The 57,060-nt window shown below is 71.9% G+C and carries 52 protein-coding genes, 1 tRNA gene, 1 pseudogene and 1 riboswitch (1 of these 55 only partly in view); of the genes and pseudogenes, 27 read left to right on the top strand and 27 right to left on the bottom strand.

Features of this window, described 5'->3' with window-relative positions; translation table 11 throughout:
• On the bottom strand, window positions 1–483 hold the start of the coding sequence (locus DEI91_RS11045; RefSeq protein WP_111052350.1) for a MalY/PatB family protein. The gene continues 687 nt to the left of window position 1, outside the view; the window shows 483 of its 1,170 coding nt (coding positions 1–483); its start codon is at window positions 481–483; its stop codon lies beyond the left edge, outside the window.
• 146 nt (window positions 484–629) lie between these two features.
• Here DEI91_RS11045 and DEI91_RS11040 point away from each other — a divergent pair, with 146 nt between their 5' ends.
• Together DEI91_RS11040 and DEI91_RS16460 are read left to right on the top strand one after the other, a co-directional pair.
• Window positions 630–3,101: a GH92 family glycosyl hydrolase gene (locus DEI91_RS11040; protein WP_258374395.1), complete on the top strand. Its 2,472-nt coding sequence runs from the start codon at window positions 630–632 to the stop codon at window positions 3,099–3,101.
• Window positions 3,102–3,226: 125 nt separating this feature from the next.
• A complete protein-coding gene (locus DEI91_RS16460) occupies window positions 3,227–4,096 on the top strand; it encodes a DUF3761 domain-containing protein (protein ID WP_220038079.1) in 870 nt (289 codons plus the stop codon).
• A gap of 18 nt (window positions 4,097–4,114) precedes the next feature.
• Here the strand turns inward: DEI91_RS16460 and DEI91_RS11030 are convergent, their stop codons facing one another.
• Window positions 4,115–5,089 carry a hypothetical protein gene (locus DEI91_RS11030; protein WP_111052348.1) on the bottom strand — a complete coding sequence of 325 codons (975 nt, stop codon included), beginning with the start codon at window positions 5,087–5,089 and terminating at the stop codon, window positions 4,115–4,117.
• 23 nt (window positions 5,090–5,112) lie between these two features.
• Between DEI91_RS11030 and DEI91_RS16715 the strand changes: the two genes are divergently transcribed.
• Window positions 5,113–5,535, top strand: a complete 423-nt coding sequence (locus DEI91_RS16715) for a hypothetical protein (protein ID WP_258374394.1) — start codon at window positions 5,113–5,115, stop codon at window positions 5,533–5,535.
• On the opposite strand, the pseudogene DEI91_RS16710 reads toward DEI91_RS16715, so the two are convergent.
• From DEI91_RS16710 to clpS, 6 genes and pseudogenes are all read right to left on the bottom strand, one after another.
• A pseudogene (locus DEI91_RS16710) lies at window positions 5,478–5,819 on the bottom strand (redoxin domain-containing protein); the annotation flags it as partial. The gene DEI91_RS16715 and the pseudogene DEI91_RS16710 overlap by 58 nt on opposite strands.
• Window positions 5,820–5,942: 123 nt before the next feature.
• Complete coding sequence (nagA, locus tag DEI91_RS11020; protein ID WP_111052347.1) at window positions 5,943–7,103, bottom strand: N-acetylglucosamine-6-phosphate deacetylase; 1,161 nt, start codon at window positions 7,101–7,103, stop codon at window positions 5,943–5,945.
• Complete coding sequence (locus DEI91_RS11015; protein ID WP_111052346.1) at window positions 7,100–7,507, bottom strand: YrdB family protein; 408 nt, start codon at window positions 7,505–7,507, stop codon at window positions 7,100–7,102. Before DEI91_RS11015 ends, nagA begins: the two co-directional genes overlap by 4 nt.
• 8 nt (window positions 7,508–7,515) lie before the next feature.
• Window positions 7,516–8,385: a formyltetrahydrofolate deformylase gene (gene purU, locus DEI91_RS11010; RefSeq protein ID WP_111052345.1), complete on the bottom strand. Its 870-nt coding sequence runs from the start codon at window positions 8,383–8,385 to the stop codon at window positions 7,516–7,518.
• An 83-nt stretch (window positions 8,386–8,468) separates the two neighbouring features.
• Window positions 8,469–8,945, bottom strand: a complete 477-nt coding sequence (locus DEI91_RS11005) for a DUF2017 domain-containing protein (protein WP_111052344.1) — start codon at window positions 8,943–8,945, stop codon at window positions 8,469–8,471.
• Window positions 8,942–9,229 carry an ATP-dependent Clp protease adapter ClpS gene (clpS, locus tag DEI91_RS11000; RefSeq protein ID WP_111052343.1) on the bottom strand — a complete coding sequence of 96 codons (288 nt, stop codon included), beginning with the start codon at window positions 9,227–9,229 and terminating at the stop codon, window positions 8,942–8,944. Before clpS ends, DEI91_RS11005 begins: the two co-directional genes overlap by 4 nt.
• Window positions 9,230–9,266: 37 nt before the next feature.
• Window positions 9,267–9,352, top strand: a riboswitch (ZMP/ZTP riboswitch).
• 50 nt (window positions 9,353–9,402) lie between these two features.
• On the opposite strand from clpS, the gene glyA reads away from it, so the two are divergent.
• Both glyA and DEI91_RS10990 read left to right on the top strand, forming a co-directional pair.
• Window positions 9,403–10,710, top strand: a complete 1,308-nt coding sequence (glyA, locus tag DEI91_RS10995; RefSeq protein ID WP_309148054.1) for a serine hydroxymethyltransferase — start codon at window positions 9,403–9,405, stop codon at window positions 10,708–10,710.
• A complete protein-coding gene (locus tag DEI91_RS10990; protein WP_258374393.1) occupies window positions 10,707–11,639 on the top strand; it encodes a tetrahydrofolate dehydrogenase/cyclohydrolase catalytic domain-containing protein in 933 nt (310 codons plus the stop codon). Before glyA ends, DEI91_RS10990 begins: the two co-directional genes overlap by 4 nt.
• Window positions 11,640–11,876: 237 nt before the next feature.
• Here the strand turns inward: DEI91_RS10990 and galK are convergent, their stop codons facing one another.
• Both galK and galT read right to left on the bottom strand, forming a co-directional pair.
• Window positions 11,877–13,013: a galactokinase gene (galK, locus tag DEI91_RS10985; RefSeq protein WP_111052342.1), complete on the bottom strand. Its 1,137-nt coding sequence runs from the start codon at window positions 13,011–13,013 to the stop codon at window positions 11,877–11,879.
• The gene (gene galT / locus DEI91_RS10980) at window positions 13,010–14,107 is read right to left on the bottom strand and encodes a galactose-1-phosphate uridylyltransferase (protein WP_111052341.1); all 1,098 of its coding nucleotides are present in this window, start codon (window positions 14,105–14,107) and stop codon (window positions 13,010–13,012) included. Before galT ends, galK begins: the two co-directional genes overlap by 4 nt.
• 63 nt (window positions 14,108–14,170) lie before the next feature.
• Between galT and DEI91_RS10975 the strand changes: the two genes are divergently transcribed.
• Both DEI91_RS10975 and DEI91_RS10970 read left to right on the top strand, forming a co-directional pair.
• Complete coding sequence (locus tag DEI91_RS10975; protein ID WP_111052340.1) at window positions 14,171–15,016, top strand: DeoR/GlpR family DNA-binding transcription regulator; 846 nt, start codon at window positions 14,171–14,173, stop codon at window positions 15,014–15,016.
• Window positions 15,013–15,948: an aldose 1-epimerase family protein gene (locus DEI91_RS10970; RefSeq protein ID WP_111052339.1), complete on the top strand. Its 936-nt coding sequence runs from the start codon at window positions 15,013–15,015 to the stop codon at window positions 15,946–15,948. The genes DEI91_RS10975 and DEI91_RS10970 overlap by 4 nt, the downstream gene beginning before the upstream one ends.
• A 79-nt stretch (window positions 15,949–16,027) precedes the next feature.
• Here the strand turns inward: DEI91_RS10970 and DEI91_RS10965 are convergent, their stop codons facing one another.
• The 4 genes from DEI91_RS10965 to DEI91_RS10950 all read right to left on the bottom strand — a co-directional run bounded on the left by DEI91_RS10965 (window position 16,028) and on the right by DEI91_RS10950 (window position 18,278).
• Window positions 16,028–16,348 carry a hypothetical protein gene (locus DEI91_RS10965; RefSeq protein WP_111052338.1) on the bottom strand — a complete coding sequence of 107 codons (321 nt, stop codon included), beginning with the start codon at window positions 16,346–16,348 and terminating at the stop codon, window positions 16,028–16,030.
• A 160-nt stretch (window positions 16,349–16,508) separates the two neighbouring features.
• Window positions 16,509–17,147: a TetR/AcrR family transcriptional regulator gene (locus tag DEI91_RS10960; RefSeq protein ID WP_146244279.1), complete on the bottom strand. Its 639-nt coding sequence runs from the start codon at window positions 17,145–17,147 to the stop codon at window positions 16,509–16,511.
• Window positions 17,148–17,325: 178 nt separating this feature from the next.
• The gene (locus DEI91_RS10955) at window positions 17,326–18,048 is read right to left on the bottom strand and encodes an SGNH/GDSL hydrolase family protein (RefSeq protein WP_111052336.1); all 723 of its coding nucleotides are present in this window, start codon (window positions 18,046–18,048) and stop codon (window positions 17,326–17,328) included.
• 157 nt (window positions 18,049–18,205) lie between these two features.
• Window positions 18,206–18,278: transfer RNA gene (locus DEI91_RS10950), tRNA-Lys, on the bottom strand.
• 44 nt (window positions 18,279–18,322) lie between these two features.
• On the opposite strand from DEI91_RS10950, the gene DEI91_RS10945 reads away from it, so the two are divergent.
• The 3 genes from DEI91_RS10945 to DEI91_RS10935 all read left to right on the top strand — a co-directional run bounded on the left by DEI91_RS10945 (window position 18,323) and on the right by DEI91_RS10935 (window position 21,199).
• On the top strand, window positions 18,323–18,952 hold the full coding sequence (locus DEI91_RS10945; protein WP_111052335.1) for a DNA-directed RNA polymerase subunit beta: 630 nt from the start codon (window positions 18,323–18,325) through the stop codon (window positions 18,950–18,952).
• 793 nt (window positions 18,953–19,745) lie between these two features.
• Window positions 19,746–20,345 (top strand): ECF RNA polymerase sigma factor SigK, encoded by a 600-nt coding sequence (gene sigK, locus DEI91_RS10940; RefSeq protein WP_111052334.1) that lies wholly within the window; start codon window positions 19,746–19,748, stop codon window positions 20,343–20,345.
• Entirely contained in the window at window positions 20,342–21,199 is an 858-nt protein-coding gene (locus DEI91_RS10935; protein WP_111052333.1) for an anti-sigma factor domain-containing protein, read from the top strand. The genes sigK and DEI91_RS10935 overlap by 4 nt, the downstream gene beginning before the upstream one ends.
• A 514-nt stretch (window positions 21,200–21,713) precedes the next feature.
• Here DEI91_RS10935 and pstB read toward each other — a convergent pair.
• From pstB to DEI91_RS10905, 6 genes are all read right to left on the bottom strand, one after another.
• Window positions 21,714–22,493, bottom strand: coding sequence for a phosphate ABC transporter ATP-binding protein PstB (gene pstB, locus DEI91_RS10930; RefSeq protein WP_111052332.1), 780 nt, complete (start codon window positions 22,491–22,493; stop codon window positions 21,714–21,716).
• Window positions 22,494–22,560: 67 nt separating this feature from the next.
• Window positions 22,561–23,640 (bottom strand): phosphate ABC transporter permease PstA, encoded by a 1,080-nt coding sequence (gene pstA / locus DEI91_RS10925; RefSeq protein ID WP_111052331.1) that lies wholly within the window; start codon window positions 23,638–23,640, stop codon window positions 22,561–22,563.
• Between the two features lie 20 nt (window positions 23,641–23,660).
• Complete coding sequence (pstC, locus tag DEI91_RS10920) at window positions 23,661–24,611, bottom strand: phosphate ABC transporter permease subunit PstC (protein ID WP_110824137.1); 951 nt, start codon at window positions 24,609–24,611, stop codon at window positions 23,661–23,663.
• Window positions 24,612–24,770: 159 nt separating this feature from the next.
• On the bottom strand, window positions 24,771–25,886 hold the full coding sequence (locus tag DEI91_RS10915) for a phosphate ABC transporter substrate-binding protein PstS (protein WP_111052330.1): 1,116 nt from the start codon (window positions 25,884–25,886) through the stop codon (window positions 24,771–24,773).
• Window positions 25,887–26,358: 472 nt separating this feature from the next.
• Window positions 26,359–27,291, bottom strand: a complete 933-nt coding sequence (locus DEI91_RS10910; RefSeq protein ID WP_111052329.1) for an NUDIX domain-containing protein — start codon at window positions 27,289–27,291, stop codon at window positions 26,359–26,361.
• An 11-nt stretch (window positions 27,292–27,302) separates the two neighbouring features.
• The gene (locus DEI91_RS10905; protein WP_110891090.1) at window positions 27,303–29,468 is read right to left on the bottom strand and encodes an RNA degradosome polyphosphate kinase; all 2,166 of its coding nucleotides are present in this window, start codon (window positions 29,466–29,468) and stop codon (window positions 27,303–27,305) included.
• 609 nt (window positions 29,469–30,077) lie between these two features.
• On the opposite strand from DEI91_RS10905, the gene DEI91_RS10890 reads away from it, so the two are divergent.
• From DEI91_RS10890 to DEI91_RS10860, 7 genes are all read left to right on the top strand, one after another.
• A complete protein-coding gene (locus DEI91_RS10890; protein ID WP_146244278.1) occupies window positions 30,078–30,380 on the top strand; it encodes a hypothetical protein in 303 nt (100 codons plus the stop codon).
• Between the two features lie 108 nt (window positions 30,381–30,488).
• Window positions 30,489–30,734 carry a hypothetical protein gene (locus DEI91_RS10885; RefSeq protein ID WP_146244277.1) on the top strand — a complete coding sequence of 82 codons (246 nt, stop codon included), beginning with the start codon at window positions 30,489–30,491 and terminating at the stop codon, window positions 30,732–30,734.
• A 50-nt stretch (window positions 30,735–30,784) separates the two neighbouring features.
• A complete protein-coding gene (locus DEI91_RS10880; RefSeq protein ID WP_111052325.1) occupies window positions 30,785–31,096 on the top strand; it encodes a hypothetical protein in 312 nt (103 codons plus the stop codon).
• Window positions 31,097–31,242: 146 nt separating this feature from the next.
• Window positions 31,243–31,653, top strand: a complete 411-nt coding sequence (locus tag DEI91_RS10875; protein WP_181439575.1) for a hypothetical protein — start codon at window positions 31,243–31,245, stop codon at window positions 31,651–31,653.
• A gap of 260 nt (window positions 31,654–31,913) precedes the next feature.
• Entirely contained in the window at window positions 31,914–34,589 is a 2,676-nt protein-coding gene (locus tag DEI91_RS10870) for a hypothetical protein (protein WP_146244276.1), read from the top strand.
• Window positions 34,586–35,932, top strand: a complete 1,347-nt coding sequence (locus tag DEI91_RS10865) for an ABC transporter substrate-binding protein (RefSeq protein WP_111052322.1) — start codon at window positions 34,586–34,588, stop codon at window positions 35,930–35,932. The genes DEI91_RS10870 and DEI91_RS10865 overlap by 4 nt, the downstream gene beginning before the upstream one ends.
• Before the next feature lie 114 nt (window positions 35,933–36,046).
• Complete coding sequence (locus DEI91_RS10860; protein ID WP_111052321.1) at window positions 36,047–40,342, top strand: FtsK/SpoIIIE domain-containing protein; 4,296 nt, start codon at window positions 36,047–36,049, stop codon at window positions 40,340–40,342.
• 204 nt (window positions 40,343–40,546) lie between these two features.
• Here DEI91_RS10860 and DEI91_RS10855 read toward each other — a convergent pair whose 3' ends face one another.
• Genes DEI91_RS10855 through DEI91_RS10845 form a run of 3 tightly spaced genes read right to left on the bottom strand, consistent with a single transcriptional unit; the run spans window position 40,547 to window position 44,219 of the window.
• A complete protein-coding gene (locus DEI91_RS10855; protein WP_111052320.1) occupies window positions 40,547–42,667 on the bottom strand; it encodes a serine/threonine-protein kinase in 2,121 nt (706 codons plus the stop codon).
• 47 nt (window positions 42,668–42,714) lie between these two features.
• Window positions 42,715–43,539 carry a mycothiol synthase gene (mshD, locus tag DEI91_RS10850; RefSeq protein WP_111052319.1) on the bottom strand — a complete coding sequence of 275 codons (825 nt, stop codon included), beginning with the start codon at window positions 43,537–43,539 and terminating at the stop codon, window positions 42,715–42,717.
• Window positions 43,539–44,219, bottom strand: coding sequence for a response regulator transcription factor (locus tag DEI91_RS10845; protein ID WP_110824120.1), 681 nt, complete (start codon window positions 44,217–44,219; stop codon window positions 43,539–43,541). The genes mshD and DEI91_RS10845 overlap by 1 nt, the downstream gene beginning before the upstream one ends.
• 99 nt (window positions 44,220–44,318) lie before the next feature.
• Between DEI91_RS10845 and DEI91_RS10840 the strand changes: the two genes are divergently transcribed.
• From DEI91_RS10840 to DEI91_RS10830, 3 genes are all read left to right on the top strand, one after another.
• Complete coding sequence (locus tag DEI91_RS10840) at window positions 44,319–44,624, top strand: hypothetical protein (protein WP_111052318.1); 306 nt, start codon at window positions 44,319–44,321, stop codon at window positions 44,622–44,624.
• 153 nt (window positions 44,625–44,777) lie between these two features.
• Window positions 44,778–45,380, top strand: a complete 603-nt coding sequence (locus DEI91_RS10835) for an FABP family protein (RefSeq protein ID WP_111052317.1) — start codon at window positions 44,778–44,780, stop codon at window positions 45,378–45,380.
• A complete protein-coding gene (locus tag DEI91_RS10830; protein WP_111052316.1) occupies window positions 45,380–46,456 on the top strand; it encodes a folate-binding protein YgfZ in 1,077 nt (358 codons plus the stop codon). Before DEI91_RS10835 ends, DEI91_RS10830 begins: the two co-directional genes overlap by 1 nt.
• Window positions 46,457–46,660: 204 nt before the next feature.
• On the opposite strand, the gene DEI91_RS10825 is transcribed toward DEI91_RS10830, so the two are convergent.
• Window positions 46,661–47,449, bottom strand: a complete 789-nt coding sequence (locus DEI91_RS10825; RefSeq protein ID WP_111052315.1) for a class I SAM-dependent methyltransferase — start codon at window positions 47,447–47,449, stop codon at window positions 46,661–46,663.
• A gap of 44 nt (window positions 47,450–47,493) precedes the next feature.
• On the opposite strand from DEI91_RS10825, the gene DEI91_RS10820 reads away from it, so the two are divergent.
• Window positions 47,494–48,240, top strand: a complete 747-nt coding sequence (locus tag DEI91_RS10820) for a phosphoglyceromutase (RefSeq protein WP_111052314.1) — start codon at window positions 47,494–47,496, stop codon at window positions 48,238–48,240.
• 356 nt (window positions 48,241–48,596) lie between these two features.
• On the opposite strand, the gene DEI91_RS10815 is transcribed toward DEI91_RS10820, so the two are convergent.
• The gene (locus tag DEI91_RS10815) at window positions 48,597–49,139 is read right to left on the bottom strand and encodes an ATP-binding protein (RefSeq protein ID WP_111052313.1); all 543 of its coding nucleotides are present in this window, start codon (window positions 49,137–49,139) and stop codon (window positions 48,597–48,599) included.
• 130 nt (window positions 49,140–49,269) lie between these two features.
• On the bottom strand, window positions 49,270–49,941 hold the full coding sequence (gene phoU, locus DEI91_RS10810) for a phosphate signaling complex protein PhoU (protein WP_111052312.1): 672 nt from the start codon (window positions 49,939–49,941) through the stop codon (window positions 49,270–49,272).
• A 145-nt stretch (window positions 49,942–50,086) separates the two neighbouring features.
• Between phoU and DEI91_RS10805 the strand changes: the two genes are divergently transcribed.
• Both DEI91_RS10805 and DEI91_RS10800 read left to right on the top strand, forming a co-directional pair.
• Entirely contained in the window at window positions 50,087–51,253 is a 1,167-nt protein-coding gene (locus DEI91_RS10805; protein WP_111052311.1) for a cell wall metabolism sensor histidine kinase WalK, read from the top strand.
• On the top strand, window positions 51,250–51,930 hold the full coding sequence (locus DEI91_RS10800) for a response regulator transcription factor (RefSeq protein ID WP_111052310.1): 681 nt from the start codon (window positions 51,250–51,252) through the stop codon (window positions 51,928–51,930). Before DEI91_RS10805 ends, DEI91_RS10800 begins: the two co-directional genes overlap by 4 nt.
• Before the next feature lie 134 nt (window positions 51,931–52,064).
• Here the strand turns inward: DEI91_RS10800 and DEI91_RS10795 are convergent, their stop codons facing one another.
• Window positions 52,065–52,652 carry a hypothetical protein gene (locus DEI91_RS10795; protein ID WP_111052309.1) on the bottom strand — a complete coding sequence of 196 codons (588 nt, stop codon included), beginning with the start codon at window positions 52,650–52,652 and terminating at the stop codon, window positions 52,065–52,067.
• Window positions 52,653–52,839: 187 nt separating this feature from the next.
• Here DEI91_RS10795 and DEI91_RS10790 point away from each other — a divergent pair, with 187 nt between their 5' ends.
• The 4 genes from DEI91_RS10790 to rlmB form a co-directional block, all read left to right on the top strand.
• Window positions 52,840–53,322 (top strand): CarD family transcriptional regulator, encoded by a 483-nt coding sequence (locus tag DEI91_RS10790; RefSeq protein WP_017888066.1) that lies wholly within the window; start codon window positions 52,840–52,842, stop codon window positions 53,320–53,322.
• Window positions 53,323–53,329: 7 nt separating this feature from the next.
• Window positions 53,330–54,556, top strand: coding sequence for a 2-C-methyl-D-erythritol 4-phosphate cytidylyltransferase (gene ispD / locus DEI91_RS10785; RefSeq protein ID WP_181439574.1), 1,227 nt, complete (start codon window positions 53,330–53,332; stop codon window positions 54,554–54,556).
• A gap of 61 nt (window positions 54,557–54,617) precedes the next feature.
• Window positions 54,618–56,027: a cysteine--tRNA ligase gene (gene cysS, locus DEI91_RS10780; RefSeq protein WP_111052308.1), complete on the top strand. Its 1,410-nt coding sequence runs from the start codon at window positions 54,618–54,620 to the stop codon at window positions 56,025–56,027.
• Window positions 56,028–56,055: 28 nt separating this feature from the next.
• A partial coding sequence (gene rlmB / locus DEI91_RS10775; protein WP_111052307.1) for a 23S rRNA (guanosine(2251)-2'-O)-methyltransferase RlmB occupies window positions 56,056–57,060 on the top strand: 1,005 nt, incomplete at its 3' end.

Genomic DNA, 57,060 nt, shown 5'->3' with positions numbered 1-57,060 from the left:
GGCCTGCCGCACGCCGTCCAGGTCCATCCGCCAACCGGCCGTCGTGTCGAAGGGGTCGGCCGGGCCCTCGGGGGCGAGGAGCGGTACCTCGGTGACGGACCCGCCGGCCTCGCTGACGTACTCCCAGAACGGCGCGTACACCGGCGGCATGATCACGACCTGGTCCCCGGGCTCGATCACCCGGCGGAGGACCTCGACCGCGGCGACCGAGACGTCCGTGGTGGTGCGGACGAGGTCGGGGTCCACCGCCCAGTCCCACCGGTCGGCGGCGAACGTCGCGAAGGCCTCGGGCAGGACCCGGTGGTGCCCGACGTACCCGGTGTCGCCGTCGGTGACCGCTCGGACCAGGGCATCCCGCACGGGTTCGGCGAGGGCACAGTCCATCTCGGCGACGAACATCGGCAGCACCTCGGGCCCGAACGCGGTGTACTTCTCGCTCGTGCGGGTCCGGCGGGCATCGAACACGGAGACCATGACGCTCATGTCGTCATCCTCGCAGCACGCCGGTCCGGCGACCAGGGCGACCGGCCCCGAGCGTGGACGTCTCGAGACGGCCTCGGCATGAACAACCGCCGACCGCCCGGTGACATCGGAGGCGTCCCCCGTCCGAGGGGGCTAGCGTCGCAGACGTGACTCGTTCTCGCGTGCACCGTCGCCCGCTCCTCCGTCCGGTCCCGCTCGCCGCGGTGGCCACGATCGCCGCGCTCCTCGGCACCGGGGTGGTGGTCGCGCCGGCCGCGGCCGCCCCGGGGACCGCAGCGTCCGGGGCGGGGGCCAGCGCGGCCTCCCGTCCCGTCACCGACCCGGCCGGGTCGGTCGACCCGTTCATCGGGACCAGCCACGACGGCAACACCTGGCCCGGCGCCACCGCACCGTTCGGCATGATGCAGTGGAGCCCGACCGGCACGAAGGGCGACCAGACCTCCACCCCGGTCGCGAACGGCTACTCGTACGACGTCAACCGGCTGCGCGGGTTCAGCCTCACGCACCTGAACGGTGCCGGCTGTGCTCCGGGTGCTGCCGGTGACGTGCCGATCATGCCGGTGACGACGCCCGTCACGACCTCGCCCTCCGCGGACACGACCGACACCGTCTACGCAGCGGGCTACTCGCATGACCAGGAGCACGCCAGCCCCGGCCGCTACGGCGTCACGCTCGACAACGGCGTCCGCACCGACCTCGCCGTCACCACCCGCGCCGGCGTCGGCGAGTTCGCCTTCCCGGCCGGCACGGACGCGAACCTGCTCTTCCGCACCTCGAACTCGATCAACGGCAGCGAGGCCGCCGACACCCGTGTCGACGCCCGCACCCGCACGGTCAGCGGCAGCGTCCTGACCGGCGGCTTCTGCAGCCGCCGCGCGAACGGCGGCGGCGCGACGAACCCCGACCGCCGCAGCTACTACCGCCTGTTCTTCACGGCCACCTTCGACAAGCCGTTCACGAGCACCGGCACCTGGAAGGACGGTGCCGTCCAGCCGGGAGGCACGCGCGCCTCCGGTGGGGAGGGGTACCTCACCGGCGCCGACCGAGCCGGACGCGGCTCCGGCGCGTGGGTCGGGTTCGACGCGCGTCGCGGTGCCACCGTGCACGCGAAGATCGGCATCTCGTACGTCAGCGCCGCCGGCGCCGTCGCGAACCGCGACGCCGAGGTGCGGAAGCACGCCACCGTCGCCAGCGTGGCGGCCGACACCCGCGCCTCCTGGAACCGCGAGCTCTCGCGCATCCGGGTCGGTGGCGGCACCGCGGACCGCACCACGCAGCTGTACACCGCCGTGTACCACGCGCTCATGCAGCCGAACACGCTGAACGACCGTGACGGCCGGTACCTCGGTCCCGACATGCGGGTGCACCGCATGGACCGCGGGCACGGCGCCGTCTACGGCACGTACTCCGGATGGGACCAGTACCGGGCGCAGATCCAGCTGCTCGCGCTGCTGCGGCCGGACGTCGCCGGGGACATGGCGCAGTCGATGCTGCGGTTCGCCGAGCAGAACGGCGGCGTGTGGGACCGGTGGCTGCACCTCGGCGCACCGACCCACGTGATGACCGGCGACCCCTCGGCCGCTACCCTCGCCACCTGGTACGCCATGGGCGTCCGGAACTTCGACGTGCGGGCCGCGTACGCCTCGCTCCGCAAGCAGGCGACCGTCGAGAACGCCGACGCCGAGAGCGACATCGGCTGCCCGGGGCAGTGCCTGGCGCAGCGGCCCGCGCTCGACGAGTACCTGCAGCGGCACTACGCCGCGAACGACGACTGCTCGTGCTGGGGCGGCGCGGCCGAGACGCTCGAGGACTCGATCTCCGACAGCGCCCTCGGGTACTGGGCGTCGTCGCTCGGGCTGCGCTCCGACGCCCGGATGTTCGCCGCCCGGGGCGAGTACTGGGAGAACACGTTCAACGCGGCCGTCGGGTACCAGGCCGCACGCCAGGCCGACGGGTCGTGGACGCCGGGGTGGTCGCCGTCCACCGGCACCGGCTTCGCGCAGGGGACGAGTGCCCAGTACACGTGGCTCGTACCGCAGGACGTCAGCGGGCTGTCCTCGGCGCTCGGCGGTGACGAGCAGGCGGTCGCCCGGCTCGACGCGTTCTTCCACGACGCCGCGGGCAACTGGGCCGTGACCGGCGGCGACGCGACGCGGTTCGACCCGACGAACGAGCCCGACATTCACACGCCGTGGATGTACAACGCGCTCGGCCAGCCGTGGAAGACGCAGGAGACCGTGCGCCGGGTCGTCGACGACGCCTACCGCACCGGACCGAGCGGACTGCCGGGCAACGACGACCTCGGCACGATGAGCGCCTGGTACGTCTTCGCCTCGATCGGTCTGTTCCCGCAGACGCCCGGCCGAGCCGAGATGCTCGTCGGCAGCCCGACGTTCAGCACGGTCGACATCCGGCGGTCGAGCGGGGAGCGGATCGTGATCCGGTCCTCGGGCACGGACCAGTACGTACAGGGTGCGCGGCTCGACGGGAAGACCCTCACGAAGTCGTGGGTGCCGGCCTCGTTCGTCAACCGGGGCGGCACGCTGTCGCTCCGCGTGGGTGACACCGCCGACACGACGTGGGCGACCGCTGAGCGCGACCGGCCGCGCGACCGGTGAGGCTGCCTCAATGGCACGAGTGGTAACCCAGCGGTTGCGCAGATCCTGATTCCCCCCGAAGTGGGGCTCAGGAGCTCGTCTGCGTAGCCCCCATACTTGCGCAGTTCTCATCTTCGAGGAGTGCCATGAGCAACCGTTCCACCCGAGGGCCGCAATCGCAATCGACGCGACGGCGGAGCGTCCCGGTGTCGACGTGGATCGGTGGCGCCAGTACTCTCCTCCTGGCGCTGCTCGGTCTCGCCTCGGGTGGCGTCTGGTCGATGCTGATGATGGTCGCGCTCATCATCCTCATCACCGCGGTCTACGGGGCCCTCTTCCGCCGGACCACCTGGCTCCGACTGCCGCGGAAGCGTTCGGCGGGGGCACTCGGCGTCGGCGTCGCCTTCGTCGTCCTGATCGGGTCGACGTCGGCGTTCGGCGCGACGCACCCAACCCCACCAACGCCGGCGCAACCGACCGCGGCAGTGACAGCGGCTCCCACGCATACCCGCCCCGTCGCTACGCCGACCCAGACGACCACACCCAAGCCGACGCCGACCCGGACCGCGAAGCCGGTCGTCACCACGAAGCGAGTCACCGAAACGGCAGCGGTTCCGTTCAGCACGACCACCGTCGAGAGCGCAACCGCAGCGAAGGGCACGTCCTCGGTCACGACCGCCGGTGTCGATGGCATCGAGACGAAGACGTTCACCGTCACGTACACCGACGGTGTCGAGACCGGTCGGACCCTCACCAGCACGGTCATCACGACGCCGCCGATCGCGCAGGTGACCACAGTCGGGACGTACGTCGCTCCGCCGGCGCCGGCACCTCCGATGGCGGCCTGCACCAATGGCAGCTACGTCAACAGCGCGGGAGAGTCCGTGTGTCGACCGGAGGTCTCGACCAGTGCACCGAGCGGGGCGACCGCGCATTGCGTCGACGGGACGTACAGCTTCAGCCAGTCGCGCCGCGGGACCTGTTCCTCGCACGGAGGCGTCGCGAGCTGGTTGTGACGCTTACTGGCCGCCCGTTCAGCGTTCGGGCATGCCGCTCGCACCGGGCGGCGTGACCCAGACGAGCGAGGACACCACCCGCCGACCCAGCGACCGCGCGTTGGCCAGCGACGCGCGGTTGCCGGGGTGGATGTGGCCCCAGAGGACGTCGGTCGGGCCGGCGGGGAGCGCACGGGCCAGGTGCTGGCCGGTCGCCGTCCCGAGGCCCTGCCCGCGGTGGCCGGCGTCGAGCACGATCTCCTGCACGCTGAACCCGGCCAGCCCGTAGGCGTCGTCCCGCTCCGCTGCGACCACCCCGGCCACCGTGCCAGCCACGACGACCTCGAACAGGAGGCCCTGCTCGTCCGCCTCCGTGAGGGACTCCGCGTCGGACGGTGTCGCCCAGTCGGCGGAGCGCGGCTGGTCGGCGATGCGCTCCCGGTAGATCGAGGCCACCACTCCGGCGGCGTCCTCGGCGCTCGTGCTGACCAGCGTCACGTCCTCGTACCGACGGGTCGGTGGCTGCGCGGTGACCTCGTGGACCCCGCCGGCGACGACCAGCAGATCTGGCCGCAGGGCGGCGCCGCGCGGGGTGACCGCAGAGGCACCGTGCGCCGAGACGTCACCCGGCAGGTGTACTCGGAGGCACCGGGGCGCGAACAGGGCGTAGTGGTCCAGGAGGACGGCGAGGTCGTCGATGCCCGCCGCATCCGGGGTCGCCGTCGTCGCGATGACGTCGACGAAGGGCTTCTCGACGTCCCGCCCGCGGAACCGGATGCCGGTGACGGCCCACCCACCGCCCGGCAGCTCGATCCACCGGTTGGCCCAGGCGAGCGGATCCTCGACGGGCAGCCCGACGGCGTCCCGCACCATCGCGCCCCATGCGGCGTCGCCGACGAGGTCGAGGCTCGGGCCGACCCACCCAGCGAGCGCGTCCCGCCAGGTCGGGTCCCGGTCCTTCGTGGTGTCGGGCGTCCAGATGCCGAGGGCGTCCACGACGTCGGAGTGGTCCATGGCTGCACTCTACGATCGGCCCGATGACCGAGCGCCCGATGCCGGGCGGGCCGCTACCCGGCGAGCCGCTACCCGGCGACGCGGGGGACGGCTTCGACGATCGTCGCCACCTCGGTGCGCGTCGTGTAGTCGACGTGCACGTCGGCGAACCGGATGACCCGGTCGCGGTCGACCACGAACACCGACGGGAACGGGATCTGCGCCGTGTGGTCGGCGTTGCTGTCGGCGACGTCGAAGCCGAGCTGCGTGTGGGCCTCCCGTGCGGGCCCGTCCGGTTCCGTGACGATGCCCAGCTGGGCGGCCAGGGCGTTCGCCGGGTCGGACAGGGGGGGAAGGCCAGCTCGCCGTTCGCGATCGCCTGCTCGGAGCCCTCGGGCGTCTGCGGCGAGATCGCGACGAGCCGGACCCCGCGCGCGGTGAGTTCCGGCAGCAGGTCCTGCTGGTAGGTGCGGAGCGTCAGGTTGCAGTACGGGCACCAGGCGCCGCGGTAGAACACCACGACGGCGGGCGTGCCGTCGATCTCGGCGGCCAGTGACGTGTCGGCCCCGGCCGCCGTCAGCAGCGCCGCGTCGGGGACGGTGCCGCCCACGCCGGCGACAGCGCTCGGCACGCCCGCTGCGCGGAGGTCGGCCTGCTCCCGGTCGAAGACCGCGCTCAACTCGGGACCGATCTGGGCCGTGAAGCCCGCGTTGAACGTGTCGACCTGCTCGGCGATGGTCTGCGCGGACATCGGGGCTCCTCGGGGTCGCGGCGACGGGTCCGCCGGTGCAGGGAGCCTATGCAGCAGGGCCAGGGCCGGTCCCGACGCTCGTCACGGAGCGTCACAGACCGCCGCCGACGGGACGGGGACCCGTCAGCGCAGCTCGCGCCCGCCGCCCCACACCCGCTGCACCTCGATCGCCGGCGACATCGCGACGAGGTCCGCCGCGTAGCCCGGAGCGAGGCGACCGAGCCGGTCCCCGAGCCCGAGCGCCGCCGCCGGGATGCTCGTGAGCGCCGTCACGGCCTCGGGCAGCGTCCGCCCGGCGAGGGTCACGGCGTTCCGGAGTGCCACGTCCTGCGTCAGGGTCGACCCCGCGATGGTCTCCGTCCCGGCGACGCGCGCGACCCCGTCCGTCACGGTGACGTCGAGGGACCCGAGGCGGTAGTCACCGTCAGCCGCTCCCGCCGCACCCATCGCGTCGGTGATCAGCGCGACCCGACCCGGGGCGGCGCGGAACAGCGTCTCGGCGACGAGGGGGTGCACGTGGACCGCGTCCAGGATCAGCTCGAGCGTGACCCGGTCGTCCGACACCGCCGCCCCGATCGGCCCCGGCGCACGGTGGTGCAGCCCGGGCATCGCGTTGAAGGCGTGCGTCAGGACGGTCGCCCCGGCGTCGAACGCGGCACGCGCCTGGTCGACGGTCGCCACGGTGTGCCCGACCGCCACCGTGACGCCGGCGGCGACGAAGCGGCGGACGGCGTCGATCGCTCCCGGCAGCTCGGGTGCGATGGTGACCTGCCGGAGGACACCCGCACCGGCTTCGAGCAGGGTGTCGACGTCCGCCGGGGTCGGCGTGAGGAGGTGGTCCTCGTTGTGGGCGCCCTTGTTGCGCGGGGAGAGGAACGGCCCTTCCAGGTGGACGCCGAGCACGAGCGGGTCCGTCGCCATGACGGCCCGCACCTGCGCCAGCGAGGCGACGAGCGCGGGGACGGGGTTCGCGACGAGCGACAGGACGGACCGGGTGGTGCCGTGCGCGCGGTGCACCGCCAGGGCCCGGGCGAACGACGCGTCCTCGTACGCCTCGGTCCCGCCGCCGTGGCCGTGCAGGTCGACTAAGCCCGGCGTCAGGACCGCGTCCCCGAGGTCGACCACCTCGTCCGCCGCTGGTGCGGCTCCGGACCCGACCTGGAGGACCGTGTCACCTCCCACGAGCACCCACCCGTCGTCGACGGACCCGGCCACGTCGACCAGGCGGTCGGCGCGCACCAGGGTGGTCCGCGCCTCCCGGCCCTGGAAGCCCGTGCCGGTCATACGGTCTCCCGCCGGAACGCGACCACGCCGCTGACCGCCGCCACCACGACGAACACCAGCCCGACCACGGGGTGGCCGAGCGAGATCCACGTCGCGCCGGCGGCGACGACCAGGGCGGTCTCGACGACGGTCTTGCCGACCACGTCGGTCTCGATGGGGGAGCGCGGTGACCGGAAGAGGTACCAGACGACGGCAGCGAACAGCGGGGCGCCGACGATGAAGAACACCGCCGGGAACGGGTACGGCCAGGACAGGTAGCCCCAGTACGCCAGGGACAGCAGACCGAACGCGCACACCAGGACGCGGACGACCGTCCAGGCGTCGACGGGACGACGCGGAGCGGGGGTCGACGCCGGAGCGAGGTCGTCGCCGGGATCGACCGGGCTGCGGGGAGCGTCACGCATCGGCGGACCTACTTGAAGATGATCGTGCGGGCACCGTCGAGGAGCACGCGGTCCTCGGCGATCCAGCGGACGGCCTGGGTCAGGGTGCGGGACTCCTCGTCCTGCCCGATGGACACGAGCTCGGCGGGCTCCTTGGTGTGGTCGACCCGCACGACGTTCTGCTCGATGATCGGGCCCTCGTCGAGGTCGCTCGTGACGAAGTGGGCCGTCGCGCCGATGAGCTTCACCCCGCGGGCGTGCGCCTGCCGGTACGGGTTCGCGCCCTTGAAGCCGGGCAGGAACGAGTGGTGGATGTTCACCGCACGGCCGGCGAGGGCCGCACACAGCTCGGGGGAGAGGATCTGCATGTACCGGGCGAGGACGACGAGTTCGATGTCGTGCTCCTCGACCGCCTCGAGGACCCGGCGCTCCATCGCGGCCTTCGACCCGGCGTCGGTGACGGGCCGGTGTTCGAACGGCACCGAGTAGAACGACGCCAACTCGGCGAGATCGGTGTGGTTCGACAGCACGAGCGGCACGTCGATCGGCAGCTGCCCGCCGCGCTGCCGGTACAGCAGGTCGTTGAGACAGTGTCCGGCCTTCGACACCAGGACGAGCGTGCGCATCGGCCGGCCGACGACGTCGAGCTGGACGCGCATGCGGTACCGCTCGACGACGGGGGCCAGGGCCTCCTGGAACGTCTGGCGGTCCACCGGTGCCATCACCTGCAGGCGCATGAAGAAGGTGTCCGTGTCGGCGCTGGAGAACTGCTGGGACTCGGTGATGTTCCCCTCGGCCGCGACGACCGCTCCGGAGACGGCGTGTACGATGCCGGGCTGGTCGTCGCAGACCAGCGTCAGGGTCCAGTGCGTGGGGGTCTCGGGCGTCGGGGTCGTCACCGGATCAGGGTACCGGGGGCGTGTGCGCGTCCGCGCGACCGGACGGGAGGCACGTGGCGGCGGAGCCCCGTGCCTCCCGTCCGTCAGCGGGACGAGATCGTGACGACCAGGTGCTCCTGCACGTACCCGAGCCAGTCGTAGACGTCCCGCAGGCCGATGCTGCCGTCGTCCCCGTCGAGGCCGTTGTCGGCGGTGTCCCGGTCCACGATGCCCAGGCGGTCCGCGATGGTGAGCCGCAGGTCGGTGAGGGACCGGAGCCAGGCCTGCTCGTCGGCGCGGGTGAGCGCTCCGTCCCGCGTGCCCGTCAACCATTCGTGCACGACGGTCGCGTTCGCGGACTTGGCGGTGCGCAGGTCGTCCTGCGTGTACCGGCGGAACTCGGCGCTGGCCTCGTCGTCCCCCGGGTAGGCGTCCGGGAACATCCGCGTCGCCACCGGGTCCGTCGTCAGGTCGTGGTCGAGGACCTGGCGCAACTGCTCCACGAGGGACGTCAACACGGCGCGCTCGCCGGCGGCGAGACCGAGGTGCACCCCGTCGGCTCGACGGACGAAGGGGATCACGCGGCGGGAGCCCGGTCGACGGTCGCCTGCAGGCCGTACCCGTGCATGGCCTCCACGTGGCGCTCCATCTCCTCGCGGTGCCCGGTCGCGACGACCGCCCGACCGTCCGAGTCGACCTGGTGCATGAGGCGCTCGGCCTTCGCCCGCGGGAACCCGAAGTACGACTCGAAGACGTAGGTGACGTACGACATCAGGTTCACCGGGTCGTCCCACACCACCGTGGTCCACGGGACGTCGGCCCGCACCGAGGTGCGCTCGTCGACGTCCGGACTCAGCATGGTCATGGGACAAGGGTGACACGAACCTGCGGCCTCGGTACGATCGAACGGTCGCGACTGGCGTTGGATGGGTCACCATCGGGGAGCGACACCTGACACGGAGCGCAGCCGTACGCCTGGGCAGCGCCCACCCGTCCACCTCGTCGCGTCCGCGCGGCGATCAGACAACGAGGAGTCCCGTGTCCATCACCGATCTGCCCGCTGCGTCCACGCAGTCCGCGAGTTCCACGCCGTCCAGCTTCAACGCCTCCCTCGCCGAGGTCGACCCCGAGATCGCCGCGGTCCTGCAGAACGAGCTCGGTCGCCAGCGCGACACCCTCGAGATGATCGCGTCCGAGAACTTCGTCCCGCGCGCCGTCCTCGAGTCGCAGGGCTCCGTCCTGACGAACAAGTACGCCGAGGGCTACCCCGGCAAGCGCTACTACGGCGGCTGCGAGTTCGTCGACGTCGCCGAGCAGCTCGCCATCGACCGCGCGAAGGCCCTCTTCGGTGCCGCGTACGCGAACGTCCAGCCGCACTCCGGCGCCAGCGCGAACGCCGCGGTCCTGCACGCCATCGCCTCCGCCGGGGACACGATCCTCGGCCTCGAGCTCGCCCACGGCGGTCACCTGACCCACGGCATGAAGCTCAACTTCTCCGGCCGCATCTACAACGCGGTGTCCTACGGCGTCGACCCGGAGACGTTCGAGGTCGACTACGACGACATCCGCGCGAAGGCGATCGAGCACCAGCCGAAGGTCCTCATCGCCGGCTGGTCGGCGTACCCGCGTCAGCTCGACTTCGCGAAGTTCCGCGAGATCGCGGACGAGGTCGGCGCGACGCTCTGGGTGGACATGGCGCACTTCGCCGGTCTCGTCGCCGCGGGCCTGCACCCGTCGCCGCTGCCGCACGCCCACGTCGTGTCGTCGACGGTGCACAAGACGCTCGCCGGCCCCCGCTCGGGCATCATCCTGTCCAACGAGGAGTCGCTCTTCAAGAAGCTGAACTCCGCGGTGTTCCCGGGCCAGCAGGGCGGTCCGCTCATGCACGTGATCGCCGCCAAGGCCACCGCGTTCCTGCTCGCCGCGACGCCGGAGTTCAAGGACCGCCAGGAGCGCACGCTCCGCGGCGCGAAGGCACTCGCTGAGCGTCTGACACAGGACGACGCCAAGGCCGCGGGCATCGACGTCCTCACCGGTGGCACCGACGTGCACCTGGTGCTCGTCGACCTGCGCGAGTCCGAGGTGGACGGCAAGCAGGCCGAGGACCTGCTGCACGAGGTCGGCATCACCGTGAACCGCAACTCGGTGCCGTTCGACCCGCGCCCGCCGATGGTCACCTCGGGTGTCCGCATCGGCACCTCGGCGCTCGCGACCCGTGGCTTCGGCGACGCCGAGTTCACCGAGGTGGCCGACATCATCGCGCTGACCCTCATGCCGGAGCCGGACATCGAGGCGCTCTCGGCCCGGGTCAAGGCCCTGACCGACGCGTTCCCGCTCTACGCGTGAGCGCCGCCGTGGCCGACCTGCCGCGAGCGCTCTGGGCGGGGGAGGGCAGTGCCGTCCGCATCGACGGCACCGCCCTCGCCGCCCGCACGCTCGACGACCTGAAGGTCCGCATCGACCGGCTGCACGACCACGGCTTCCGGCCCGGTCTCGGCACGATCATGGTCGGCCAGAACCCGGGCTCCGTGTCGTACGTCGCCGGCAAGCACAAGGACTCGGCGCAGATCGGGCTCGACTCGGTCCGCATCGACCTGCCGGAGACGGCCAGTGCAGCGGACATCCGCGGGGCCATCCTGCAGATGAACGACGACCCCCGGGTCACCGCGTTCATCGTGCAGCTCCCGCTGCCGCAGGGCATCGACCCGATCCCGATGCTCGAGCTGATGAACCCGGCGAAGGACGCCGACGGCCTGCACCCGACGAACCTCGGTGAGCTCGTGCTCGCCGTCCCCGGTGGTGCCGGTACGATCGACGCCCCGCTGCCGTGCACCCCGCGGGGGATCGTCGCGATGCTCGAGGCGTACGGCGTCCCGATCCGGGGCAAGCACGTCACGATCATCGGCCAGGGCCTGACGGTCGGTCGTCCGCTCGGCCTGCTGCTGACCCGGCTCGAGGCAACCGCGACGCTGACGCACTCCCTCACCGAGGACGTCGCTGCCGAGTGCCGTCGTGCCGACATCATCGTCGCCGCGGCCGGGGTGGCCGGGCTCGTGCAGCCGGACTGGGTCAAGCCCGGTGCGGCCGTCATCGACGTGGGCATCAGCCGGATCGTCGACGAGTCGACCGGCAAGGCGAAGCTCCGCGGCGATGTCGATCCCGCGGTGGCGTCGGTCGCCGGCTTCCTGTCGCCGACGCCGGGCGGCGTCGGCCCGATGACCCGCGCGATGCTCATGAAGAACGTCGTCGAGGCCGCCGAGCGCCACCTGAAGTAGGCCGGCCGGCCGGCCGCCGGCCGGCGGCGGCCGCCGGCCGCTGGCCGGCGGCGGCCGCCGGCCGCTGGCCGGCACCCGGCGCAGACCGGCACCGCACAACAGAAACCGGCTCGCACCACGGGAGTCCGTGGCGCGAGCCGGTTTCCGTTGTGCGGGTCCAGCCGGCACCGCGCCGCTGCGCGGGTCCAGCCGGCACCGCGCCGCGTTGCGCGGGTCCGGCCGGCACCGCGCCGCGCGTCAGTCGCGCCGTGCGCCCTGCGCCGCGTGGACGGTGAAGACCGTCGGCTCGCGGTACCCGGCCGACGCGAAGGCGGACGTGACGGCATCCGTGATGGTGCCACGGGCCTCCCGGTCGACGAGCGCGATCGCCGCACCGCCGAAGCCGCCACCGGTCATGCGGGCACCGACGGCTCCGTGCGCCATCGCGGTCTCGACCGCCAGGTCGAGCTCCGGCACCGAGATCTCGAAGTCGTCACGCATGGACGCGTGCGAGGCGACGAGCAGCTCGCCGATCGCGCGCGGACCCTGCTCGCGGAGCGTGCGGACGGTGTCGAGGACGCGCTGGTCCTCGGTGACGATGTGGCGGACGCGGCGGAAGGTCTCGTCGTCGAGCAGCTCCTGCGCGCGCGGCAGGTCCTCGACCGCAACGTCGCGCAGGGCCGGGACACCGAGCACCTGCGCGCCCTTCTCGCACGAGTCCCGACGGGCCTTGTAGCCGCCGGTGGCGTGAGCGTGCTCGACGCGGGTGTCGATGACGAGGACCTCGAGGCCGTTCGCCTCGAGCGCCAGGTCCACCACCGCGGTGTCGAGCGTGCGGCAGTCGAGGAACACGACGGCGTCCTGCTCGCCGAGGAGCGACGCGGACTGGTCCATGATGCCGGTCGGTGCGCCGACGGCGTGGTTCTCGGAGTACTGGCCCACGCGGGCCAGGGTCTTGCGGTCGAGGCCGAGCTCCCACAGGTCGTTGAACGCGAGGGCCACGCCGCACTCGATCGCCGCACTCGACGACAGACCCGCACCGACCGGCACGTCGGAGTCGATGAAGACGTCGAACCCGGTCCGACTGTCGAGCGAGGCGTCGGCCTGCTCCCGGAGCGCCCAGGCGATGCCGAAGACATACGCCGACCAACCGTCCATCCGGGACGGATCGAGGTCGTCGAGCGAGAGCTCGTGCACCGCACCGGGCTCGAACGCCGAGGCGACCCGGATCAGACGGTCGTCCCGCTGCCCGATCGAGGCCACCGTGCGCCGGTCGATCGCGAAGGGCAGGACGTACCCGTCGTTGTAGTCGGTGTGCTCACCGATCAGGTTCACGCGGCCCGGGGCGGAGTACCGCACCGCTGGCTCGTACCCGAACACCTGCTGGAACGTCATGCGCGTTCGATCCCTCCTCGGATGAACTCGGCCGCCTTCTCGGGCACCAGGTCCCCGATCCAGGCGCCCATGGCGGCTTCGCTGCCTGCCAGGAACTTCAACTTGTCCGCCGCCCGACGCGGCGAGGTGATCTGCAGCATGAGGCGCACGGTGTCCCGGGCGATGTGCACCGGGGCCTGGTGCCACGCGGCGATGTACGGCGTCGGGTCCCCGTAGAGCGCGTCGAGGCCCCGGGTGAGTCGCAGGTGCATGTGCGCGAGTTCGTCCTTCTCGGGCTCGGTGAGCCCGGCGAAGTCCGGCACGTGGCGGTGCGGGAGCATGTGGATCTCGATCGGCCAGCGCGCGGCGAACGGCACGAAGGCGGTGAAGTGCTCACCAGCGAGGACGACCCGTTCCGACCCGCGCTCGTTCGCCAGGTGCTGCTCGAACAGGTCCGGTCCGAACCGCTCGATCGACGCCAGCAGTCGCTGGGTGCGGGGGGTGACGTACGGGTACGCGTAGATCTGCCCGTGCGGGTGGTGCAGCGTGACGCCGATCGCCTCGCCGCGGTTCTCGAACGGGAACACCTGGTGGATGCCGGGCATCGCGGAGAGCGCGGCGGTGCGGTCCGCCCAGGCCTCGACGACCGTACGGGCCCGGGACTCGGAGATGGACGCGAAGGAACCGCTCGTCTCGGGGGAGAAGCACACGACCTCGCAGCGGCCGACGCTCCGGAGCTCCCGGTTCAGCCCCACCTCGGACAGGGAATCGAGCGATGACGGGGCGTCGTCCGCCTCGAGCACCGGCCCGAACGACGGGGAGCGGTTCTCGAACACGGCGACGTCGTAGCGGCTCGGGATCTCCGACGGGTTCGCGGCGGTCTGCGGCGCGAGCGGGTCCTGGTCGGCCGGGGGCAGGAACACCCGGTTCTGGCGACTCGCGGCGATGGACACCCACTCGCCGGTCAGCACGTCCTGCCGCATCCGCGCGGTCTCCGGCCGGGGATCGAGGACCCGCTCGTCGATGCTCCGCTCGGCGGGGAGCGTCGAGTCGGCATCGTCGAAGTAGAAGAGGTCGCGGCCGTCCGCGAGCGTCGTCGCACGTTTCGTGATCACGACCTCACTGTACTCCGGCTCGAAGGCTTGCGAAAGCAAGTGGAAGCAGACGAAACTCGTCCCGTGACGACTGACGAGCCTCCCGTCCTGCCGGCGCTGCTGCGCCAGGACCGCATCGTCGCGATCCTCGACGGCGCCCGCGGCATGGTCCGGACCGCCGACCTGGCCGCGGCCGTCGGGACCAGTGAGGTGACGGTCCGACAGGACCTCGCCGCCCTCGACCGGGAGGCCCGGATCCGCCGGGTGCACGGCGGTGCCGTCCGCCTCGGAGCCGGCTCACGCGAGCGTCCGCTCGAGGTCACGGCCGTCGAGAACAGCACCGCGAAGGCCGCGATCGGACGTGCCGCGGCGGACCTCGTGCGGTCGGGGCAGTGCATCGTCCTCGACGTCGGGACGACCCCGGCGGCCGTCGCCGAGGCGCTCGTCGCACGCGAGGACCTCGTCGACCTGACCGTCGTGACGAACTCGCTCACCACCGCCCTCGCGCTCGAACGGGCGGTGCCGCGCTTCACCGTCGTCGTCACCGGTGGCACGCTCCGGCCGTTGCAGCACTCGCTCGTCGCGCCCTTCAACGCCACCGTGCTGCCGATGCTGTCCGCCGACCTGGTGTTCCTCGGCGGCACCGGGCTGGACGTCGAGCACGGGTTGACGAACGTGAACCTGCCCGAGACCGAGGCGAAGCGGGTCCTCGCCGCCGCGGGCAGGCGTACCGTCGTGGTCGCGGACGGGTCGAAGTTCGGCCGGGCCGACATCGGCGTGGTGAGCACGCTGGAGGACGTCGACGTCGTCGTCACCGCGGGCGCCAGTGCGGACGCGGTCGACCCGATCCGGGCGGCCGGCGTCCACGTGGTGGTCGCGGACGGACCAGCGGGGACGACCCGCACAGCGGAGAGGAAGCAGCACCCATGAGCACAGCGGCACCCACCGGCGGCCAGTACCACCTGCGGCACGCGGGACCTGACGGAGTCGTCGAGGCCGTCGTCACCGAGGTCGCCGCCGGCATCCGCGAGCTGCGGGTCGCCGGGTTCAACCTCACCGAGCCCTTCCCCGCGAGCGAGGCGCCGGCCGGCGCGAACGGCATCGTGCTCGTCCCGTGGCCGAACCGGGTGGCCGGTGGGGTGTGGCAGCTCGACGGGGCGGCGCAGCAGCTCGACATCTCGGAGCCGAAGTTCGGCAACGCGTCGCACGGGTTGCTCCGGTTCGCGCCGTACCGCGTGGTCGGGCAGACCGAGTCGTCGATCGAGCAGCAGGCGACGATCCACCCGCAGCACGGCTGGCCGTTCACCCTCGAGACGCGTGTGCACCACGAGCTCGTGGAGGACGGCATCCGGATCACCCACACGATCACGAACCGGTCGGGCCGCCCGGCGCCGTTCGCGGTCGGGTCGCACCCGTACCTCCGAGCCGGGGACACCCCTGCAGAGGACCTGGTCATCCGCCTCGACGCGGCCACCGCCTTCACGGTCGACGAGCGGAAGATCCCGAACGGCACCCGTCCGGTCGAGGGGACGGACCTGGACCTGCGGCAGGGCCTCCGTGCCGGGGACGCCGACCTGGACACCGCGTACACCGACGTGGTGCCCGGTGCGGACGGCATCCGGCGGACGTCGCTGCACGGGCCCGAGGGTGACGGCGTCGAGCTCTGGCAGGACGAGTCGTTCCCGTACGTGCAGGTGTTCACCTCCCGCGAGTTCCCCCGTGGCGACGGGAAGGGGCTCGCGGTTGCCGTCGAGCCGATGACGGCGCCGGCGGACGCGCTGAACTCCGGAGAGGGTCTGCGCTGGCTCGAGGCGGACGAGACCTGGACCGGCTCGTGGGGGATCCGGCGCGTCTGGTCCTGACCGCGGCGGGTCCTGACCGCGGGGAGTCTGGTTCGCGGGGAGTCTGGTCCCGGGCGGGTGTCCGCGCCCGCCCTCCGGGTCAGGCCCGGCGCATCCGGAGCGCCTCGACCGCGAGCGACTCGCTCGGGTAGCGGCCGATCTCCTGCGCCCACGCCGGATCGTCCCCGCGCAGCGCGAGGAAGTCCTTGCGCTGTCGGCAGACGTAGCCGAGCACGGTCGTACCGGTGGCGACCTCGGCGAAGTCGGTGCGGATGTGCCGGATGGTGACCTTCGCGTTCCGGCGCAGGGTGTCCAACAGGAGCTCGTCGCTCATGCTCGTCCCGGTGGCGGCGGCGAGCTCCACGAGGCGGCGCGCGTCACCGGTGGAGCTGGTCTGCGTGGCGTCGATGGGCTCGATCACGGTGTACCCCGTTCGGTGTGGTTCGTTCGGTGCTGGTGTCCCGCGGTGAGCGGAACCACGAACGACCATATCGGGGCGAATCCAACAGACGGCTGAGCGAGCGACTGATGTGGACAGTGCGGCGACCAAGGATCACCTGGGGGTGACTTGTACCCCGGGATCAGCCCGCGCGGGTGAGGTCCCACACCGGCGGCACGTAGGCACGCGACCACCCCTCGCGGAGCCGCGTCACGGCGCGGTCGAACGACTCGAGCAGGTCCATCTCCGGGCGGACCATCGACTGCAGCTGCAGGCCCTCGTACGTGGCGATCAGCTGCTCGGCGCCGCGAGCCGGCTCCATCGTGTGCGGTTCACGACCGACGGCGATGTCCTGCGCCAGGGACTGCTGCACGAAGCCCTGGAACCGGCGCCACCGGCTGTGCAGCATCGGTGCGAGGGGGTGGTTCGGCGCTGCGGCGATGTTCAGCGTGGCGGTGAGGAACCGCATGAGCGAAGGGTTCTCGATGTTCTTCATCACGATGGCGCGGAGGAACCGGATCGTGCCCTGCTCGGCGGCGATCGGCATCAGCGGCGTCGTGCGCTGGTCGTTCCACCGGTCGATGCTCGCGAGCAGTAGGCCGTCCCAGCTCGGGAACGAGGCGGTCATCGCCTCGACACTCATGTCCGCCTGGGCGGCGACGAGGGCGGGGGTGACCTCGTGCAGGGGGAGTTGGTGGAGCACGTGGATCATCGCATCGACGATCCTGGTACGGGTGAAGACGTCGTCGTGCTGTGCGGAGTCCATGGAGGCGCTGGGCATGACAGCACCCCACCACAGGCGCACCGAGCCGTGGTACCCCCACAACGAGCACCATGTCCGCCTCGCGCACGGTCGGCCCTCCCGACGAGGACCGCATGACCGGATCGGCTCCCATCGGCGGTGCGGTACCGATCCTCCACGTCCCGTGCTCGCCTCACCGCAGCGCGGACGCCCGCCGTCACGAGGCGCGGCACTCCGAGGCTTCGGTCGTGCCCAACCCGCGGATCGCGGAGTCGATCCGACGAGCGAGGTAGCGGTGTCCGTCGTCGTTGACGTGTTCCCCGTCGGCAGCCGTGTACACGCGACTGTTGGCGGACGTGAACCACCTCTCCTGGTTCGGGTCGATGTACGGGACCCCGGCTGTTCGAGCACCCTCGGAGACCGCCGCGTCGATCTCGACGGTGGTCTGGGCGCGCGGTTGTGGTGCGGACGGGCCGATGGCGACGATCAGCGCGCGTGGCCACTGGCGGACGGCCTGCCGGAGGGTTGCTTCCACTCTCGGGCGGAGCTCGGCCCCGCTCACGATCCAGTCGTTCTGGCTGCCCTGCACGATCACCAGGTCGGGGTCCTCGTCCTTGCTCGCGAGGACGCGTTGCAGGTAAGTGTTCTGCGTCGAGCCGGTCGAGCCGAGATTGACGTACCCGGTGCCGGGACGGCCGTCGATCGTGCTGTCCCAGCCGCTGCTGGCCGAGAGCATCTGCGCCCAGCCGGTGTGCCGATCCGTCGAGCCGCGTCCCGCTGTGTAGGAGTCGCCGATGATGAGGACACGAGAGCCCACCGACACCGCTCGCTGGGCCTGCGTGGTTGCGGGCGTTCCCGTCGCCGGACAAGCATCCGAGATGGACGGGAGGAGCACGAGGAACGCCGTGACGCCGAGCGCCATCAGGAGGAGGGGCACCACAGGTCGGCGATCCCGCCCACCACGTCTGGAGCCACGTCCGCGCCGAGTTCCGGTGCGCGCATCACGGTTGTCCTGCCTGAGCACGTGTGGATCCTACGGACTCGGCCGGGGAGGTGCCCGGACCAGCCGTTGCGGGCACTGCATCCGATCGGAGAGGTGGGCCCCGTGGGGCTCGAACCCACGACCCTCGGATTAAAAGTCCGGTGCTCTACCGACTGAGCTAGAGGCCCTCGCGACCAAGGGTACCGAAGAGAGCAGCGCCTACACTGTCGCGGTGCCTCGTGAACACCACCGTCCCGTCCAGTTCACCGACGCCGAGTTCGCCGCCATCCAGGGTGGTGAGGACCCGGCGTTGGTCAACCGCGTCGCGCACGACACGGCGAACGCGTTGCTCCACCGCGTGCGCGAGGACCCGGACCCCGCCGTCGTCGAGCGGCTGGTGACCTACACGGACGTGCACGGCATCGACGCGATCGCCGAACTCTGGGCCCGCGTCGGCGCGCACACCCTGCCCGGAGCGCTCTGGCGCATCTACCTGGTGCGGACCGTCATCCGACAGGCCCCCGAGGAGATCGCCTACCTCTTCGAGCGCGGGACGCAGCTCATCGGCACGATCGACCAGGCCGTCGCGGGCGCCGAGGAGCCGACCGGACCGGCAGAGATCCTCACCCTGTCCGACCGGATCCTGCACGGGCTGTACACGGGTGACTTCGCGGTCGCGCTCGAGCGCGGCGCGGCGTTCGCCCGGTTGACGGCAGCCGGGGCGACCTCCGTCGCGGACGACTCGGACCGGACGGCGGCGGAGCGGGCGTCGGCGCTGACGACGCGCGCGTACCGTCTCGCCGAGCTGGCCGAGGACCTGTCCGCCGCTGCGGCGCTGTGGCGTCGTGACAGCCTGGACTGAGTAGAAGACCACCCGACGGCTGGGACCGTCCGACGGCGGGCAGACCACTCGACGGCGGGCGGACCACCCGGCGGCGGGCAGACCACCTGACGGTGAGCAGACCACCCGACGGTGAGCAGGCTCCCGACGGTGAGCAGGCTCCCGACGGCCGGGACCACCGCACGGCGGGGTAGGCCGCCCGGCGGCGCGGGCAGACCACCACTCGGCCGCTCGTCGTCGGCGCCAGCGACTGTGGCCGCCCGAGGGTCGAGCACGCCCGGACACGTCCGCCGCCGGACATGAGAAGACCGGGCCGCAGAAGCGCCTCTCGGCGCGAGGCCGCTCGGAGCGGCGAATATTGGAGCCCGGGGCTTGCTGCGGCCCGGCATGGTCAAGTGTACGAGACGCCTCGTCGTCCGTACCCAGGTGTTCACTCTGGGGGGACAGATCCGCGACCGCGCGCGCCGTGGACAGCTCGGCGCGCGGTCCGGTACGCGGACGACCGTCCGCAGACCGCGGCGTGGATCCGAAGTGATCCTCACCCAAACCGTCGACGCGAGGGCGCCGAATCATCAGCGTGACCGTCCTCGGACGGACACACGAGGTCCCCGTGCGACCCGGGCCCGCTCCCGGGTCAATTCCCTGTGGGTCGCGCGGGGCCTCGTCACACCGACACCGCACCACCGCGCAGCCCCCGCTGCCGCGACCCGATCCGAACGGGACCCAGCTGATGACCACCTCGACCGCCGTCGCCGAGCGCACTGTCCAGTGCGCGCGGAGGACGCCGTCCACACGGGAAGGAGGAAAACCTGCAATGCTCACTCTCGTGGAAGGCGACATCGATGGTTGGACTCCCGCCGCTCCCGTGCCGGTGTCGGCGGACGACCTGCTCAGTCGGGTCGCGACCGGCGACCAGGCCGCGTTCTCCGACCTGTACGACGAGCTGTCCGGCCGGGTCCTCGGACTCGTGACGCGGCTCCTCAAGGACCGGGCGCAGTCGGAGGAGGTCACGCAGGAGGTCTTCCTCGAGGTCTGGCAGCAAGCCACGCGCTTCGACCAGGCCCGCGGCAGCGCCGCCAGCTGGGTGCTGACGATGGCACACCGCCGAGCGGTCGACCGGGTCCGGGCATCGCAGTCCTCCCGCGACCGCGACACGAAGATCGGCATCCGCGACTTCGAGACGGACTTCGACTCCGTTTCCGAGTCCGTCGAGATCCGACTCGAGCACGAACGCGTCAGCCGGGCGCTCTCCCGACTCACCGAGTTCCAGCGGCAGGCGGTGCAGCTCGCCTACTACGGCGGCTTCTCGCACAGCGAGATGGCCGAGAAGCTCGGGGTGCCGATCGGCACCGTCAAGACCCGTCTCCGCGACGGGATGATCCGACTCCGCGACGAGATGGGGGTGGAAGCATGACCGGACGACACGACGACCCGGAGCTGATGACCGGCTCCCACGCCCTCGACGCGCTCAGCGACGAGGAACGCCGCTCGGTGGAGCAGGCCCTCCGCACCTCTCCCGAACTCCGACTCGAGGCCGACTCGCTGCGGGAGACCGCCTTGGCCCTCGCCTACGCCGTCTCGCCGGTCGAGCCCCGCGCCGACCTCAAGGCCTCGCTCATGGCGAAGATCGCCCAGACACCGCAGCTGCCCGCGCTCGATGCGGAAGCACCGGCCGACGAGCGTCCGGTCGAACCGGTCCAGGAGGCCCGGCCCGCGCCCGTCACCGACCTCGCCCCCGGCACCGGTCGCGCCGCGACGAAGGCCCGCGCACGCTGGTTCCAGCGCCCTGCGGCCGCCCTGGGCGCAGCCGCTGCCGTGGCCGTCGTCTTCCTCGGCATCGGACTCGGCGTCGGCCCGTCGGTCTTCTCGGACGACGGCGGCGCCCCCGCGACCACGCAGGCCGCCTCCGGCCTCGACCAGATCTACGCCGCGCCGGACTTCCAGCGCAGTTCCGCGAAGGTCAAGGGCGGCGGTACAGCCACGGTCGTCTGGTCCGGGCAGCTCGGGCGCTCCGCGGTCATCCTCGATGGCGTCAAGGCGGCGCCGAAGGGCAAGACGTACGAGCTCTGGTACATCGGTTCGCCGGAGTCCGGTGGCACCATCGAGGCAGCGGGCCTCATGCACGACGTCGACGGCGGGGTCCGGTCCGCCGTGCTCCGCGGCACCATGGGCGCGGGGGACACCATCGGCATCACGGTCGAGCCGGCGAGCGGCTCGGACCAGCCGACCTCCGAGCCGGTCGTGGCCGTGCCCACGTCGGAGGCCTGAGCCGCCGGGCGGTTCCCACGACGAACGGGAGGCTCCCCACCAGCTGGTGGGGAGCCTCCCGTTCGTCGTGGCGGCCGAGACGCGCCCGCCCGCTCGGGACGCCGGCGTGCGCGCGGGACGCCCGCGGGCGCGAGACGCCCGCGGGCGCGGGACGCCCGCGTGCGCGGGACGCCCGCGTGCGCGGGACGCCGGCGTGCGCGCGGGACGCCGGCGTGCGCGCGGGACGCCCGCGTGCGCGCGAGACGCCCCCGGGCGGGTGAGACGCCGCCGGATCCGGCGGCGTTTCGCTCGGATCGAGGTGTCTTCTGCAGACGGGGCGTGTTCTGGGCGCGTGGGGCGGCGTCCCGTGCAGACGGGGGCGTCTTCCGTGGGGGCGCGGGGCGGCGTCCCGTGCAGACGGGGGCGTCTCGTTCGGACGGGACGATCGCCGCGAACGGCGGGAGGCCCGGTGCCGTCCGTGGCGGACGTGCACCGGGCCTCCCGGCTGGTGGTCAGCGGGCCGACCGGCGGCCGGTCACCCGAAGCGACCCGAGACGTAGTCCTCGGTCGACTTCACGGACGGGTTCGAGAAGATCGTCGCCGTGTCGTCGAACTCGATGAGGTGGCCGGGCTGACCGGTGCCGGCGATGTTGAAGAACGCGGTCTTGTCGCTGACGCGCGAGGCCTGCTGCATGTTGTGGGTCACGATGACGATCGTGAACTCCTTCTTCAGCTCCTCGATGAGGTCCTCGATCGCCAGGGTCGAGATCGGGTCGAGCGCCGAGCAGGGCTCGTCCATGAGCAGCACGTCCGGCTGCACGGCGATCGCGCGGGCGATGCAGAGACGCTGCTGCTGACCGCCGGACAGGCCCATGCCGGGCTTCTCGAGGCGGTCCTTGACCTCGTTCCACAGGTTCGCGCCCTGCAGAGAGCGCTCGACGATGTCGTCGGCCTCGGAGCGGGAGATCCGCTTGTTGTTGAGCTTCACGCCGGCGAGCACGTTGTCCTTGATGGACATCGTCGGGAACGGGTTCGGGCGCTGGAAGACCATGCCGACCTGACGGCGGACGATGACCGGGTCGACGCCCGGGGCGTACAGGTCGTCACCGTCGACCTTGACCGAGCCCTCGACGTACGCACCGGGGATGACCTCGTGCATACGGTTGAGGGTGCGGAGGAAGGTCGACTTGCCGCAGCCGGACGGGCCGATGAAGGCGGTGACGGTGCGGGGCTCGATCGTCATGTCGACGCCCTCGACGGCCTTGAACTTCGAGTAGTAGACGTTGAGGCCGTCGACCTCGATGCGCTTGGACACGTGGATCCTTCTGGGTTGGGTGGTCGAACCGCTGGGCGGGGAGTCGGGTTCTCGGAGGCGTCCCGCGCTAGCGCGGGAGCTTCGGGGCGAAGAGGCGGGTGATGAAGCGGGCGAGCAGGTTCAGCACCATCACGATGAGGATGAGGAGCAGCGCTGCCGTCCAGGCCCGGTCGACGAACGGCACCGGGTTGGCGCCCTGCTGCGAGTACTGCGTGTACGCGAACACCGGCAGCGTCATCATCGGGTCCCCGAACAGGTCGTAGTTCATGCTCGAGGTGAAGCCGGCCGTGACGAGCAGTGGTGCGGTCTCGCCGATGACGCGGGCGATCGAGAGCATGACACCGGTGGTGATGCCGGCGAGGCTCGTGGGCAGGACGACCTTCACGATCGTCAGCCACTTCGGGACTCCGAGCGCGTACGAGGCTTCGCGGAGCTCCATCGGCACGATCTTCAGGACCTCTTCGGTGGAGCGCACGACGATCGGGATCATCAGCACCGCGAGGGCGATCGAGCCCACCAGGCCGAAGCGCGAGCCCGGGCCGAGGATCAACGCGAAGAGCGAGTAGGCGAAGAGGCCGGCGACGATCGACGGGATGCCCGTCATGACGTCCACGAAGAACGTGATGCCCCGGGCGAGCGGACCCTTGCCGTACTCGACCAGGTAGATGGAGGTCAGGAGGCCGATCGGCACGCTGATGAGCGCTGCGAAGAGCGTGATCTCCAGGGTGCCGACGAGGGCGTGGACCGCGCCGCCGCCCTCGGAGATGACCCCGCGCATTGAGTACGAGAAGTACTGGGCGTCGAAGCGTGCCAGGCCCTTCGCGAGCACCGTGTAGAGCAGGGAGATCAGCGGCAGCACCGCGATCACGAAGGCGGTGACGACGAGCGAGGTGATGAGCCGGTCGACGGCCTTCCGCCCGCCCTCGACGATCCGGGAGAGGACGACGATGAGGACGTCGAACAGGACCGTGCCGAGGAAGACCGCGGCCACGATGTTGAAGTCCTCCGTGGCGCCGCTGGCGGCGAGCAGGGCGAACACCAGGCCGAGGACGACCCAGCTGCCGATGAGGAGAAGCCACGGGACGGACTTGTGGAGCTTCCCGTTGGCGAAGACGTTGCCGGCGGGCTGACGGAGTGCGAGGGACATCGGGTGTGCGACCTTTCCCGTCAGGAGACTCGCTTGCGGACGATGTACCGCGCGAGCATGTTGATGACCAGGGTGATGACGAAGAGGATCAGGCCGGAGGCGACCAGGGCGTTGAGCGCCGTCCCCGAGGCCTCGGCGAACTGCAGCGCGATGTTCGCCGCGATGGTCGACGGGTTGAGCGACCCGATCAGGTTGAAGGTGATGTTCGTCGACACCGACAGGACCAGCGCGATCGCCATCGTCTCGCCGAGTGCACGACCGAGCCCGAGCATGATCGCGGACACGATGCCGGACTTGGCGAACGGCAGGACCGACATCCGGATCATCTCCCAGCGCGTCGCGCCGAGTGCCAGGGCCGCTTCCTCGTTCAGGGTCGGCGCCTGCAGGAAGATCTCGCGCATGACCGCGGTCATGATCGGGATCGCCATGACCGCGAGGACGATCGACGCGGTGAGGATGGTGCGCCCGGTCCCGGAGACCTGACCGGAGAACAGCGGGATCCAGCCGAAGTGCTCGTTGAGGAACTCGTAGAACGGCCGGACGAACCGTGCCAGCACCACGATGCCCCACAGGCCGTAGACGACCGACGGGACCGCGGCCAGCAGGTCGATGACGTACCCGAGCACCGGTGCCAGGCGGCGCGGCGCGTAGTGCGAGATGAAGAGCGCGATGCCGAGCGACAGCGGCACGGCCATGACGAGCGCCAGGAACGCCGACCACACCGTGCCGAAGACGAGCGGGCCGACGTAGTCCCAGAAGTTCGCGGCGTCGTTCGGCAGGTCGCCGGCCTTCGCTGAGAACGCAGGGAGGCTCTGCCAGATGAGGAACGCCGCGACGAGCGCGAGGACGAAGAGGATGAGGCTGCCGGCCACGACGGAGGCGGTGGAGAACACCCGGTCGCCGATGCGCACGACGGCCTTGGGCTTCGACGGGGTGGCGGTGTCCTGGTCTCGGACCGGTGCAGTCGTCATGGGGCTCCTGTCGGAGGATCGCGCCGGGTGGACGCGAGGGTTCGGGGGAGAGGTGGATCGTGGGGGTCGCGACGGGCGCGGAGGCGGCTCGCGTCGGGACGGGCGAGAGCCCGGACGCCGGTCAGGTGGGTGGGACCGGCGTCCGGGCGCGAGCGGGACTTACTTGATGGACTCGACCGCTGCGGCGGCCTTCTCCGACAGCTCGGACGACAGGGCGGCCGACTTGGCCTCCGTCGCCGCGGCCTTCTGCGCGTCCTCGGACACGACGTAGCCGAGGTACGCCTTCACGAGGTCGGCCTTGTCCTTGTCCTCGTACTCCTGGCACGCGATGGCGTAGGAGACGAGCACGAGCGGCCAGGCGCCGTCAGCGGTGTCCTTGCGGTCGATGTCGATGGCGAGGTCGTTCTCCTCGCGGCCCGAGGCCACGTCGGAGTCGGCCACGACCTGCGCAGCACCCTCGGCGGAGAGCTCGGTGGCCTTGTCGCCGACCATCAGCTTCGCCTTGTCGAGGTCACCGGCGCCGGAGTCGTCGATGTAGGTGATGGCGTTCGAGGCGCCCTGCATGGCCGAGGCCACACCCGAGGTGCCCTTCGCGCTGTCGCCGACCTGGAACGGGAAGGTCTGGCTGGGCTCTTCGGTCCAGACGTCGGGGGCGTTCGCCGCGACGTACTCGGAGAAGTTCTGCGTGGTGCCCGAGTCGTCCGAACGGTGGACGACCGTGATGTTCGAGTCCGGCAGGTCGACACCGTCGTTCAGCGCGGCGATCTCGTCGTCGTTCCACTTGGTGATCTTGCCGGAGAAGATGCCCGCGATGCTCTTCGCGTCGAGGGTGAGGTCCGAGACGCCGTCGACCTTGTAGGCGATCGCGATCGGGGAGATGTAGACGGGGATGTCGATGCCCTTGGCGTCCGCGGCGCAGTTCTCGAACTCGCCGGAGAGCTCCTCTTCCTTCAGCGCGGCGTCGGAGCCGGCGAAGTCAGCGGCACCGGACATGAAGTTCTCGCGCCCGGCACCGGAGCCGTCGGGCGTGTAGTTCACCGTGACGCCGGATGCCTGCTCCTGGAAGCCGGCGGCCCAGGTGGCCTCGGCGGTCTGCTGCGCGGAGGAGCCCGAGCCGGTCAGGGTGCCGGAGAGCTTCGAGTAGTCGACACCCGAGGAGGCGGCGGACGACGAGGTGTCGCTGCCCGCGGTGTCCTCGTTCGCCGCGCAGGAGGAGAGCACGACGGCGCCGGCGATCGCGATTGCCGCGACCGAGCCGATTCGCTTGATGTTCACAGGGGTCCCTTCGGGATGTGAGTGCAGTGGGACCGCTGTGTGGTCCCCGGGCCGGTGCTGACCCGGGAGCGACTGTAGGGACGAGAGGTGACCGGGATGACGCCCCCTGGTGAACGGCAGGTGAACGCGGCGTTCACTCGGTGCGGGTCGGCGGACACGGACGGCGCGCGGGGGCAGGATCTGGGGCACGCTGCCCTGCGGCTGGCGGGCGCGCGGGAAGCCCGCGGGAGGCCAGCAGGCCCCGCAGACCCGGGAGGCCAGCAGGCCCCGCAGACCCGGGAGGCCCGCAGGCCCCGCAGACCCGGGAGGCCCGGGGGGACGCGGTGGGGCCGTCACGGATCAGGGGCGGTCACGTTCGTCGGGATCCGTCCCGAGGCCCGACTGTGCGTGGTGCTGGCGAACCGGTGGTCCGCCGTCAGGCCGCCGGGACGCCAGGTCGCCCCGGGTGGAGCGGCCGGGCTGCGGGTGGGCGTCAGGCGCTGACGGTGTTGCGGTGCGTCTCGACCGCGACGAGCTTGCGACCGGCGATGTGCATGACGGCGAAGTCCCCGACCGCGAGCGAGGCGGCGCGGCGGAGGTCGAAGCGTGACCGGTCGTCGGCGGTGTCGCGCGCGATCCGGGAGATGATGTCCGGCAGCACGGGCCCGTGCGAGCACAACACCGTGGACTTGGCCTTGTCGAGGCGTTTCCGCACGACGCCCTTCACGTCAGCGGTGCCGCGTTCGTGGGCGTCCTGGCTGATGTCCGAGGTGTCCGACACGCCGAGCTTCGTCCTGCTCGACAGCGGCTCGACGGTCGCCAGGCACCGGGCCGCGGTGCTGCTGACGATCTTCTTCGGGCCGAACGCCGCGACCGGTGCCGCCACGGACTTCGCCTGCGCCCGGCCGATCGGCAGGAGGGGGCGGGTCGCGTCGGGTCCGTCCCAGTCCGAACCCGGGACCGTCTTGGCGTGCCGGAGGGCGATCAGCGCGAAGGTGTCGTGCTCGCCCGCTGCCGCTCGCTCGGCGAAGCGCTCGAGGATCGCAACGTCCCGCTCGTAGGTGAGCCGTGCGCGAGCATCGTCGATCGAGACCCACTCGACCGCGGCGACCTCGTCGTTCGGACGGAACGCTCCCGCCCGTTCGAACTCCTTCCGGCTCACCCGCGCCGACCAGTAGTGCACGACCTTGTCGCGCCCGCTGGGCAGGACGTACTCGGCACGGCCGAGGGGAGCGCCGAGGTGCACGCGGTACCCGGTCTCCTCGTCGATCTCGCGGACGGCCGCCTCGGGCACGCTCTCGCCCGGGTCGGCCTTGCCCTTGGGGAACGAGACGTCCTTGTGGTGCTCGCGGTGGATGAGGAGCACGAACGGGACGCCGTCCTGCTCGCGCCACACGACCGCCCCGGCCGCGATGACCGGGCCCATTCGACCGCCACTCACCGCGTCGAGCGCTTCCGGGCCGAGATGGTCCGCATCTGCACGTTCTGGGCGTCGTCGAGCGGCCGACCGTCCTCGTCCGTCGAGCGGCGGGTCCACTCACCGTCGCTCTCGAGGTGCCACGAGCTGGTGGTCTCGGCCATCGCCAGGTCGAACATCCCCTGGACCTCGTCGATGTGCGCGGGAGCGGTCAGCCGCACGAGGGCCTCGACGCGCCGGTCGAGGTTGCGGTGCATCATGTCCGCGCTGCCGATGAACACCACCGGGTCGCCGTCGTTGTGGAACGCGAAGGCCCGGGAGTGCTCCAGGTACCGCCCCACGATGCTCCGGACCCGGATGGTCTCGCTGACCCCTTCGAGTCCCGGCTTCAGCGAACAGATCCCGCGGACCCAGACGTCGACGGGGACACCGGCCTGGCTCGCGAGGTACAGCGCGTCGATGATCTGCTCGTCGACCATCGAGTTGACCTTGATGCGGATGCCCGAGGGCTTCCCCTCGCGGGCGTTCTGCGCCTCGGTCTGGATGCGCTTCACCAGGCCCTTCCGCAGGTGCAACGGCGCGACGAGGAGGCGCTTGAACTTCTTCTCGATCGCGTAGCCGGACAGCTCGTTGAACAGGCGCGTCAGGTCCTTGCCCACCGTGTCGTCCGCGGTGAAGAGGCCCATGTCCTCGTAGATCCGCGAGGTCTTCGGGTTGTAGTTGCCCGTGCCGATGTGGCTGTAGTGCTTGAGCGTCCCGCCCTCCTGCCGGATGACGAGCACCAGCTTGGAGTGCGTCTTCAGCCCGACCAGGCCGTAGACGACGTGCACGCCGGCCTTCTCGAGCTTGCGGGCCCACGTGATGTTGTTCTGCTCGTCGAAGCGCGCCTTGATCTCGACCAGGGCGAGGACCTGCTTACCGGCAGCTGCGGCGTCGATGAGGGCCTCGACGATGGGCGAGTCGCCCGACGTGCGGTACAGCGTCTGCTTGATCGCGAGGACGTTCGGGTCTGCTGCGGCCTGCTCGAGGAACGCCTGCACGCTGGTCGCGAAGGACTCGTACGGGTGGTGGACCAGGACGTCGCGCGCGGCGATCGCGCGGAACAGGTCGGGCTTCGTGTTCGGTTCGCCCGGCTGGAACTGCACCGGGGTCGTCGGGACGTGGCGCGGGTAGTGCAGGTCGGGACGGGCGATCTTGGCGATCTCGAACAGCCCGCCGAGGTCGAGCGGCGACGGCAGGCGGTAGACCTCCTGCTCGGTGATGTCGAGTTCGCGCACCAGGAGGTCGAGCGTCACCGGGTCCATGTCCTCGGTGATCTCGAGCCGGATCGGCGGACCGAAGCGACGGCGGAGGAGCTCTCGCTCGAGTGCCTGGATGAGGTTCTCGGCCTCGTCCTCCTCGATCTCGACGTCCTCGTTGCGGGTGATCCGGAACACGTGGTGCTCGAGGACCTCCATGCCCGGGAACAGGTCCGGCAGGTGGTTCGCGATGAGGTCTTCGAGGGGGATGAAGCGCAGCCGCCCCGAGTTGTCGTCCGGGAGCTTGATGAAGCGCGGGTAGTTCTGCGGCACCTTGAGGCGCGCGAACTCCTGCCGCTGCGACTTCGGGTTCCGCACCCGGACCGCCAGGTTGAGCGACAGACCCGAGATGTAGGGGAACGGGTGTGCCGGGTCGACCGCGAGCGGCATGAGCACCGGGAAGATCTGCTCGCTGAAGTACTCACGCATCCGCAGGCGGTCGTCTTCGCCGAGGTCGGACCAGTGCTCGACGTGGATGCCGGCGGCGTCGAGGTCGGGCTTGAGCGACCCGATGAAGGCGTTGGCGTGCCGTTCCTGCAGCTCGTGCGCCTTCATCGCGATGTCGCGGAGGACGTCGCTCGGCGCGCGGCCGACGTTGGTGGGGACCGCGATGCCGGTGTCGATGCGGCGCTTCAGGCCGGCGACGCGGACCATGAAGAACTCATCGAGGTTCGACGCGAAGATCGCGAGGAAGTTCGCCCGCTCGAGCAGCGGCTGCGTCCGGTCCTCGCCGAGCTCGAGCACGCGCTGGTTGAAGCGGAGCCAGCTGAGCTCACGGTCGAAGTACCGGTCCGAGGGCAGCGACTCGTGCTCGATCTCGACGACCTCGTCGAAGTCGTCGAGGTCGTTCGCGACGGAGTCGCCGTCCAGCTGCGGTTCGGTGTCCATGGCCACATCCTGCCACCAGCGACCTGCAGCGGGAGCGCGCCAGGTTGCCCCTGTGGAGACGTGTGGTGAACTGGCGCGAACTTCCGTGGGTCGACGTGGCCGGAGACGAAGGCTGCGCTGGACAAGGCGAAGACGGAACGCTCGGGACTCTCGGTCCAGGAGGCACGGAGCCGGTCCACATCCCGAGCTCTTCGAGGACGGAACGATCATTCGCAAGTGTCCGCAGAACTGAGGAGACATCGTGGAGACGCAGCTGAGTGGACTTGAGCGACCCGTGCCGTTGTCGGAGGACATGGGCGAGCACCACCACGCCGCTGCTTCCCGCCAGAGGATCGGGGTTCTGCGTACGGGGAACCATCGAGCGCACCGCCCGACACTGCGGGACGTCCAGGGGCTGCTCACCGGCGGTTCGCGGTCCCTGCCCGATCGTCACCTCGCTCACCCGGACGGCTCACCCGACATCGAGCCTTCGGATCTGTTCCGATCGCTCGCGATCACGATCCGCGGGCAAGCGTGACGTCGTCGATTCTTGTTCTCCTGACACCGAGACCGTGGACCAGCGCCACTCGTCAACGCGAGGTGGCGGCGATCTGTGAGGACTTGGTCCCGGTGTTCCAGGAGAACGGTGCGAACGAGACCGCGTCCTACCTCAGGGAACGTGCGGCGTTGCTGGGCGACGCGCCGACTGGTGATGCTGCCCGCCTGGCCTTCGTGGAGTTGTTCGAACTCGCCTCGGCGGGCAGGGCCGGCCCGTCCGACGAGCCGGTGATGAACGACGACCGCTCGATCGACTGGGGCGCTTCTGCAACGCTGATCCGGCTGATGAACGCTCTCGGGGAAGCGACCGCGTCCACGTATCGACGATCGCGGTTCCTACGATGGGTGAACCAGAAGGGCGGCGGTCCGCGGTGAGCTGTGGGCTCCGGAGTCGAGGCGCTGCGGGCCTCCTCGCCGGGTTCCCGCTGGTCAGTTCGTGATCGCCAGACGTACGTCCCGGACCTTGCGACGAGTGGAGTGGACATGACCCTGACCGAGCTCATCAGGGCGCTCGACGAGCGCGGTGTCGCGGATGCCGCGTCGACTGACCAGGTCGCTTCCGTGCGCCGCGGTCTCGCCGTCGCCGTAGCTCAGGACCCGGGGAGCACGGCGTACCAGAGCGGTGTCCAGGGTGCTGCCCGACTCGTCTCCGAGACGTGGCCCTTCTCGAGTGAACTGGGCACACTCGTGCTGGCGTTCTCCGAAGCGGTGCAGCGCCGCGTCCGGTGAGAGCCGTGATGGAGCACGTCGGCCGGAAGATGCACCCATGAGCAGGAACCATGTCGAGAGCTGACAGGAAGCGCGATCGCGTCATCGCTCTGTGCGAGGAGATGGCGGGCTTCATGTGCCGCATGGGCATGCAGGAGGCCCAGCCGTTCTACCTGCGACAGGCGGAAGCCCTGCGCGACGAACCGACGTACCTCGGGCGGCGACGGACCTACCGCACCATCTACTCGGCGTCGAACACCGGGGCCGGCGGGATGAGCGATCTGCACGTCGTCAAGCCCGACGGAACCGGCGACGTCCCCACGACCGATGCGTACTACAGGTGTCTCCACGCCCTCCTCCGCGCGACGCGCACGTTCCCCTAGGCGGGGGAGCTGCGTTCGGGCCGACGAGGGCGGAACGATCGATCCGAGGAAGCGGTCACCGCAACGACGATGACGTTCGGCGAGGAGTGGGTCCGGGGATCCGCCACGCTCCGGACCCTGGGACGATGCACGACGGAGAGGAACGCATGAAGACGCCTGGAGACGCCGGTGCGCGGCAGCAGCCGATCGCGCTCGTGGCGGCGGTCGTCGCGATCGTGATGGGAGTCCTCTTCCCCGTTCTCCAGATCGGCGATCGGGTCGGCGGGGTGCTCTCGGTCGCTTCGGAGGGAGTCGCCGGAGGGATCCTCCTCGTGGGAGGCGTCTTCCTCGCCTGTCGTGCAGCCGTGGGTGGCCCGGTCCTGGTGCTCTCGATGCTCGCCGTCATGTTCTCCAGTCGTCAGGCGGGTGGTGTCTGGCTCGTGCTCATCCCCAGTCACGTCCTCAGTGCGTTCGGCAGCGCCACGCTGGGCGGGCATCTCCGGTTCCTCCGCGCTCGTCACCTCCGACGGCATCAACGGAGGAGTGCCCCGTCCGGTGCGACGTCCGAGGGGCCGTGACCACCGCGCATCGGTGACTGCAGTTCCGTCTGTCGTGTCGCCCGAACGGGGGACCCGCGGGCCTGTGGACAGTCGTACCCCGGCGCTGCAGCCCGGTTAGGATCGAGTCGCTTGTCGGTTCTTGAGGGGGACGATCGCCAATGTCGTTGCGCATGCAGCATCCAGGGGTACGCACGAGGAACGGTCGCGCGCTCGCCGTGGTGGCGATGGCGGGTGCGGCAGCGGTCGTCCTGGCCGGTTGCACGTCGTCGGACCGCGCGGTGGAGAACCCGTCTCGCGTCCTGCAGACCGTCGACACACGCTTGGCGGCGGACGGATCGATCACCACGATCTCCGACACCGCCATCTCGGTGGGCAACGACGGCTCGTCGTCCGCGGTGACGGAGCACGAGGCGGCGAAGGCCGCCACCGACCTCCCCCTGCGCGTGACGACGCAGTACACGACCGCGAAGAAGAGCGGCACCGACCTCGCCGACCTCGCCGGCTACTCCGGCCGGGTCGAGATCGACCTGACCGTCGAGAACCTGACCGTCCGCTCGCGCAACCTCACCTACGACGTGGCGGGCGCCTCCCGGACGACCCCGGCGCTCGTGGGTGCGCCGTTCAGCATCGCCGCGTCGACGGTCCTGACGGGGACCGCACCGAACCGCGTCGTCACCGACACCGCGGACGCCGGTACGGCGACCGACGGGGTCGTCAGCGCGAACGGCGACGGCGACGCCGTCGTGCAGTGGGGCCGTCTCCTGGCTCCGCCGACCTCGGGTGCGAGCAGCACGCTCCACCTCGTGGCGGACGTCGAGGACTTCGCGGCACCCTCCTTCGACCTGGCGGCGCAGCCCGGGGTGACGACCGACCTGTCGTCCACCGGTGTCATGGACGCGGCGTTCGGGTCCGAGACGGACTCCGAGCTCGCACTGCAGCGCCGGACGATCGACCTCATCTCCCAGGTCAACGAGGTCCTCGCGCGAGCAGGCGGCACGATCACCGAGGTCCGCTCGAACCTCGAGACGACGTCGGCGACGCTCGGCGTGCGGACGGCGGAGCGGCTCCAGGACAGCAGCACCTCGCTCGCGAGCACCATGCAGTCCCTGTCGGGGCAGCTCGGCTCGCTGCAGACCGACCTTGGTGCGACGGTGGGCGCGACCCAGTCCACGGTGCTCCAGCAGCTGCAGGAGACGACCACCAGTCTCGACGCGCTCCTCGGCGACACGTCGGCCACGGTGCCGACGCCGGCGATCGACGGCAACGGGTGCGCTGCCGAGCCGAAGCCGGCCAGTGGCGGGGCCAGTGTCTACGGCAACCTCCTCCGGGTGTCGGCGCAGCTCGCCGGGTACGCGGACGCGAGCGAGGCCTGCAAGCAGCAGGTGAGCACGCAGCTCGCGTCGTCGGTCGGCCCGAGCGACCCGACCGCCGAGAAGTGCGCCGTCGAGGCCAGCCGCTCCTCCCTCACCTGCGCGCTGTTCGCCTCGTCGACGACGATCACGACGGCGCTCGCCGACCTGGTCACCACCGGTGCGGAGCTCGCAGCGAGCCTGCAGCCGGAACAGGCACAGGAAGCGATCGACAGCTACGGTCGCCTCGACGCGCAGCTCGCCGCGATCGACGAGGTGCTCGCTGATCTGGCAGCCGGGTCATCAGGAGGCGTGGCGGAGCGCGAGGTCGCCCTGGGCACTCTGGAGGACCGGATCCAGGACGCTCGGTCTGCCGTCGATCCGCTCCTCCGAGCGATCGATGCCGTGCACGACCGTGCGGTGGGCGCCCGCGGGGCCATCGGCGAACTCGGTGCGTCCGCCGGTGACCTCTCCGTGCAGGGTCAGACCGCGGCCCTCGCGAGGCGCATCTGCCAGATGATCGCACCGACCGACCCGACGGGGCTGTTGCCCAGGGGCCCCGGGCTCAGCGAGCAGCAGGCCGACGAGCTCCGGTCCTACCTGACGAAGACCGCATGCCGACCCGAGGACGGCGAGACCCTGACCATGCCGCTCGGCTACGGCACGCCGTTGAACGAGCGCCTCGCCGTCCAGGCGCGCGAGTGGGACGCCGTGATCGACAGCACCGATCTCGAGGAGGGCGACGCCGGGATCAGCGCGATCGTCTCTGCTCTCCGGACGGCACTCGACGAAGCCGAGGCCGCCCGGCAGAAGGCCGTCCAGACGATCGACGTCACCGACACCAGCACGACCGGGACCCTGGACGCCCTGCGGGCAGCGTCGGTCGAGGCGAACAAGGCCGGCGACGACGTCAAGGCGGAGCTCGAGAAGTTGAAGCTGGAGCAGGACGCGCTCGGGCAGGACGTCAAGGACGCGTTCGCCGAGGCGGATGCCGAGACGTCGAAGAAGATCGACGACCTCATCGACCAGCAGGTCCGCGACGTCTCGAAGCAGGCGCAGACGAGCAACTCGGCGGTGCTCGAGGCCTTCGACCAGTCCATCGCCGGCCTCCGCGCGACCTCGACGGACGTCACCTCCGGTGCCAAGGGCACGATCGACCAGCAGAAGGGCGAACTCGAGCAGGAGAACACCGCCCTGGCGAGCGCGGTCGACGAGCAGACGAAGCAGAGCCTCGCGCGGATCGACGCGAGCACCACAGCCTCGACCCGCGACGTCGAAGGCGCGCGCACGCTCCTGACCGGCGACCTCAACCGCGTGATGCTCGACCTCGGCGACCGGAAGGTCAACGGCTCCGGCATCCTCGGCGCGATGGCCACGAGCGCGGCCAAGTCGGACTCCGCGGACTACCAGCTCGCCCTCGCGTCGCAGAACGCCGCCGGGTACGCGAACGTCCGCGCCGAGGACGTGTCCGGCATCCTGCTGCAGCAGGAGCAGTTCCGGGCCTCCCTCGACGCGGCCACGACCCTGCCGGCGTTCCGCATGGACGTGCCGGAGGGCGCGACCTCGACGACGCTGTACACCTTCACCATCGGGGACGCACGATGACGCACCAGGCCGTCGACACCACCCCGGACGCCCGCGGCCCACGGCAGCCCCTCGCCATCGTGGCGGTCGCGGTGCTCGTCGTCGCCGTCGTGCTCGCAGCCGTCGTGTTCGTGGTGGACCGGAACACCCCGGCGGCCGAGGCGGTCCCTGCGACCGTCCCCGTCCCGCTCCGGGTCGCGCACGTCCCCGACGGGACGAAGATCGGTGTCGTCGTCACGCTCGGGAACGGCGAGGGCTCCGAGTGGGACGAGGCGGCGCAGGGCGCCCTGGTGGCCGAGCGCCGTCTGACGCTCGGCGGAGTCGACGTCCAGCTCGTGACCCGGAACGACGGCGGCAGCGCCGGCGGCGGCCAACGCGCCGTCGAGGCGCTCGTCGACAGCGGTGTCGCCGGCATCGTGGTGGCCTCGTCGGGAGCGCACGTCTCCGGTGCGCTCGAGGCCGCCGCGGACGCAGGCGTCCCGGTGGTCCTCCCGTACGCCCGGAGCGGCACCGACTCGTGGTCGACCGCGCCCTCGCCCGACTCGGTGAGCGCGGCGATGGAACAGGCACTGCGCGGTGCGGAGTCGCCGCTCCTGGTCGACCTCGGTGGCGGCGCTCCGTCCGGCCTCGAGGTCGCGCACGTGATGACCGCTCCCGACGGCACCGACGACACCGCCCTCGCGACCACCGTCGCGGAACGGACCGGCGCCGTCACGGCCACCCCCGCTGCTGGTGACGACGCGGACGCCGTGGTGCCCGCCGACTCCGACGCGGTCGTCGTGAGCGGATCGGCGGCACGACAGGGAGCGTTCGTCGCAGCGCTGCAGTCGGCGGACGTCACGGTCCCGGTGGTGCTCACGCCGCAGGCCACCAGCCCCGCGTTCGGCGCGGCGTTGGCCGACGCCGACGGCAGCCTGTCCGGGTCGTTCGTCTCGGCGGGTGTCGCGACCGACGACGCCCGTGCCCTCACCTCCGACGAGCAGGGCCGCGCCATGTCCGCGTTCCTCGGCGGTGTCCGGGTGCTCGCGGACGACGCGGACGCCCAGAACCTCACCGCGGACCAGCCGTTCTCCGCCGTCTCCTGGGCCGCCGACTCGCGCAGTCACGATGCGGTCGTGGCACTCGTGCGGGCCGTGGGCGCTGCGCGGAGCGACGACCCGGAGGCCGTCACGGAAGCCCTGTCGTCCCTGCGGCTCGACGCCGGTGACGGGATCGCCGGCCCGGCACTGGACTTCCGGCAGCAGCAGGCACTGCGGACGGACGCGACGGTGCTCGCCGCTACGTCGCAGACCCTCGGACTCCGCCCGGCGACGGCGGAACCGACCGCGTCCCTCGTGTGGTTCGAGGACTCGACCGCCGACTGACGGAGCCGGCGACCACAGGGCCGGGCGGGCCACGAGCCGACGAGGCGCGGGCAGTCCGGCCGGCCGACTGCATGTCGGACACCCACCCACCGCACGACCAGGAGGAGCGCGCTGATGCGTCTGTTGATCGAGCTCGACGACCGACGTGAAGCGGTCGAGGTCGACGGGTGGGCCGCCGCGTCGAGCCTCGGTGAACTCGTCCGGGCCGCCGGCATCACCCTCGAGCCCGGCACGACGCTGGCGGTCGACGGACACCGGACGAGCGTGGACACCCCGCTCCGCGACCTCGTCCTGCTCGAGGGTTCCCGCATCGCGCGCACGCCGGAGGAACGGCCTCAGCTGGTGGACGGATGGACCGTCACCCTCGCCGGCGGCCTCGACACCGGCCCGGTCGTCCCGATCCCGCGGTCCAGGAGGCTCGTCGTCGGTCGGGCACCGCAGGCCGACCTGGTCCTGCCCACCGAGAGCGCCTCGTGGGAGCACTGCACGCTCGAGCTCGAGGACGACGGCGTCCGGATCCGGGACTCCGGGTCGACGAACGGCACCGTCGTGGCGGGGGAGCGGCTCGACGAGGAGGGCGTGCTCGTCGAGGTCGGCACGAGCGTCATCGTCGGCGGTGCCGTGCTGCTCGTGCGACCGGATCTGCACGAGACGCCCGTGCCCGCTCCGGGGTCGCTCCCGAACCTCACACCCGCGGCGACGGCACCGTTCAACCGGCCCCCGCGCCCCGGACGGAACCGGGACGTCGAACCGGTGTCACCGCCGAGCAAGCGTGACGTGCCGCCGGCGTCGAAGTTCAGCTGGATCACCGTCGCCGCTCCGCTGGTCCTCGCCGGGGCGATGGTCGCACTCCTCGGCGACGCCCGTTTCGCGCTCTTCGCCCTGCTCAGTCCCGTGACGGCGATCGGCATGTGGTTCGAGCAGAAGCACCGGCGCGCGAAGAACCTGAAGGAAGAGGACGAGCGCTTCGCGGAGGCGGTCCGCGACTTCAGCGGGGAGATCGCCGCTGCCGCAGCGATCGAGGCCGCTCGTCGCCAGGAGCTCGTCCCCGACCCGGCGACCGTGGTCCGCCGTGCGCTGTTGCCCGCGACCACCCTGTGGCAGCGCCGGGCCGACGACGTCGACTTCCTCAGCCTGCACGCGGGCACGGGTGACGCGCCCTGGCGTCCCGAACTCGACTCCCGCGCCACGCAGATGAAGCTGGAAGAGGCGGCGAAGTCCGCGATCGAGGAGAGCAAGCTGACGGCGGCCCCGGTCGTCGCGGACCTCAGCGACGCCGGCGTCGTGGGCATCGTCGGCGACCGCGAGGGCGCCCTCGCCCTGGCCCGGAGCCTCCTGGTCCAGGCGACGGTGCACTGCGGACCCGCGGACCTGACCGTCGGGGTGTTCTGCGACCGCGGCCGCGAGGACGACTGGTCCTGGGCCTCCTGGCTGCCGCACACCCGCGTCGCGGGGAGCAGCACCGGTCAGCGGTGGATGTCCGCGCAGCGTGACCAGGGCGCCGCGGTCCTCCGCGGCCTGCGCGAGTCCATCGACGAACTGCCGACGCCGGAGCTCCTCGTCCTCATCGACTCGGAGGTCCTCACCGAGGGGCGCGACGCCCCCGCCCGGAGCCTGCTCGGCCACGGACGGGCCGCGCTCGGCCAGGTCCGTCGTCCCGGCGAGCGGCCCCGTCGGGTGAGCGGCATCGTCATCGCGACGAACGAGCAGCAGCTCCCCGCGGCGTGCACGACGATCATCACCGTGGGCGCCGACGCGGCCGCGACCGTGTACCGCCCGGAGGACCGCACCCGCGTCGACGACGTCGTGCTCGCCGGGCTCAGCCCGGTCGACGCCGAGCAGTGCGCCCGGCACGTCGCCCACTTCGACGACCCGGAACTCCTGGTGCCGGGTGCCTCGCTGCCGTCGCTCGTGCGGCTGCCCGACCTGCTCGCGAGCGACGCACCTGCCTCGGCAGGGGAGCCCACCGGTCCCGCGGCGATCCGCGCCGCCTGGGAGGCCCGGACCGGCTTCTCGACGCCGATCGGCTCGTCGGAGAGCGGCGTCCTCGAGATCGACCTGGTGCGCGACGGCCCGCACGGCCTGGTCGGTGGGACGACGGGCTCCGGCAAGAGCGAGTTCCTGCGGTCCTTCGTCGCCGGGCTCGCCGCGCGCAACGACCCGACCCGCCTGAACTTCCTGCTCGTGGACTTCAAGGGCGGCGCCGCGTTCGCCGCGTGTGAACGGCTGCCGCACACGATCGGCACGATCTCGAACCTCGACGAGCAGCTGGCCGACCGGGCCATCCGCGCCCTCGAGGCCGAGCTCGGGCGACGCCAGCGGGTGTTCGCCGCCGCGGGTGCCGACATCGACAACCTCGACGCCTACCTCGCGACGGGGCCGACCGAGCCGATGCCGCGACTGCTCTTCGTGGTGGACGAGTTCGCGATGCTGGCGAAGGACTTCCCGGACGTCCTGACGTCCCTCGTGGCGATCGCCGCGGTCGGTCGTACCCTCGGCGTGCACATGGTCCTCGCGACGCAGCGACCGGCCGGAGTGGTCAGCGAGGACATCCTGGCGAACACGAACATGCGCGTGGCCCTGCGCGTGCAGAGCCGCGAGGACTCGACGAACGTCATCGGTGTGCCGTCCGCCGCGGGCATCGGGCGGCAGCAGACCGGCCGCGCCTACGTGAAGCTCGGCCAGGACGACATCACGCCCGTGCAGACCGCGCTCGTCACCGGTCGGGCCCGTGATGCCCGCGCCGAACAGCCCGTCACGGTCCGCCCCACCGACGTCTTCGGCGTCCCCGCACCCGTGGCGTTCTCCGCACCGGCGTCGAACGACCTCACCGACCTCGACGTCCTCATCGACGCGATCCGGACGGCGAACGACGAGGCCGGGTACGCGCCGCCACGTCCGATCTGGCCGGAAGCGCTCGGTGCCTCGGTCCCGCTCGACGCGCTCCTGCCGGCTCCCGACGCCATGCAACCGACGGGTGCGTCCCCGGCGCCGACGCTCGTCCCGGTGGCCCTGGCCGACGACCCCGACAACCAGCGGCAGATCCGGACCGGGTGGGACCTCGCCGAGGGCAACCTCATGCTCATGGGCATCCCCGGCAGCGGGACGAGCACGGCCCTCGCCTCGATCGCGTTGCAGCTGTCCCGCACGACGAGCCCCGACGACCTCGACCTGCTCGTCCTCGACATGGGCGCCGGCGACCTCGCGCCCCTGGCGGAGCTGCCCCACACGAGCGCCTACGTCGGGTCCGGCGCCGGCGCTGCCGAGCTGCAGACCCGCATGCTCCGACACCTCCGCACCGAGCTCGACCGTCGCCGTGCCGCGCCCGGTGGCCGCCGGGCGGTCGTGCTCCTCGACGGTCTGGCGGCGCTCCGTGACGAGTACCAGGACTTCGAGGGACAGCAGCTCCTCGACGCGCTCTACCGCGTCTACGCCGAGGGGCCGGCACTCGGCATCTCGTTCGCCGTGTCCACCACCCGCGCGAAGGCGGTTCCCTCGGCGATGGACGAGGTGACGACGCAGAAGTGGCTCTTCCGCCTCGCAGACCCGTACGACTACGCGACGATCGGCGTCCGTGCGAAGGACGTCCCGCCGCCGGTGCCCGGCCGGTTCATCGACTCGACGGCGAAGCTGCAGTCGCACGTGGGCACGCCGACGGGCTCCCTCGCCGAGGCCGTCCGCGCGGTCCGCGAGCAGTGGGGCGACGTCACGCCGAAGGCCAGCGCGGTCGGTCGGCTCCCGGGCTCGGTCGCGGTCACCGACCTCGCCGTCCCCGCCCGCTTCGACACCGAGCCGTGGCAGCTCCCGGTCGGCATCGCGGAGGACGACCTCGGCACCGCCGTGCTCGAGGTGTACGACGGCGAGCACGTCCTCGTCGCCGGACCCGCGCGCTCCGGCAAGTCCTCGGTGCTCCTCGCCCTGGCCGCAGCCGCACGGAGCGCGGAGGGCACCCGACCCGCCGTGTGGGCCGTCTGCGACCGACGCTCACCGCTCGCGAGCGCGCTCGACACCGGGGCGGTCGACCGTCTCGCCGTCGGTGCCGACGAGGTCCCGGCGCTGCTCGCCGGCCTCCGGCTCGAGCGTGGACCGGTGCTGCTGCTCATCGACGACGCCGAACGGTTCGAAGACGGCGACCAGGGCATCGCGTCGCTCCTCGCGACCGAACGTCCCGGCCTCTGCGTCGTCGCCGCGGGTCGGTCCGCCGACCTCCGCTCGATGTACAGCCACTGGACCCGCGCGGTCCGCAAGGCCCGCTGTGGCGTGCTCCTGCAGCCGGACGTCGACTACGACGGTGAGCTGCTCGGGGTCACGCTGCCCCGCCGCTCACCGGTCGCGTTGACGACCGGGCGCGGGTACGCGGCCTCGGGAGGCGCGGTGCGGCTCGTGCAGACGGCGTCCGCCGCGCGCTGACCCGGCCCGCCCACCCCCGGAACAGCCGCCCGGCCCAACCCGGTCGGGCCGGCACGGCCCGGCGCGCCCCGTGGCCGGGGCCGAGGCCAGAGCCGGACTCAGGCATCGAACCGACAGATCACCGCGGACGTCCCGGGCTGATCTGTCGGTTCCGCGCCCATACCGACCGCCCGGGCGGCTCCCGCCGAGACCGCGGCCTGCCGGTCAGTCGCGCGTCGTGATCCCGAACGGCTGGCTCTCGAGGTTCGTGAAGTTCCCCACGGTCGCCCGCACCGTGCACGACGGCGCGACCGACAGCGCGGTCACGACGAGCCCGTCCGACGACACCGCGAGCGCCCCCGAGCAGCCGTCGGCGAACCGCACGCCGGACTCACCACCCGCGACGTCCGTCAGCATCTCCGAGGGCTTCCCGGCGCTCGGGCTGCGGTACAGCGGGTTCAGCTCGTCCGCACCGCTCGGCCACACGGGCACGAGCGTCACGGGCAGCGTGGTCTGGCTGACGGTGCGGTCGGGGGTGCGGACGTCGACACCCTGGAGGCGCTGCACCGGGTACGCGGTACCGGTCACCTCCTGGTCGGTCACCGCTGCGGTGGTCGCCGCACCGACGGCGTCGAGCCACTCCTGCAGCCCGGAACCGCCAGACCCCGAACCGCCAGCCCCCGTGACGCCCGCCCCCGAGTCACCGGCCGCCACGACGTCCTGCGGTACGGAGGCCTGCACGGTGACGGAGCCGCCGGCCTCGATCTCGACCCCCGTCAGGCTCCACGCGCACGCGGTGTCGACCCCGGTCAGGGACGGCTGGTTCCGCTTGGCGGTCACGCCCTCGCCGCTCCACGTCACCACGGGGCAGTCGGCGTCCTCGTCCGCGCCGGGGACGACCTCGAGCAGCGGTCCGCTGAGCGGTGCGGTCTGCGCGGCGTACGTGATCGAGACCTCGACGGTGCCGGCCTGCGGGTCGACGACGGCCTTCCGCGTGGTCGTCAGCCCTGTGGGGAGCGGTCGGTCCTGCTGGTACGCGCTCGCTGCCTGCGCGATGCCGGTGCCCGCGCCGGGCTCCTCCCGGCCGGCGCCCGGCAGCCACACGACGGCGGCGACGACGAGCACCACGACGAGGACGACCCCGACGACGCCGAGGGCGAGCATCCGGTTCGTCAGCCAGTCCGGTCGACGGAAGCGGCGTCGGTGCGGCTCGGGTTCGGCTGCGGCGACGGCGACCGGCGGGCGGGCGAGGGGTCGGATGACGGTCTGCGAAGCGGCTTGCCCGAGCTCGGGTTCGGGGCCGGCGTCGACGGCTGCGAGCGCGCTGCCGGCGTCCCCGTCGCCCACGGCCGGGGATGCACTCGCCGAGAGAGCGCCGCCGCCGACACCACCGGTGCCACCCGCGGCGCCGGACCCACCGCGCACCACGGTGGCCGGTCGCTCGACCTCGTCGAACGACTCGGGGTCGTCAGCCCGCGGCAGGGCGGGCGCCTCCCGCAGCGACCGGGCCAGGCGGCGGAGCGTGGCCGCGGCGTCGACGGCGGAGGGACGCGCGGCCGGGTCCTTCGACAGGAGCGACGCGAGCGCAACCCAGAGCGGGTCCGGCACGTCGAGCCGTGGCGGGGTGGAGGTCACGTGTCGGTACGCGACCGCGAAGTCCGTGCCCGGTCCGGCGAACGGCGTCCGCCCGGACAGCAGCTCGTAGAGCATGACGCCGGCGCCGTACACGTCAGAGGCGGGACCGGACCGGCCCTGGCTGATCGACTCCGGCGCCATGTACTGCGGCGTGCCGAGCAGCCCGGTCGTCTTGCGGTCCCGCTCGGCCACGACGGACGCGATGCCGAAGTCCGACACCCGGACGGCACCCGTGCTGCCCGCGGTCCATGCGGAGTCGAGCAGGACGTTGTCGGGCTTGACGTCCCGGTGGCTGACGTCCTGTTCGTGCGCGGCGGCGAGGGCGTCGAGGGTCTCCGCGGTGATCGTCAGCGCGTCGGCCGGGGGGAGTGTGCCGACGGCGAGCAGCAGGTCCCGCGCGGAGCCGCCGCCGACCAGGTCCATGACGATCGCGAGCCGGTCGCCCTCGACGACGAGGTCGCGCACCCGGACGATCGAGGGGTGCCGGAGGGCGAGCAGCACGGAGCGCTCGCGGACGAACCGCTCGACGACGTCGGGCTCCGCGGCGAGTTCGGCGCGCAGGAGCTTGGCGGCGAACTGCTCACCGGTCGCGGTGTGCTCGGTCCGCCAGACCTCGCCGGACGCCCCGGTCCCGAGCAGTTCGACGAGACGGTACGACGCACCGAGGGGTTCCCCGCGGCCGTACTGCGCGTGCTGCCCGTCCTGCGCCACAGATCCCCCGAACCCACGATCACCGGCGCGTCACCGGCCGCCCCATGTTACCGGCCGGACCCCGGCGCCGCGTACTGCACGTCGATCGTGTGGTCGACGAACCCCTGCCGTCGGTACAGCGCCAGCGCCGGGGTGTTGTCGCCCTCGACGTACAGGGCGACGGCGTCGAGCCCGCGGCCGACGAGCCGGGCGGACCCCGCACGCATGAGCACGCCGCCGAGGCCCTGCCCCTGCAGGTCGGGGCGGACGGCGACCGCGTAGTACTCGCCGACGCCGTCCTCGACCTTGAGCCAGCACGAGCCGGCCAGGCGACCGTCGGCGTCCCGGAGCAGCACGAGGTCCTCGCCGGAGAACCACGCGTCGGACTCGCGGGCCCGCAGGTCCTCGAGCGTCATCCGGCCCTGCTCCGGGTGCGTGGCGAAGGCGGCCGCGTTGAGTGCGAGCCAGTCGGTCTCGTCCTCCGCCGAGCCGGCGCGGAACGCGTCGAGCCGGTAGCCGGCCGGGAGGCGCGGATCGGGCACCGACGTCGGCACCGGTGCCCGCAACTGCAGCAACGTCCGCTCCGCGGACCAGCTGTACCGGGCCGCGAGGGCGCGTGCGGCCGGGTGGTCGCCGTGCGCCCACGCGCGGACCGGGGCGTCGTCGCCGAGGGCGAGCACCTGCTCGACGAGGCCGGTCCCGATGCCGCGCCCCCGGGCCTCCCGGCGGACGACGACCTCGACCTCGTCGTCCCGGACGACCGCGATGCCGGAGTCGTCACCGAGGACCCGCGCCCGACCGGCCCGCAGGTCCACGAGCGTCTGGTCGGAGAACGGGGGAGCCTCGCCGTCCGCGACCGCGGCGTCGGCGAGCTGCTCGACGACGGCGAGCATCACTGCCCCTGCAGCCGTTCGTCGTCGTCGTGGACGTTGAAGCGGTACCCGACGTTGCGGACGGTGCCGATGAGCGACTCGAGGTCGCCGAGCTTGGCGCGCAGGCGTCGGACGTGCACGTCGACCGTCCGGGTGCCGCCGAAGTAGTCGTACCCCCAGACCTCGCTGAGCAGCTGCTCGCGGGTGAAGACCCGCGCGGGGTGCGACGCGAAGAAGCGGAGGAGTTCGAACTCCTTGAAGGTCAGGTCGAGCGGCCGGCCGCGCACCTTGGCGGAGTAGCTGGCCTCGTCGATGACGACGCCGGACGCCTGGATCTTGGACCCGGTCGGGTTCTTCGACGCGCGACCGGCGTTCAGGCGGATGCGCGCGTCGACCTCGGCCGGGCCGGCGGACTCGAGCACGACGTCGTCGATGTTCCACTCGGTCGTCACCGCGGTGAGGCCGCCCTCGGTGACCACGAGGACGACCGGGGTGGTCGAGCCGCTCGTGGCGAGGATCTTGCACAGGGCCTTGGCGCTGACCAGGTCGGTCCGGGCGTCCACGAACATGAGGTCGCTCTGCGGTGCGTTCACCAGCTGCGCGGCCTCGGCCGGCACGTGGCGGATCCGGTGGCTCAACAGGCCGAGGCTCGGGAGGACGTCGCCGGGCGCGGCCGAGGTGAGTACCAGGAGCTGTGCCACAGGACCTCCAGAGGGAGAAGACGTCGTTGCGCCATCCTAGTGAGCCCCGCGGGACCGACCCGGACGGACGGTCCAGCGGCGGACTGTCATGATGGGTGCGTGAGCGAGACCACCGACCCCGCGACGGCAGAGCCGCCCGTCGGGCCGAGCCAGCGCCGACTGCGCCTGGTGTCCGTCGTGCCGGTCTGGTTGCTCGCGGTGGTCGGGGCGGTGCTCGTGCTCACCCTGACGGCGAAGGACTCGTTCGCCTGGCTCCTGCTCGTGTTCGTCGCGGCGGTGTTCGTCAGCTTCGTGCTCCAACTCGCGACGCAGACGAAGGACGGTCTGGTCGAGCGGATCAGCATCGCCTCGTCCGGGTCGTTCGTGGTCGTGCTCGTCACCGCGCTCGTACTGCTGGCTCGCTGAGCGTCCTGCGCTGTCGGTGCCGGCCGCGTAGAGTTGCGGCATGGATTCGCTGCTTGCGCTCGAGCTCTTCTACGTGGGCCTGCTCGGCCTGGCGTCGCTCGCCATCGCGTTCATCTCGGTGACGGTCATCGTCAAGCTCTTCAAGGGCCAGCGGTGATCGAACTGCCGGAAGGCCTCTCGGCCGAGCTCGTCCCGCTGTCGTGGCTGGTCGGCGTGTGGGAGGGCACCGGGGTCGTCGAGTACCCCGTGGGCGAGGACGACACCGTCCGCACGTACGAGTTCGGCCAGCGCGTGAGCTTCAGCCACGACGGTCTGCCGTACCTCAACTACTCGTCCACGACGTGGCTGCTCGACGAGGACCACACCCCGCTCGCCGCCGAGATGGGGTACTGGCGGCTCGACCGTCCGTCCGAGCCCGGTGACCGCGGTCCGGCGATGCTGCTCGGCGACGGACCGGTGCCGTTCTCGACCACGCAGAGCGTCGAGACGCTGCGCAACCAGACCGACGGGTTCGACGTCGAGGCGGCGATCATCCACCCCACGGGCGTCAACGAGCTCTACGTGGGCCGGGTGAAGCAGGGCCGCATCGACCTCGCCACCGACGCCGTGATGCGCTCCGCCAACGCCAAGGAGTACTCGGCGGCGACGCGCATGTACGGCCTCGTCGAGGGCAAGCTGTTCTGGGCGTGGGACATCGCCGCGCTCGGCCGCGAGCTCACCTCGCACGCCTCGGGGCAGCTCGCGAAGGTCGACTGATGCCGTCGCCGTTCGCGGGGCACGACGGCTTCGTGGCGTCCGAGGCCGGTCCGGCGGCGCACTTCGGCAACCCGATCGGGGAGCAGCGCCTGCTGGTCCGCGGCCGCGCGGTCGTGGAGCTCGGGCTCGGGGTCGTCACGGTGTCGGGCCCGGACCGGCTGTCCTGGCTGAACTCGATCACGTCGCAGCTGCTGCTCGGGCTGGCGCCGGGGGTCAGTACCGAGACGCTCGTGCTCGACGCCTCCGGCCGTGTCGAGCACGCCGCCCGCGTGGTCGACGACGGTGAGACGACGTGGCTCCTCACCGAGCCGGACGACGCCGCGCCCCTCACCGCGTGGTTGGCGTCGATGCGGTTCATGCTCCGCGTCGAGGTCACCGACCGGTCGGCAGACCTCACCACGCTCGGCTGGTTCGCGGGCGCCGACCCGCTCGGCGGTGCCGAGCCGCTCGCGACGTGGGTCGACCCGTGGGCGTCGGTCACGCCGGGCGGCTGGGGCTACGCCGACCAGGAGGCCCACCCCGGCTCCGATTGGACCCTCCGCATCGCCGTGGTCACCCCCGACACCGCCGCTGCCGTCGCGGCCTCGGACGTGCCGGTCGCCGGCCTCCTGGCGCTCGAGGCCCTGCGGATCGCGGCCTGGCGTCCGGCACTGACCGACGTCGACGAGCGGACGATCCCGCACGAGCTCGACTGGCTCCGCTCCGCCGTGCACCTGTCGAAGGGCTGCTACCGCGGGCAGGAGACCGTCGCGAAGGTGCACAACCTCGGGCGTCCGCCGCGGCGGCTCGTGATGCTGCACCTCGACGGCTCGGACGGTGTCGTCCCCGCACCCGGTACCCCCGTGACGCTCGACGGCACCGAGGTCGGGCGGCTCGTCGCCTCGGCCACGCACCACGAGCTCGGGCCGGTGGGGCTCGCCGTGGTCAAGCGCTCGCTCGACCCGTCGGCGGTGCTGACGCTCCCGGTCGACGACGTCGTGGTGACCGCCGCGCAGGAAGTGGTCGTGCCGCCCGGCGCCGGTGCGACGGCCGACGTGCCGCGCCTCCCGCGCCTCGGGGCCGTCCGCCGCGGCTGACCGGCCGAGCGCGGGCGCGCCCCACACCCCGCCCGCGCCCCGCACCGAGCCCCGTCCCGCTCATCGCGCCCGGTCCTGACGCGGCGCGACGTCCGACTCCCGCGTCGCCGTGGTCGCGGTCCGACGCGCCCCTCCACCGTGTCGAGGTCGTGGCCGTCCAGGCGTCGCCGGTCAGCGGGTGCGACGCGCGCCCACCGACGTCGCTCACGCCGGAGCGACCGCCGACCAGGGGACGCTGAGTTCGCCCAGCCTCCACCGCGCCACCCCGTGCAGCACCGGCCAGCCGCGGTCCCGCATGCCGCGGGCCGTCGCGATCCAGCGCTGCCGGGGGCCGTACGTGCCGAGCGGTGCCGCGACCGCCCAGGCCAGGTCGAGGTCGCGCAGGAACGCGTGCACCCGCTCGCCGGGGACGTTGCGGTGGATGAGCGCCTTCGGCAGGCGTTCCGCCACGATGCTCGGGACGTCGAGCCCGGCCAGCCGCAGCGCGACCGTGAAGGTGTGCGGGGCCTCCCGGTCGAGCGTGACCCACGAGGCGACGCGACCGACCTCGTTGCACGTGCCCTCGACGAGCTGGCCGCCGGGCTGGAGCCGGTCCTGCATGATGCGCCACGAGCCGACGACCGCCGACTCGTCGTACTGCCGGAGCACGTTGAACGCGCGGATCACGGCCGGCCGCCGTCCGCCCGGCGTCGGGGTCTCGAAGCCGCCGAGCCGGAAGGTGACGCCGTCACGCGTCCCGGCGTTCGCGAGGGCCACGCGCGAGGGCTCGATCTCGATGCCGGTGACCTCGACGTCCGGTCGGACGCGGGCCAGCCGGTCGCGGAGCTCGAGCGTCGTCGTCGGGCTCGCGCCGTAGCCGACGTCGGCGACGAGCGGGTCGTCGGTCCGGCGGAGCACCGGGAGCGTGGCGATCCACCGGTCGACGCGGCGGAGGCGGTTGTGCCCGGTCGTCCCGCGCGTGACCGTGCCGATCGGCGAGGCGTTCCCGGGCATGGGACCAGGGTACGGGTGGAGCGCCGCTCGGTAGACTCCGTCGCATGACCTCCACGCTCGTCCTGCTGCGTCACGGCAACAGTGACTGGAACCAGAAGAACCTGTTCACCGGCTGGGTCGACGTCCGACTCAGCGAGCTGGGCGAGAAGGAGGCGAAGCGCGCCGGCGAGCTCATCGCCGAGTCGGGCATCGTCCCCGACGTCCTGTACACGTCGCTGCTGACCCGCGCGATCCAGACCGCCGACATCGCCCTGCTCGAGGCGGACCTCGCGTGGCTGCCGGTGAAGCGCGACTGGCGTCTCAACGAGCGCCACTACGGGGACCTGCAGGGCAAGGACAAGGCGCAGACCCTCGAGCAGTACGGCGAGGAGCAGTTCATGGAGTGGCGTCGCTCGTTCGACGTGCCGCCGCCGCCCATCGCCGACGACGCCGAGTGGTCGCAGGCCGGCGACCGGCGCTACGCCGACCTCGGCGACCAGCTGCCCCGGACCGAGTCGCTCAAGCTCGTCATCGAGCGCCTCCTGCCGTACTGGGAGTCCGACATCACGAAGGACCTCGCGGCGGGGAAGACCGTCCTCGTCACCGCGCACGGCAACTCGCTCCGCGCGCTCGTGAAGCACCTCGACGGCATCTCCGACGACGACATCGCCGGGCTGAACATCCCGACGGGCATCCCGCTCGTGTACGAGCTCGACGACGATCACCGTCCGACGAAGCCCGCGACCTACCTCGACCCCGAGGCCGCCGCAGCCGGTGCCGCGGCCGTCGCCGCGCAGGGCGCGAAGAAGTAGACCACCCGGGGCGACCTGCGTCGCGTCCGGACAGGAGGCCCGTCCCGGCTGGGGCGGGCCTCCTGTCGTCCGGTGGTCGGGCCGTCCGATGGTGCGGCGGCGGCGACCGGGCGGTTCGGTGGTCTGGCGGTCTGGCGGTCTGGCGGTCTGCCGGTCTGGCGGTCTGGCGGCCAGGCGGTCCGGTGTTCCGGCGGCCAGGCGGCCAGGCGGTCCGGTGGTCGGGCGGTCGGGCGGTCCGGTGGCCAGGCGGTCGGGCGGTCCTGCAGCCATGCGGTCATGCGGCCGGGCAGTCCGATGGCCCGACGGGCCGGTGGTCCGACGGCCTGCTCGAGCGGTCCCGCGCCGGCCGTTCGCCCTCAGGCGAAGTGCGCGGCGATCTCCTGGACGAGCGCGCCGACGTCGTACGGCCGGGCGGTGTCGACCCGGACGACGGGTGTCACGCCGACCGGAGCGGCCGCGTCGCCGTGCTCGTCCCAGAAGGTGAGCACCGCGGCCAGGTCCCCGTGCACGTCGTGCCGCACCGGCAGCGTGCCGGGGTCGTAGCGGTCGCGGAGCCGTTCCTCGGCGGTGGCACGGTCGACGTCGCACCACACCTCGACGGCTCGGGGCGACCCGGCGGTGGCGAGTCCGGCCTCCAGGAAGGCGCGGTCACGGGACGGGAGCCAGACGGCGTCGACGACGACCCCGTTCTCGACCGCACCGGCCATCGCCCACATCGTGTCCATCGCGACGCCGCCGAGCGTCGGTGCGGCGATCGTCGGACCCGCGATGTCGGCCAGGGGCTCCTTGATGCGGTCCTTCGACAGGAAGGGGCACCCGAGCACCTCGGCGAGGGCGGCCCCCACCGTGCTCTTCCCGGAACCGGGCATGCCGTTGACGATGATCGCGACCTGGGCCATGCCCCGATCCTCTCAGACGGCCGGACGCCGTCGGGCACGCGAGACGCCGCCGACCACGTGCGGCGCCGCCCGGAGTGGCGGCGTCTCGGTGGCTCGGCGGCGTCTCGACGAGGCGACGGCGGCGGGCGCGTCAGGCGGGCGAGACCGTGACCGACGCAGCGCCGGCCCAGTCGCCGGTCGCGAGGTACTCGACCTTCTTCGCGATCGAGACCGCGTGGTCGGCGAAGCGTTCGTGGTAGCGGGAGGCGAGCGTGGCGTCGACCGTGTCGACCGGGCCGCCCTTCCACGCCTCCCCGAGCACGAAGTCGAAGACGCTGGCGTGCAGCTCGTCGACGGCGTCGTCCTCGTCGCGGATCTCGGCGGCGAGGGCGATGTCCTCGGTCGCGAGCAGGCGCGTGAGCTTCTGCGCCATGGCGACGTCGTGCGCGCCCATCTGCTTGAACGTGCCGCGGAGGCCCTTCGGCACGACCTTCTCGGGGAAGCGCTGGCGGGTGAGCTGCGCGATGTGCTCGGCCATGTCGCCCATGCGCTCGAGCGAGGAGCTCACGCGGAGGGCGGTCACGACGACGCGGAGGTCACGCGCGACCGGAGCCTGGCGGGCGAGGATGTCGATCGCGACCTCGTCGAGGTTCGAGGCGGCCTCGTCGATCTTCTGGTCGTCGGCGATCACCTCCTCGGCGAGTGCGACGTCGGAGTCGCTGAACGCCTGGGTCGCTCGGGTGATCGCGGACTCGACGAGTCCGGCGATCTCGGTCAGACGCTCTTGGACGTCCTGCAGCTCCTGCTGGAACACTTCGCGCATGGGGAGAACCTCTCTCTGCGTACTGGACGAGTGTCCTCAGCCCAGGTGAACGATCGGTGACCTGCGGCTGAACGGTTCGCGTTCCGGCCTCCGGAGAGCGGTGAACGGCATCGGAACCGCGTGTGACCACTCTTACACTGGCGGCATGGACAACGCGTGGCTCGTGCCACTGTCGATGCTCCTCGGCGGTGTGTTCGGCGCGGGCGTCGTGGTGCTGATCATCACCGCCGAGCGCACGGCACGGGCTGCCGACGTGGCGGAACGGAGCCTCCCCGACGGCGTCGCGGCCGTGATCGCCACCATGCACAACCCCGCCGTCGTCGTGGACCCGTCGAACACCGTGGTGGCCGCCTCGCCGCAGGCGCTCGCGGTCGGACTGGTCGTCCGCCGCAAGCTCGTGCACGCCGAACTCACCGAGCTCGTCGACCAGGTGCGCCGCAGTGGCGAGATGGGGTCGGAGGACCTCGAACTCCCGCGCGGTGGGCGGGGCGAGGTCATCGGCTACCTCAGCTTCCGCGCGGCGCAGCTCGGCAACCGGTACGTGCTCCTCACCGCCGACGACCTCACCGAGAGCCGGCGGATCGACGAGGTCCGGCGGGACTTCGTCGCCAACATCTCGCACGAGTTGAAGACCCCGATCGGCGCGATCGGTCTGCTCTCGGAGACCCTGGTCCTCGCCGCCGACGACCCGGCGCACGTGCGGAAGTTCGCCGCGCAGCTCGTGTCCGAGTCGGAGCGCCTCGGCGCCCTGACGAAGGACATCATCGAGCTGTCCCGACTGCAGTCCGTCGACGCGCTCGAGGCCAGCGAGGAGACCGCGATCGACAAGGTGGTGCAGGCGGCGATCGACGGCAACGAGGTCGTCGCACGGGCCCGGGACATCGAGCTCGTCCGCGCGAAGCGCTCGAAGGCGCTCGTCATCGGGGACCCCGGCCTGCTCCAGGTGGCGGTGTCGAACCTCATCGCGAACGCCGTCAAGTACTCCCCGGACCACACCCGCGTCGGCGTCGGTGTGCGGCGCGTGAAGGGGTTCGTCGAGATCGCCGTCACCGACCAGGGTGTCGGCATCCCCCAGTCCGACCTCGACCGCGTGTTCGAGCGGTTCTACCGTGTCGACCCCGCGCGGTCCCGAGCGACCGGTGGGACCGGCCTCGGGCTCGCGATCGTGAAGCACGTCGTGAGCAACCACGGCGGCGACGTCCGCGTCTGGTCGCAGCCCGGCAAGGGTTCGACGTTCACCATCCGTCTCCCCGAAGCAGACCCCGAACTGACCACAGCACTCGAAGAGCAACTGGAAGAGCAGCCATCGTGACCAAGATCCTCATCGTCGACGACGAGCCGGCCCTGAGCGAACCCCTGGAGTTCCTGCTGCAGCGCGAGGGGTACGACACCTCCGTCGCTGCCGACGGCGTCACCGCGCTGTCGAAGTTCGACACGGACAACCCGGACCTCGTCCTGCTGGACCTCATGCTGCCGGGACTGAGCGGTACCGAGGTGTGCCGGCAGATCCGGACGCGGTCGAACGTGCCGATCATCATGCTGACCGCGAAGGACTCGGAGGTGGACATCGTCGTCGGGCTCGAGCTCGGCGCGGACGACTACGTGACGAAGCCGTACTCGACGCGGGAGCTCCTGGCGCGGATCCGTGCGGTCCTCCGCCGTCGCACCGAGGACGACCCGGGCGACGTCGGCATCCTGCAGGTCGGCGGCATCCGCATGGACGTCGAGCGCCACACGGTCTCGGTCGACGGTTCGGAGACGCCGATGCCCCTCAAGGAGTTCGAGCTCCTCGAACTGCTGCTGCGCAACGCCGGCCGTGTGCTCACCCGCGGGCAGCTCATCGACCGGGTGTGGGGCTCGGACTACTTCGGCGACACGAAGACGCTCGACGTGCACATCAAGCGCATCCGCTCGAAGATCGAGCGCGTGCCGAGCACACCGGAGGTCCTCGTGACGGTCCGCGGACTCGGGTACCGCATCGAGGCGTAGCCGCCTGTCGGCGGTACGGGGCGGAGCCGCCTGTCGGCGGTACGAAGCCTGGTCGCCGCGACCGCGTCCGGACGGACAGGAGGCCCGGAGCCGGTCCTGCGGGACCGGCCCGGGCCTCCCGGGTGTCTGCTGCGTCAGTTCGTGCCGTTGTCGCCCTCGGACGAGTCGGTCTGGGAGTCGGACGGCTGCGTCCCGGGGACGGCCTCGCCGGTCGACTGCGTGCCGCTCTCGGCCGGGGACGTCGAGGTGGACATCGGGGTCGGCGTCGGCGCGAGGGTCTGGTACTCCTCCTGCGCGCTCGTCAGGACCGGCACGGTGGCGGAGGCGCCCTCGGCACCCTGGTACGAGAAGTACATCTTCACGAGCGAGCCCGGCTTCGCGGTGACGTCGTCGAAGTCGACGGTGTCGTGCTGTTCGTCGTCGGCCAGGACGAGGGTGGAGTTGCTCGGCACCTCGACGGTCTGGTCGGTGCCGTCCAGCTCGAGCGTGACGGTGCGGTCGCGCTCCCCGGTGTTGACCAGGGTGCCGACGAAGCGGGCGTCCTCGCCGGTGTCCGTGATGAGCAGGGCGTTGCGCACGTCGATGCTGCCGGTCGACACGTCGACGCCGTCGGTGATCTGGCGGATCTCCTTCGTGCGCGCCGGCGACAAGAACTCGCAGCCGGTCGCGCCGAGGGCGATCGACGCGGCGACGGCGACGGAAACGAGTACCCGAGCTCGCAAGAGGTTCCTCCGGAAGTCAACGATGGCGGACCGTACGGCCCTGGCGATCATCCTACCCAGGCCCCGGCGGGGGCCGTCGTCAGACGGTTCGGCGGCGGGCCGAGGTGCGCGGTCGGTGGTGCGGTCCTGGCCCATTACCCGTACCACCCTTGTGGTAAACTGGAGGTCTGGGAACGGAGCCTGATACATGCAATTCGAGGTCGGCGAGACCGTCGTCTACCCCCATCACGGGGCGGCAACCATCTCTGAAGTCAAGACTCGCGTCATCAAGGGCGAGGAGAAGGTCTACCTGAAGCTGCGCGTCACGCAGGGTGACCTGACGATCGAGGTCCCGGCGGACAACGTCGACCTGGTCGGCGTCCGCGACGTGATCGGCAAGGAAGGCCTCGACAAGGTCTTCGAGGTCCTGCGGGCACCGTTCACCGAGGAACCGACCAACTGGTCGCGCCGTTACAAGGCGAACCTCGAGAAGCTCGCGTCGGGGGACGTCATCAAGGTGTCCGAGGTCGTGCGTGACCTCTGGCGCCGCGACCAGGACCGCGGGCTCTCCGCGGGCGAGAAGCGGATGCTGGCCAAGGCCCGGCAGATCCTCATCTCGGAGCTGGCCCTGGCCGAGAAGACCGACGAGGACAAGGCATCGACCGTCCTCGACGAGGTCCTCGCGTCCTGACCGGCGAGTGACCTCCAGCGACACCACGACGACCGCACCGGCGCAGAGCCCAGCTCTGGCAGCCCGTGCGGTCGTCGTCGTCGCGGCCGGGTCCGGCACCCGGCTCGGACTCGGGACGGCGAAGGCGTTCGTCCCCGTCGCCGGTGAACGGATGCTCGTCCGTGCGCTCCGGACGGTCCTCACGCTGGCCGAGCCGACGTTCGTCGCGGTCGTCGCGCCGGCGGACCGGCTCGACGAGTGCCGCGCGCTGGTCGCCGCCGCCGCGGGCGCTGCGGCCGGGTACACGACGGTCGTGCCGGGAGGCGCGGATCGTCACGCCTCGGTCGAGGTCGGCTTGGCAGCCCTGCCGGACGCCGTCACCACCGTCCTCGTGCACGACGCCGCGCGCTGCCTGACCCCGGCGAGCCAGTTCGAACGGGTCTTCGCGGCGGTGCGCGACTCCGGCGTCGGGGTGGTCCCGGCCCTGCCGGTCACGGACACGGTCAAGCGCGTCGACGGGGACACCGTGGTCGAGACGGTCGACCGGTCGACGCTCGTCGGCGTGCAGACCCCGCAGGGCTTCCCGCTCGCGGAGCTCCGCCGTGCCTACGCCGGAGCGGCCCGGGCTGAGACCGACGACGCCGGCGTGTTCCAGGCGGCCGGCGGCACCGTCCGCACGGTCCCCGGGGACGCCGACGCGTTCAAGATCACCACACGCTGGGACCTGGGACGCGCGGAGGCCGTCGTCGCCGAGCGGGCGGCAGCCCTGGGCCCCCGTCCGTCGGTCGACCTGCGGGTCGGGCTCGGCGTCGACGTGCACGCCTTCGACCCCGCGAGCCCGTGCCGCGTCGGGCTCCTCGACTTCCCCGACGAGGCAGGACTCTCCGGGCACAGCGACGGGGACGCGGTGGCTCACGCGGTGTGCGATGCGCTGCTCTCCGCCGGGGGCCTCGGCGACATCGGCGGACGGTTCGGCACCGCGGACCCGCGGTACGCCGGCGCGAGCGGGGACGTGTTCGTCCGCGGGGCCGTCGAGCTGCTCCGTGCCGCCGGCCTCGTCCCGGTCCGCGTCACGGTCCAGGTGATCGGGAACCGCCCGCGCATCGGGGCCCGCCGCGAGGAGATGCAGGACGCGCTCGGCGCGGTCGTCGGCGCTCCCGTCGCGGTCTCCGGGACGACGACCGACGGGCTCGGCTTCACCGGGCGGGGCGAGGGGCTCACCGCGATCGCCACGGCCGTCGTCCGGGCCGTCTGAACACTCCACAGGCCCTGCCCTGTTCCGTCGCGGTGGGGGCGTCCCCCTCTAGGCTTGTGGTGTGACCGTTCGCCTGTACGACTCCCGCGCCGCCGACGTCGTCGACCTCGTGCCCCTGGTCGACGGGCAGGTCAGCATGTACGTCTGTGGGCCGACCGTGCAGTCGTCCCCGCACATCGGACACCTGCGGTCCGCGCTCGTCTACGACATCTGGCGTCGTTGGCTGAGCCACCGCGGCTACCGGGTCACCCTCGTGCGGAACGTCACCGACATCGACGACAAGGTGCTCGACCTCGCTGCGGGCACCGACGAGCCGTGGTGGGCACGGGCGTACCGCGTCGAGCTCGAGTTCACCGCCGCCTACACCGCGCTCGGCATCCTGCCGCCGACGTACGAGCCCCGTGCGACGGCGAGCATCCCGCAGATGCAGGACATCGTCACCCGTCTCATCGAGCGTGGACACGCGTACCCGGCGGCGGACGGCAGCGGTGACGTCTACTTCGACACCGCCAGCTGGCCGGGGTACGGCGCGCTCACCCGGCAGCGCCGCGACGACATGGTCGACGCCACCGACGCGGACCCCCGCGGCAAGCGGGACGCCCGCGACTTCGCCCTGTGGAAGGGCAGCAAGGCCGGGGAACCCTCGACGGCCAGTTGGGACTCGCCGTGGGGTGCCGGCCGACCGGGTTGGCACATCGAGTGCTCGGCGATGTCCCGGCGCTACCTCGGCCCGGCATTCGACATCCACGGCGGCGGGCTCGACCTGCGGTTCCCGCACCACGAGAACGAGCTCGCGCAGTCGACCGCGGCGGGGGACCCCTTCGCCTCGTACTGGCTGCACAACGGGCTCGTGACCGTCGGCGGCCAGAAGATGTCGAAGTCGCTCGGCAACTCGATCTTCGCGGCGGAGTTCCTCGGTGCCGCGCGGCCCGTCGTCGTCCGCTACTTCCTCGGCGCCGCCCACTACCGGTCCACGATCGACCACCACGACGGCTCCCTCGCCGAGGCCGAGGCCGCGCTCGACCGCATCGAGGGGTTCCTCGAGCGGGGTGCGGCACGACTCGAGGGTGTCCAGCTCGCGGACGCCCCGGCCGTGCCCGAGGCGTTCGCCGACGCCATGGACGACGACCTCGCGGTGCCCCAGGCACTGGCCGTCCTGCACGAGACCGTCCGTGCCGGGAACGCCGCGCTCGACGCCGACGATGCGGAAGCGCTCGGCGTCGCGTACCATCAGGTGGCCGCGATGGTGGAGGTGCTCGGCATCGACCCGCGGGCACCGCACTGGTCGGGCGGTGCGCACGACACCGCCGCAGCACCGCTCGCCGCCCTCGTCGAACGCCTCGTACAGGAACGCGCCGACGCCAGGGCCGCTCGGGACTTCGCCACGGCCGACCGCGTCCGGGACGACCTCGCAGGCGCGGGCATCACGATCGAGGACACACCGTCCGGAACACGCTGGAGCATCGCCTGAACACGGCAGTGCCGAACAGGAGAACTGCATGAAGAACGTCTCGGGGAGCAAGAAGGGTCGTCCGGGCGCCGTCCGCACCGGCCGCAAGGGCAACAAGCAGGTCGGCTCGGGCGGCCAGGGCGCACAGGCACTCGAGGGCCGCAAGCCGACGCCGAAGGCCGAGGACCGCCCGTACCACCCGGCCGGTAAGCGCAAGGCCGCCAAGGAGCGCTTCGAGGCTGCGCGTGCCCGCCGTGGCGGCAGCAGCGCCTCGGCGCCGCAGACGCGCTCGGGTGGTCGCCCGCCGGCCCGCAAGACCGACGACAGCGAGCTCGTGACCGGCCGCAACTCGGTGCTCGAGGCGCTCCGGACGAAGACCCCGTCGACGACGCTCTACATCGCCGCCCGGATCGAGGTCGACGACCGCGTCAAGGAGATCCTGGCGCTCGCCAACCACCGCGGCGTGCCGATCATGGAGATCATGCGTCCGGAGCTCGACCGCATCACGGGGCACGACAGCGTGCACCAGGGCGTCGCGCTCAAGGTGCCGGCGTACGAGTACGCCGTCGCCGAGGACCTCGTCGAGCGGGCGTTCTCGCGCGACCAGGTCCCGCTCATCGTGGCGCTCGACGGCATCACCGACCCGCGCAACCTCGGTGCGATCATCCGGTCGACGGCCGCCTTCGGCGGGCACGGGGTCATCGTGCCCCAGCGCCGCTCCGTCGGCGTGACGGCCTCGGCGTGGAAGACCTCGGCGGGTGCCGCAGCCCGGACGCCCGTCGCGATGGCCCCGAACCTGACGCAGACCCTCAAGTCGCTCAAGTCGATGGGCCTGTTCGTGCTCGGTCTCGACGGGGGCGGGGACGTCGAGCTGGACGCCCTCGAGCTCGCCGACCGCCCGATCGTCATCGTCGTCGGCTCGGAGGGCAAGGGCCTGTCCCGCCTCGTCACCGAGACGTGCGACGCGATCGTCTCCATCCCGATCTCGAGCGCGACCGAGTCCCTGAACGCCGGCATCGCCGCGAGTGTCACCCTGTGGGAGGTCGCGCGGCGC

The organism is Curtobacterium sp. MCBD17_032 (genome assembly GCF_003234855.1).
Lineage (GTDB): Bacteria > Actinomycetota > Actinomycetes > Actinomycetales > Microbacteriaceae > Curtobacterium.
Note: the sequence above shows the minus strand (reverse complement) of the source record. Positions and strands in the feature narration are given on the sequence as shown.

What these genes read in the sequence shown, in the direction of transcription:
- DEI91_RS10970 (WP_111052339.1), top strand. Translation starts at nt 15,013, where the DNA reads ATGAGCACAGCGGCACCCACCGGCGGCCAGTACCACCTGCGGCACGCG.
- DEI91_RS10960 (WP_146244279.1), bottom strand. Translation starts at nt 17,147, where the DNA reads ATGCCCAGCGCCTCCATGGACTCCGCACAGCACGACGACGTCTTCACC.
- DEI91_RS11015 (WP_111052346.1), bottom strand. Translation starts at nt 7,507, where the DNA reads ATGCGTGACGCTCCCCGCAGCCCGGTCGATCCCGGCGACGACCTCGCT.
- nagA (WP_111052347.1), bottom strand. Translation starts at nt 7,103, where the DNA reads ATGACCGGCACGGGCTTCCAGGGCCGGGAGGCGCGGACCACCCTGGTG.
- pstA (WP_111052331.1), bottom strand. Translation starts at nt 23,640, where the DNA reads ATGTCCCTCGCACTCCGTCAGCCCGCCGGCAACGTCTTCGCCAACGGG.
- pstC (WP_110824137.1), bottom strand. Translation starts at nt 24,611, where the DNA reads ATGACGACTGCACCGGTCCGAGACCAGGACACCGCCACCCCGTCGAAG.
- DEI91_RS10875 (WP_181439575.1), top strand. Translation starts at nt 31,243, where the DNA reads ATGAAGACGCCTGGAGACGCCGGTGCGCGGCAGCAGCCGATCGCGCTC.
- DEI91_RS10820 (WP_111052314.1), top strand. Translation starts at nt 47,494, where the DNA reads ATGACCTCCACGCTCGTCCTGCTGCGTCACGGCAACAGTGACTGGAAC.
- clpS (WP_111052343.1), bottom strand. Translation starts at nt 9,229, where the DNA reads ATGACCATGCTGAGTCCGGACGTCGACGAGCGCACCTCGGTGCGGGCC.
- DEI91_RS16460 (WP_220038079.1), top strand. Translation starts at nt 3,227, where the DNA reads ATGAGCAACCGTTCCACCCGAGGGCCGCAATCGCAATCGACGCGACGG.
- DEI91_RS10910 (WP_111052329.1), bottom strand. Translation starts at nt 27,291, where the DNA reads ATGGGCCCGGTCATCGCGGCCGGGGCGGTCGTGTGGCGCGAGCAGGAC.
- DEI91_RS10790 (WP_017888066.1), top strand. Translation starts at nt 52,840, where the DNA reads ATGCAATTCGAGGTCGGCGAGACCGTCGTCTACCCCCATCACGGGGCG.
- DEI91_RS10865 (WP_111052322.1), top strand. Translation starts at nt 34,586, where the DNA reads ATGACGCACCAGGCCGTCGACACCACCCCGGACGCCCGCGGCCCACGG.
- DEI91_RS16715 (WP_258374394.1), top strand. Translation starts at nt 5,113, where the DNA reads ATGACCGAGCGCCCGATGCCGGGCGGGCCGCTACCCGGCGAGCCGCTA.
- DEI91_RS10825 (WP_111052315.1), bottom strand. Translation starts at nt 47,449, where the DNA reads ATGCCCGGGAACGCCTCGCCGATCGGCACGGTCACGCGCGGGACGACC.
- DEI91_RS11030 (WP_111052348.1), bottom strand. Translation starts at nt 5,089, where the DNA reads ATGGACCACTCCGACGTCGTGGACGCCCTCGGCATCTGGACGCCCGAC.
- mshD (WP_111052319.1), bottom strand. Translation starts at nt 43,539, where the DNA reads ATGCTCGCCGTCGTCGAGCAGCTCGCCGACGCCGCGGTCGCGGACGGC.
- DEI91_RS10935 (WP_111052333.1), top strand. Translation starts at nt 20,342, where the DNA reads ATGACCGGACGACACGACGACCCGGAGCTGATGACCGGCTCCCACGCC.
- DEI91_RS10885 (WP_146244277.1), top strand. Translation starts at nt 30,489, where the DNA reads ATGACCCTGACCGAGCTCATCAGGGCGCTCGACGAGCGCGGTGTCGCG.
- DEI91_RS10805 (WP_111052311.1), top strand. Translation starts at nt 50,087, where the DNA reads ATGGACAACGCGTGGCTCGTGCCACTGTCGATGCTCCTCGGCGGTGTG.
- sigK (WP_111052334.1), top strand. Translation starts at nt 19,746, where the DNA reads ATGCTCACTCTCGTGGAAGGCGACATCGATGGTTGGACTCCCGCCGCT.
- phoU (WP_111052312.1), bottom strand. Translation starts at nt 49,941, where the DNA reads ATGCGCGAAGTGTTCCAGCAGGAGCTGCAGGACGTCCAAGAGCGTCTG.
- DEI91_RS10905 (WP_110891090.1), bottom strand. Translation starts at nt 29,468, where the DNA reads ATGGACACCGAACCGCAGCTGGACGGCGACTCCGTCGCGAACGACCTC.
- DEI91_RS10815 (WP_111052313.1), bottom strand. Translation starts at nt 49,139, where the DNA reads ATGGCCCAGGTCGCGATCATCGTCAACGGCATGCCCGGTTCCGGGAAG.
- galK (WP_111052342.1), bottom strand. Translation starts at nt 13,013, where the DNA reads ATGACGTTCCAGCAGGTGTTCGGGTACGAGCCAGCGGTGCGGTACTCC.
- DEI91_RS10860 (WP_111052321.1), top strand. Translation starts at nt 36,047, where the DNA reads ATGCGTCTGTTGATCGAGCTCGACGACCGACGTGAAGCGGTCGAGGTC.
- DEI91_RS10880 (WP_111052325.1), top strand. Translation starts at nt 30,785, where the DNA reads ATGTCGAGAGCTGACAGGAAGCGCGATCGCGTCATCGCTCTGTGCGAG.
- DEI91_RS10830 (WP_111052316.1), top strand. Translation starts at nt 45,380, where the DNA reads ATGCCGTCGCCGTTCGCGGGGCACGACGGCTTCGTGGCGTCCGAGGCC.